Origin of the sequence: Roseiconus nitratireducens, from assembly GCF_008629675.1 — a bacterium.
GTDB lineage: Bacteria > Planctomycetota > Planctomycetia > Pirellulales > Pirellulaceae > Stieleria > Stieleria nitratireducens.
The window spans coordinates 1-57,671 of the sequence record NZ_VWOX01000001.1 but is presented as its reverse complement, the minus strand read 5'-3'; the positions used below and the strand labels follow the sequence as shown (position 1 = coordinate 57,671).

Annotated in this window: 42 protein-coding genes (1 of these 42 running past the window's edge); 22 read left to right on the top strand and 20 right to left on the bottom strand. The window is 61.3% G+C overall.

The window, feature by feature from the left end; translation table 11 throughout:
* A protein-coding gene (locus tag FYK55_RS00210; protein WP_150073998.1) for a hypothetical protein crosses the window boundary here: on the top strand, positions 1 to 51 show its end. It extends 2,421 nt beyond the left edge of the window; 51 of the gene's 2,472 nt are visible here — the last part of the coding sequence; its start codon lies off the left edge, out of view; its stop codon occupies positions 49 to 51.
* Positions 52 to 79: 28 nt separating this feature from the next.
* On the opposite strand, the gene FYK55_RS00205 is transcribed toward FYK55_RS00210, so the two are convergent.
* Positions 80 to 1,609: a TrkH family potassium uptake protein gene (locus FYK55_RS00205; protein WP_315854034.1), complete on the bottom strand. Its 1,530-nt coding sequence runs from the start codon at positions 1,607 to 1,609 to the stop codon at positions 80 to 82.
* 562 nt (positions 1,610 to 2,171) lie between these two features.
* Here FYK55_RS00205 and FYK55_RS00200 point away from each other — a divergent pair.
* Positions 2,172 to 2,999, top strand: a complete 828-nt coding sequence (locus FYK55_RS00200) for an SOS response-associated peptidase (RefSeq protein ID WP_161604217.1) — start codon at positions 2,172 to 2,174, stop codon at positions 2,997 to 2,999.
* A 36-nt stretch (positions 3,000 to 3,035) separates the two neighbouring features.
* Here the strand turns inward: FYK55_RS00200 and FYK55_RS00195 are convergent, their stop codons facing one another.
* Positions 3,036 to 6,038, bottom strand: a complete 3,003-nt coding sequence (locus FYK55_RS00195; protein ID WP_150073995.1) for a PVC-type heme-binding CxxCH protein — start codon at positions 6,036 to 6,038, stop codon at positions 3,036 to 3,038.
* A gap of 465 nt (positions 6,039 to 6,503) precedes the next feature.
* Here FYK55_RS00195 and FYK55_RS00190 point away from each other — a divergent pair, with 465 nt between their 5' ends.
* Positions 6,504 to 8,021 carry a hypothetical protein gene (locus FYK55_RS00190; protein ID WP_201743582.1) on the top strand — a complete coding sequence of 506 codons (1,518 nt, stop codon included), beginning with the start codon at positions 6,504 to 6,506 and terminating at the stop codon, positions 8,019 to 8,021.
* Between the two features lie 16 nt (positions 8,022 to 8,037).
* Here FYK55_RS00190 and FYK55_RS00185 read toward each other — a convergent pair whose 3' ends face one another.
* A complete protein-coding gene (locus FYK55_RS00185) occupies positions 8,038 to 11,109 on the bottom strand; it encodes a PVC-type heme-binding CxxCH protein (RefSeq protein WP_150073994.1) in 3,072 nt (1,023 codons plus the stop codon).
* A gap of 401 nt (positions 11,110 to 11,510) precedes the next feature.
* Here FYK55_RS00185 and FYK55_RS00180 point away from each other — a divergent pair, with 401 nt between their 5' ends.
* The 3 genes from FYK55_RS00180 to thiD all read left to right on the top strand — a co-directional run bounded on the left by FYK55_RS00180 (position 11,511) and on the right by thiD (position 17,445).
* The gene (locus tag FYK55_RS00180) at positions 11,511 to 14,963 is read left to right on the top strand and encodes a DUF1553 domain-containing protein (protein ID WP_150073993.1); all 3,453 of its coding nucleotides are present in this window, start codon (positions 11,511 to 11,513) and stop codon (positions 14,961 to 14,963) included.
* Positions 14,964 to 14,972: 9 nt separating this feature from the next.
* Positions 14,973 to 16,430 carry a DUF1501 domain-containing protein gene (locus tag FYK55_RS00175; protein WP_150073992.1) on the top strand — a complete coding sequence of 486 codons (1,458 nt, stop codon included), beginning with the start codon at positions 14,973 to 14,975 and terminating at the stop codon, positions 16,428 to 16,430.
* 232 nt (positions 16,431 to 16,662) lie between these two features.
* Entirely contained in the window at positions 16,663 to 17,445 is a 783-nt protein-coding gene (gene thiD, locus FYK55_RS00170) for a bifunctional hydroxymethylpyrimidine kinase/phosphomethylpyrimidine kinase (RefSeq protein WP_150073991.1), read from the top strand.
* Positions 17,446 to 17,489: 44 nt separating this feature from the next.
* Here the strand turns inward: thiD and FYK55_RS00165 are convergent, their stop codons facing one another.
* Positions 17,490 to 18,404, bottom strand: coding sequence for a DUF72 domain-containing protein (locus FYK55_RS00165; protein ID WP_161604216.1), 915 nt, complete (start codon positions 18,402 to 18,404; stop codon positions 17,490 to 17,492).
* A 165-nt stretch (positions 18,405 to 18,569) separates the two neighbouring features.
* Here FYK55_RS00165 and FYK55_RS00160 point away from each other — a divergent pair, with 165 nt between their 5' ends.
* Entirely contained in the window at positions 18,570 to 19,553 is a 984-nt protein-coding gene (locus FYK55_RS00160) for a sodium:calcium antiporter (protein WP_161604215.1), read from the top strand.
* Between the two features lie 140 nt (positions 19,554 to 19,693).
* On the opposite strand, the gene FYK55_RS00155 is transcribed toward FYK55_RS00160, so the two are convergent.
* Positions 19,694 to 20,719, bottom strand: coding sequence for a universal stress protein (locus tag FYK55_RS00155; protein WP_161604214.1), 1,026 nt, complete (start codon positions 20,717 to 20,719; stop codon positions 19,694 to 19,696).
* A 190-nt stretch (positions 20,720 to 20,909) separates the two neighbouring features.
* On the opposite strand from FYK55_RS00155, the gene FYK55_RS00150 reads away from it, so the two are divergent.
* Together FYK55_RS00150 and FYK55_RS00145 are read left to right on the top strand one after the other, a co-directional pair.
* Complete coding sequence (locus FYK55_RS00150) at positions 20,910 to 21,641, top strand: class I SAM-dependent methyltransferase (RefSeq protein WP_150073987.1); 732 nt, start codon at positions 20,910 to 20,912, stop codon at positions 21,639 to 21,641.
* A gap of 27 nt (positions 21,642 to 21,668) precedes the next feature.
* Complete coding sequence (locus FYK55_RS00145; protein WP_150073986.1) at positions 21,669 to 22,163, top strand: methyltransferase family protein; 495 nt, start codon at positions 21,669 to 21,671, stop codon at positions 22,161 to 22,163.
* 61 nt (positions 22,164 to 22,224) lie between these two features.
* On the opposite strand, the gene FYK55_RS00140 is transcribed toward FYK55_RS00145, so the two are convergent.
* The 6 genes from FYK55_RS00140 to FYK55_RS00115 form a co-directional block, all read right to left on the bottom strand.
* On the bottom strand, positions 22,225 to 22,689 hold the full coding sequence (locus FYK55_RS00140) for a CBS domain-containing protein (protein WP_161604213.1): 465 nt from the start codon (positions 22,687 to 22,689) through the stop codon (positions 22,225 to 22,227).
* The gene (locus FYK55_RS00135) at positions 22,686 to 23,213 is read right to left on the bottom strand and encodes a hypothetical protein (RefSeq protein ID WP_150073984.1); all 528 of its coding nucleotides are present in this window, start codon (positions 23,211 to 23,213) and stop codon (positions 22,686 to 22,688) included. Before FYK55_RS00135 ends, FYK55_RS00140 begins: the two co-directional genes overlap by 4 nt.
* A gap of 35 nt (positions 23,214 to 23,248) precedes the next feature.
* On the bottom strand, positions 23,249 to 24,172 hold the full coding sequence (locus tag FYK55_RS00130; protein WP_150073983.1) for a universal stress protein: 924 nt from the start codon (positions 24,170 to 24,172) through the stop codon (positions 23,249 to 23,251).
* A gap of 217 nt (positions 24,173 to 24,389) precedes the next feature.
* Positions 24,390 to 27,227 (bottom strand): serine/threonine-protein kinase, encoded by a 2,838-nt coding sequence (locus FYK55_RS00125; protein ID WP_150073982.1) that lies wholly within the window; start codon positions 27,225 to 27,227, stop codon positions 24,390 to 24,392.
* Positions 27,224 to 27,931 (bottom strand): sigma-70 family RNA polymerase sigma factor, encoded by a 708-nt coding sequence (locus FYK55_RS00120; protein WP_150073981.1) that lies wholly within the window; start codon positions 27,929 to 27,931, stop codon positions 27,224 to 27,226. Before FYK55_RS00120 ends, FYK55_RS00125 begins: the two co-directional genes overlap by 4 nt.
* Before the next feature lie 472 nt (positions 27,932 to 28,403).
* The gene (locus tag FYK55_RS00115) at positions 28,404 to 28,988 is read right to left on the bottom strand and encodes a hypothetical protein (protein WP_150073980.1); all 585 of its coding nucleotides are present in this window, start codon (positions 28,986 to 28,988) and stop codon (positions 28,404 to 28,406) included.
* A gap of 75 nt (positions 28,989 to 29,063) precedes the next feature.
* On the opposite strand from FYK55_RS00115, the gene FYK55_RS00110 reads away from it, so the two are divergent.
* Positions 29,064 to 29,582, top strand: a complete 519-nt coding sequence (locus tag FYK55_RS00110; protein ID WP_150073979.1) for a hypothetical protein — start codon at positions 29,064 to 29,066, stop codon at positions 29,580 to 29,582.
* Positions 29,583 to 29,713: 131 nt separating this feature from the next.
* Here the strand turns inward: FYK55_RS00110 and FYK55_RS00105 are convergent, their stop codons facing one another.
* Complete coding sequence (locus FYK55_RS00105; RefSeq protein ID WP_235908306.1) at positions 29,714 to 31,387, bottom strand: DUF6798 domain-containing protein; 1,674 nt, start codon at positions 31,385 to 31,387, stop codon at positions 29,714 to 29,716.
* Between the two features lie 8 nt (positions 31,388 to 31,395).
* Positions 31,396 to 32,439, bottom strand: coding sequence for a 4-hydroxythreonine-4-phosphate dehydrogenase PdxA (gene pdxA, locus FYK55_RS00100; protein WP_150073978.1), 1,044 nt, complete (start codon positions 32,437 to 32,439; stop codon positions 31,396 to 31,398).
* 140 nt (positions 32,440 to 32,579) lie between these two features.
* Between pdxA and FYK55_RS00095 the strand changes: the two genes are divergently transcribed.
* Together FYK55_RS00095 and FYK55_RS00090 are read left to right on the top strand one after the other, a co-directional pair.
* Positions 32,580 to 34,286: a C25 family cysteine peptidase gene (locus tag FYK55_RS00095; protein WP_161604212.1), complete on the top strand. Its 1,707-nt coding sequence runs from the start codon at positions 32,580 to 32,582 to the stop codon at positions 34,284 to 34,286.
* A gap of 103 nt (positions 34,287 to 34,389) precedes the next feature.
* Complete coding sequence (locus tag FYK55_RS00090) at positions 34,390 to 36,213, top strand: arylsulfatase (RefSeq protein WP_150073976.1); 1,824 nt, start codon at positions 34,390 to 34,392, stop codon at positions 36,211 to 36,213.
* A gap of 30 nt (positions 36,214 to 36,243) precedes the next feature.
* On the opposite strand, the gene FYK55_RS00085 is transcribed toward FYK55_RS00090, so the two are convergent.
* Positions 36,244 to 37,458, bottom strand: coding sequence for a ribonuclease D (locus FYK55_RS00085; protein WP_150073975.1), 1,215 nt, complete (start codon positions 37,456 to 37,458; stop codon positions 36,244 to 36,246).
* 161 nt (positions 37,459 to 37,619) lie between these two features.
* On the opposite strand from FYK55_RS00085, the gene FYK55_RS00080 reads away from it, so the two are divergent.
* On the top strand, positions 37,620 to 38,405 hold the full coding sequence (locus tag FYK55_RS00080; RefSeq protein ID WP_161604211.1) for a (5-formylfuran-3-yl)methyl phosphate synthase: 786 nt from the start codon (positions 37,620 to 37,622) through the stop codon (positions 38,403 to 38,405).
* Here the strand turns inward: FYK55_RS00080 and FYK55_RS00075 are convergent.
* On the bottom strand, positions 38,375 to 38,602 hold the full coding sequence (locus FYK55_RS00075) for a hypothetical protein (protein WP_150073973.1): 228 nt from the start codon (positions 38,600 to 38,602) through the stop codon (positions 38,375 to 38,377). The two genes, FYK55_RS00080 and FYK55_RS00075, sit on opposite strands and share 31 nt — an antisense overlap.
* A 599-nt stretch (positions 38,603 to 39,201) precedes the next feature.
* Between FYK55_RS00075 and FYK55_RS00070 the strand changes: the two genes are divergently transcribed.
* Entirely contained in the window at positions 39,202 to 40,146 is a 945-nt protein-coding gene (locus tag FYK55_RS00070; protein ID WP_235908305.1) for a TraB/GumN family protein, read from the top strand.
* 98 nt (positions 40,147 to 40,244) lie between these two features.
* On the opposite strand, the gene FYK55_RS00065 is transcribed toward FYK55_RS00070, so the two are convergent.
* The 4 genes from FYK55_RS00065 to FYK55_RS00050 form a co-directional block, all read right to left on the bottom strand.
* On the bottom strand, positions 40,245 to 40,922 hold the full coding sequence (locus FYK55_RS00065) for a lysophospholipid acyltransferase family protein (RefSeq protein WP_150073972.1): 678 nt from the start codon (positions 40,920 to 40,922) through the stop codon (positions 40,245 to 40,247).
* 112 nt (positions 40,923 to 41,034) lie between these two features.
* On the bottom strand, positions 41,035 to 41,337 hold the full coding sequence (locus FYK55_RS00060; protein WP_150073971.1) for a hypothetical protein: 303 nt from the start codon (positions 41,335 to 41,337) through the stop codon (positions 41,035 to 41,037).
* Between the two features lie 329 nt (positions 41,338 to 41,666).
* The gene (locus tag FYK55_RS00055; protein ID WP_150073970.1) at positions 41,667 to 43,526 is read right to left on the bottom strand and encodes a CRTAC1 family protein; all 1,860 of its coding nucleotides are present in this window, start codon (positions 43,524 to 43,526) and stop codon (positions 41,667 to 41,669) included.
* Positions 43,504 to 46,404, bottom strand: coding sequence for a tetratricopeptide repeat protein (locus FYK55_RS00050; protein ID WP_150073969.1), 2,901 nt, complete (start codon positions 46,402 to 46,404; stop codon positions 43,504 to 43,506). The genes FYK55_RS00055 and FYK55_RS00050 overlap by 23 nt, the downstream gene beginning before the upstream one ends.
* Positions 46,405 to 47,449: 1,045 nt before the next feature.
* On the opposite strand from FYK55_RS00050, the gene FYK55_RS00045 reads away from it, so the two are divergent.
* From FYK55_RS00045 to FYK55_RS00030, 4 genes are all read left to right on the top strand, one after another.
* Positions 47,450 to 48,703 carry a DUF1559 domain-containing protein gene (locus tag FYK55_RS00045; protein ID WP_150073968.1) on the top strand — a complete coding sequence of 418 codons (1,254 nt, stop codon included), beginning with the start codon at positions 47,450 to 47,452 and terminating at the stop codon, positions 48,701 to 48,703.
* A 400-nt stretch (positions 48,704 to 49,103) separates the two neighbouring features.
* A complete protein-coding gene (locus FYK55_RS00040; protein WP_150073967.1) occupies positions 49,104 to 49,286 on the top strand; it encodes a hypothetical protein in 183 nt (60 codons plus the stop codon).
* Positions 49,287 to 49,555: 269 nt separating this feature from the next.
* The gene (locus FYK55_RS00035; protein ID WP_150073966.1) at positions 49,556 to 50,122 is read left to right on the top strand and encodes a (2Fe-2S)-binding protein; all 567 of its coding nucleotides are present in this window, start codon (positions 49,556 to 49,558) and stop codon (positions 50,120 to 50,122) included.
* Between the two features lie 57 nt (positions 50,123 to 50,179).
* Positions 50,180 to 52,411, top strand: coding sequence for a xanthine dehydrogenase family protein molybdopterin-binding subunit (locus tag FYK55_RS00030; protein ID WP_150073965.1), 2,232 nt, complete (start codon positions 50,180 to 50,182; stop codon positions 52,409 to 52,411).
* A gap of 456 nt (positions 52,412 to 52,867) precedes the next feature.
* Here FYK55_RS00030 and FYK55_RS00025 read toward each other — a convergent pair whose 3' ends face one another.
* A complete protein-coding gene (locus FYK55_RS00025) occupies positions 52,868 to 53,464 on the bottom strand; it encodes a nucleotidyltransferase family protein (protein ID WP_150073964.1) in 597 nt (198 codons plus the stop codon).
* A 110-nt stretch (positions 53,465 to 53,574) separates the two neighbouring features.
* Here FYK55_RS00025 and xdhC point away from each other — a divergent pair, with 110 nt between their 5' ends.
* From xdhC to FYK55_RS00005, 4 genes are all read left to right on the top strand, one after another.
* Positions 53,575 to 54,390 carry a xanthine dehydrogenase accessory protein XdhC gene (gene xdhC / locus FYK55_RS00020; protein WP_150073963.1) on the top strand — a complete coding sequence of 272 codons (816 nt, stop codon included), beginning with the start codon at positions 53,575 to 53,577 and terminating at the stop codon, positions 54,388 to 54,390.
* A 270-nt stretch (positions 54,391 to 54,660) separates the two neighbouring features.
* Positions 54,661 to 56,208 (top strand): YifB family Mg chelatase-like AAA ATPase, encoded by a 1,548-nt coding sequence (locus FYK55_RS00015; RefSeq protein ID WP_150073962.1) that lies wholly within the window; start codon positions 54,661 to 54,663, stop codon positions 56,206 to 56,208.
* A gap of 31 nt (positions 56,209 to 56,239) precedes the next feature.
* Positions 56,240 to 56,914: a transposase gene (locus FYK55_RS00010; RefSeq protein WP_150073961.1), complete on the top strand. Its 675-nt coding sequence runs from the start codon at positions 56,240 to 56,242 to the stop codon at positions 56,912 to 56,914.
* Between the two features lie 352 nt (positions 56,915 to 57,266).
* Positions 57,267 to 57,551, top strand: coding sequence for a hypothetical protein (locus tag FYK55_RS00005; protein WP_161604210.1), 285 nt, complete (start codon positions 57,267 to 57,269; stop codon positions 57,549 to 57,551).
* Positions 57,552 to 57,671 lie beyond the last annotated feature (120 nt).

The following is a 57,671-nucleotide window of genomic DNA, read 5'->3' as shown; positions in this document are numbered from 1 at the left end:
ATTCGATCCCGTATATCGTCCAAGCAGCCGACCGGTGGTGACGGATCGTGAGCACGAGACTTCCGTGACGGAGCGAATCTCAGCTTCGTCGCCAGAACGTCGGAAAGACCAGCACCAGCACGCTGAAGACTTCCACCCGTCCCAGCATCATCAGCCACACAAACAGGAATTTTGCGCCCTGGCTGAATCCGGCGTAGTTCTGCGTGGCGCCGACGACGCCCAACCCGGGACCAATGTTGTTCAAAGTTGCCGCCACGGCGCTGGCGCAATCGAGCAACTTCTCATCCAACGTATTGGAATCGACGGCCTGCGGTGAATCTGGCAAGAAACCCCAAGTCGAACTGGGCTCGAAGGTCACCAACAGCATCCAGGATCCGATGAAGATGCCCAGGATCAGACAGAAGTAAACCATGATCCCGCGGAGCATCGACGGATCGTCGGCGATGTTGCCGCCGATCCGAATCAATCGCACGACGCGAGGTCGATAGACGAGTTCGATCTCGTGCAGCAAAACCTTGTAGAACAACACGTGCCGGATCACCTTCAAGCCGCCGCCGGTGCTGCCGGCGCATCCGCCGATGAACATCAACACCAGCAAGCTGCCGCGTGCAAAGTTGTTCCATTGGTCAAAGTCGGCGGTGCCGTATCCGGTCGTCGTCATGATCGAAACGACCTGGAACAAGGAATTTCGGAAACCGCTGGCCAGCGAATCAAACCCCACGTTCTCGGCCCGCATGCCGAAAAAAAGAATCCCGCCGGTCATCACCGCGATGATGCCCACGTACGTTTGAAACTCCACGTCGCCGAACAGCTTCTTCGGTCCGCCCACCATGGTCAGGTACAGGAGCGTGAAGTTGGTCCCCGCCAGGATCATGAACAGAATCGTCGTGTACTCGATCAACGGACTGTCAAATCCACCCAACGACCGGTTGTAAGTGCTGAAGCCGCCGGTCGCCATGGTTCCGAACGCGTGGCACAGGGCATCAAAAAACGTCATTCCCTCGAACATGTAGATGGCAGTCAGGATCGCGTTGAGCCCCCCGTAAATTCCCGCAAACACCAATGCGGTGTGCTGCATTCGGGGCATGCTGCCCTCCTTGCTGGGCCCCGGCATTTCGGCGCGGACCATCGCCTTGCCGGCGGATCCCTGCCCCAGGATTGCGACAAACAACACCACGATCCCCAATCCGCCCAGGAAGTGGGTTGAACTTCGCCAGAACAGGATGCAGTGCGGCACCGAGCTGGGGGACTCCAAATCGGTGAGCACCGTGGCACCGGTCGTGCTGAAGCCGGACTGCGATTCAAACATCGCTTCGATAAACGTCATCGATCGACCGTCGGCGATTTCGGTGCCGCTGAGATAGTAGGGCAGGGCGCCCAGCACCGTCGCCAGAACCCAGCTGAGCCCGACAATGGCCATCGCCTCTTTGCGAAACAGATGCGCCGCCCGCCCGCGGCGACCGGCCAACAGCAACAACAAGCCGATCAACAAGCTGATCGCCATGCTGAACAGCAACCCGAAAATGCCCCCGGTTTCAATCTCCGATGCGGCCGGCAAGTGCGTTCGATTGGCCAACAGCGGAAACGCGAACGGCAGGCTGAACGCCATCGATCCGCCGATCAACAGGCAGATGATTCCGAGAACGCGGCTGAGCAATGGGAAGTTCAACGTTTCCTCGTCGCTTGAAATGGCACCAGGGGACTCACGAGCACTCCAAAACCATAAATCGCGGGGTCGGAATCGACCAGACGCCCGGCGCACGAACGTCCGCCGGCGCCGCGCCCGACACGGCATCGGTCTTCCGGGCGGTCGCCATTTCAAGCGGCTCAGCCATGCCGTTGGATGCCTGCGGCGGAGCCGTTGGATGCCTGCCGCGGACGCCCCCGTCAGCCGTTTGGCCCTCGCTTTGCATCGATTTCCGCCGGCCCCGAGCAACCCTTCCCCAGGGGATGACCGACGGCCGGCGGTTGGCGCTGGAGGCGGCGTCAACCGCCAACTTTTTTCGTTTCCAGGCGTTTCATCGGCCGTTGAATTCGCCAGCGAGGGGGAGCACCGATCGTTGCGTCTTGCGTGACGCACTTTGATACACTGTCGCAACTTGACCCCGAATCCTGCTCGGCCGATCCGGCCCGGATCGGAAAGCTTCTTCTTTTTTTGGCAACCCCGCGCCGTGTGTGGCCGATTCACTCTTCGCACCCCCGCGGCCGCCTGGGCCCAAGAGTTTTTGCCGCTCTGGTCGGAGGAGGAAATTGCGGCGGCGGCCACCGAGTATGCAATTGCGGCCCGATACAACATCGCGCCGACGCAATCGATCTCCGTCATTCACACCGAAGCTGGTGCGTCTGCCGGCTCCCGCCGCCAATGGTCGCTGTTCCGCTGGGGACTGGTTCCACCCTGGGCCGACGATCTGGCAATCGGAAACCGAATGATCAATGCACGCAGCGAAACCGTTCACGAAAAGAACTCGTTTCGAAAAGCTTTTGTGCAGCGACGCTGTCTGATTCCGGCCGACGGATATTTCGAATGGATGAAGACACCGGACGGGAAGCAACCCTACCTGATCGAGCGCGCCAGCGGCGGCATGCTGGCGATGGCCGGGCTGTGGGAACAGAACAAACGCGTCTCGTCGAGCGGCCACGCGATCCGCACCTGCACCATTCTGACCACGGCGGCCAACGAGACGACCGCAACAATCCATGACCGGATGCCGGTTCTGTTGGAGGGCGACCAACGGGATGCCTGGTTGGATCCCCAGCAAGACGATCCGACCGCGTTACGGCGTCTGCTTCAACCGGCGTCCAATGATCTTCTGAAGTACGCCCCCGTCTCTCGATTGGTCAATCGTCCCGGCAACGACTCGCCGGAATGTGTCCAAGTGATCGATGCCCCGCAACCGTCGCCCGAAAAGCCCCCGCCGAAAAAACCGTCGAGAAAACCGCCGACAAAGAAAACACCACCGACCGCCGGTGACGGTTCGCAAGCGACTCTGTTTGACTGAATCGCTCTCGTGATCGGCATGGTGCACGCCGAACTTCTATCCGCGGTCCTCCTGCGAATTCCCCATCAAATACTTCAGCAAGTCCGCCATCTGCTGCGGCGTGACCTCCTTTTCGATTCCCTCAGGCATCAACGAAACATCGCTGACCTTCATTTGGTCGATTTCGCCCCTGCCGATGGTCTGCTGTTTTCCGCCCGCCATTTTCAACACGATTGCCTGATCGGTTTCGGCAACAATCAGTCCGTTGTACAGCGAGCCATCGACGGTCAACACGGAATACGACGTGTATCGCGGTTCGACCTTCGCATTGGGATCCAGAATATCCATCAAGATCGCTTCGTGAGAACGGTTTCGCGTGTCGCTCAAGTCCGGTCCCGTGTCTTGTCCCACACCGTGCACACGATGGCAATTGGCGCAGGTCCGCTGAAACACCTGCTGCCCCTGCGAAGCGTCACCGGACAATTCCAATGACACCTGATACTGCTGGGCTACCTGGCGGCGATCGGCGGATACGGCTCCACCAAACAACTGCTCGGCCAGTTCACGCAACGTTTGATCGGAATGTTTCAACAGGCGGGCGCGGTCATCGATCCCCAACATCGACGGCTGGACCTTTCCGGCAGCCATGGCCTGCAGGGTCAACCGAATGGACTCGGCGCGCCGCAGCAACAAGCCGTTGGCGAGCGTGCGCGTCGCTGGCCCAAGTGCTTGCCAGTGGTCCAGCACAATCTCAGCGGCCGCCGTCGATCCGTTCGCAGCCAACGCTTTGATTCCCGCCGTTTGCACCTCCACGGGTTGCTGCGTTGAGATCAGTTCGCCGAAGGTCTCCTTCGTTTGAGTGACGTCTTGAAAGGCCAACAGCTCAATCGCCGCGATCCGGTCGGCGATCGGATGCCCGGGATCCAACGCGGTCGCTTGGTTGTCCTGCAACACCGCACGCAACGCCATCACCGAGCCACTGATCGCCGCCGGCGGGTGTTCGATCAGCTTGGCCAGCGTCAAACGCCCCATCGGACCACGGTACCGTGTCAGCCCCTCGCCCAATCCGGCGACCACGGCGAACTTCCACCAATCGCCAGACGATCCGCGTTCCAATTGGTCCAAGACCATCGACAGTTCATCAACATCGCCGCGAGCCGCCGCAACGGAAGCCAATCTTGACACCAGCGCGATGGCGCCCACCCCGCCGTGGGCGATAAACGTCGGGTCCCCCAACAAGCCCTCCAACACCACGCCCGAGCGGTCGGCCAAGGAAGTCATCAGAGCGTCGGCGAACATCCGGTCGGCCCCATCACCAAGCGCGAGTCGCATGAGGGCCTGGGTCGATGGCTCCGAGTGGCTAGCCGACAGCGTCAGAGCGACCTGCAATCGAATTTGGGGCTCGTCGTCGGCGGCCAATTCAACGACGCGATTGAGCACCGCCGGCTGCTCCAAAAAGTTGCGCGCGAGTTCGATCGCTGCGCGGCGCACCTCCGCGTTCTTGTCCCGCAGGGCCGTGAACACATCGTCCGACGTCAAGGCATCCAACCCATCCAGTGTCCACAGGGCATGCAGACGGGTGGTCGCTCGGCCGTCATCGGGCTGTTTTTCATCCAGCGTGACGCCACTGAGAATCTGTCGCACGGCGTCGGCGGCCTCGGTCGCCTGATGTTCCACCAGCAAGCGTTGGCCGAGGAATTGCCGCCAGCCGTTGGGATCGCTCAACAGTTGCACCCAATCCGCGACATCGCGCGGTGGCTGATACGGTCGCGGTGAAGACGGTTCCGGAAGGATCCGGTAAATCCGCCCGCGGTCGTCGCCCGCCCTCCAATCGATTCGCGCGGCGATCTCCGGAGGCAGAAACTTTGGATGCTCGACCCACAACCGGTACATGTCGGCCAAGTACAACGCACCATCAGGTCCGGTTGCCAGACTGGACGGGCGGAACCAGGTGTCCGTCGAAGCGATGAAGTCCTTCTCGGGTTGGGCTCGTACCGCTTGCAATCGCAGACCATCGCGTCGGATGATCGAACGCGTGACCAAATGCCCGATCGGTTCACAGACAAACACGCTGTCGCGGAAGTCTTCCTCACCCAAGTCGCCGAGGTAGGCCGTGGTCCCGCAAGCAGACGTGTGCGTGCCGGCGTGGGAAAGATAGTTCGACTTCATTTGGACCAGGGGATACACCCGAGTCTCACCACCGGACTTTCCGACGTCGTACGAAGCCTGGGTCACCACGCAAAACGGATTTCGGGCCAATTGTTCCGGCGTCAGAAACGTCGTCATGATGGGATTGCGGTTGGTGCAATAGAATCGCCTGCCCCACCGATCGACCGTATTGCCGAACTGCCCCATGCCGCTATCGGGCTGCAACCGCAACGTCTGAGGGTCGAAGCGAACGTCCTTGCGTGGAAGCTTGATGACTTGGTCCGGATCGGCGGACGAACGGATTTCGCCCGGTCCGTAATTCAAGTAGACCCAATTGTCGATTCCCCACCGCGGATTCCCGATCTGCATCTGGGGATGCGCGGGTTGGAAACCGTCGAACAGCGTCTCGCGGATGTCCGCGACGTGATCGCCGTCGGTATCACGTAAGTAAAGGATCTTCGTTTTCGCGCCGACCAACAGGCCGTCTTTGTAGGCCATCAAGCTGTGGGCAAAGTCCAATTGATCGGCGAAATCGTGGCGACGGTCGGCGACGCCGTCGCCGTCGGTGTCCCGAAGCATCACGACCCTGGACAGGGGCGGCTGTCCCTCCGGCGGACCGACCGGGTAATCACCGTACTCGACCACGTACAGGTCCCCGTGTGCGTCAAACGCCATGGCGACCGGATCGCGGACCAGCGGTTCGGCGGCGAACAGCGAGATTTGATACCCCGGTTCGATTTGGATCGACGCCAGCGAGCGCTCGGGGGAACGCGGAGCCGGCGTTTCCTGGTCGATCCAATGTCGGCCCCCGCGGTTGGCCTCGATCATTTCCAAGGCCGATGGCTGATCCACGTCCGCTGCCTGATCCGCGTCCATTGCCTGATCCGCGTCCATTGCCTGATCCGCGTCCATTGCCTGATCCGCGTCCGAGGGCGGAGCTGGCGCCGACGACACCTCACCGGAGACGTCAGCGGACGGCGGTAGTGGCGAAGGCGGTTCCGTCGCCAGCGCAGGAACGCAACTTCCGAAGAGCACGCCGGCCAACGCCCACCGCAGCCCGACGCGTCGCCAAGCTCTTGGCGGAAAACACTGTTGATCCCGCCCCCTCGGGGCAGGGGAAGTCTGAAAGGCGAAAGAAGTCGACAGCACCTCGGTCGCTCCATGCGGTTAAACTGGCGGTGACGTGAGACAACAAGACTGCTTGTGTCAGAAACCTTGAATTCTAGCCGGACAGCCGTTCGATTGCGCCTCAATGCAACGACCTCCGCCAGACGGTGGCTGTATTTCAATTTCCAAGCTCTGGTATGCAACGCTACCGGCAACCGGCGTCATCCAATCATTTGCACCGTGGATCGTATGTTCGCAATCCGATTCTCCTTGAGCCTTGTGTTTGGCTTCCTGGTCCCCTTCACGGCCCAAACCTTGCCGGCCGTCGCCGCCTCCCCGTCCGCGCCGCCCCTGAAGGCCGGTTTTGCCGAACGCTCGATCACCCCGGAGATCGGCATGGAGCGTCCGGGGGGCTATGGCAAGGCATACCACGACCGTCTGCATGACCCGTGCAAAGTTCGCGCGGCGGTCTTTGATGACGGCGAACAGCGTGTGGCGATCGTTAGTGTTGATGCCCTGCTGGTGCGCCGCCAATTGGTCCAAGCGGCGCGGCAGCGAATTGCCGAAGAATGTGGAATCGAACAAGACGCCGTCCTGATTCACGCCACGCATTCACACTCATCGGGGCCGACGGGGATGATCTATCCCGGCGAGTACGACGAAGCCGCCGAGCCGATCCGAAAGCTCGCTTACGAAAAATCGTCCAACGCGAACTTGGGCTACGTCGCCCACGTCGAAGATCAAATCGTGGAGGCGGTGAGTGAAGCCAACCGGCAGCGAACCGAGCATCAAGTCAGTTTTGGCGTCGGACACGAAGATCAGGTCGCTTTCAATCGACGCTTTCACATGTCCAACGGATTGACTCAGACGCACCCGCGGCCGGGCAATCCGGAGATTGTCAAAGTCGCCGGCCCGACCGATCCCGAGGTCGGTGTGATCGGAGTCTGGGACGAAGCAGGCCAGTTGACCGGCTGCCTCGTGAATTTTTCCTGCCATGCGACCGCCAGCCCGCCCGGGATCTCGGCCAACTACATCTACTATGTCGAACAAGTGATTCGTGGCACTTTCGGTGATCAGTGCATTCTGGTCTTCCTGGCCGGAGCCTCGGGGGACGTCACGCAAGTCGAGAACGTGACCGACTACCAGGCCCGAGCGGCGGAAGAATCATCGCGGTTCGTCGGCGGTTGCGTCGGGGCCGAAGCGGTGAAAGTGCTGCTTCGAGAGCCAAGGACGGGGTCGGTGAAGGTCGCGTCCAAATCGGAAACCTTGAAGATTCCGCGGCGTGCTCCCAGTGCCCGGAGGGTGAAACAATGCAAGGAGCTTGTCGACGCGGGCCCGACGTCCGTCGGTAGCACCGTCTGGACGTTTGCGAAGGAGATCCTGCTGCTGGACGCAAAAATCCAACAGCACCCGATCGCCGACGCGGAGGTCCAGGCAATCCAGATTGGTCCGGCCGTGTTGCTGACCGATCCGGCCGAACTGTTCTGCGCCCTGGGACTTCAGATCAAAGACGGCAGTCCTTTTCCGATCACCTTCCCCGTCTCGCTGGCGAACGGATGCGTCGGCTACGTGCCCACCGAAGAAGCGTTTGGAGCGTCCGGTGGTGGTTATGAAACACGTTTGACCAGCTACAGCAACCTGGACATCAAGGCGGGACGCCAATTGGTGGAGACGGCGATTCGGCTGGCAAACGAAATGCAACCCGCGGCCCTCCCGACCCGCCCCGCCGCCTCACCGTACGGCGACAACGCCTGGCAATACGGCGCGGTGCCGCCAGAATTGGATTGAGCCAAGCCCCGTGCGGTCAGGATTCCGGATCGGCCAACGGTACCTGCGTTGGCTGCATCAGATATCCGATCAAGTCGCGGATCTGCGCGTCCGTCAGGGTGGTCAACAGGCCGTCGGGCATCGGCGAGAGTGTCGTTTCCTTGATCTCCTGGATTTCACCGGCTGGCAACGTTTCCAGTTTCGACTGCGTTTGCAACACCAGCGTTTTATCGTTGCTGGAAACGACCAGACCACTGAGCACGCGGCCGTCGTTTGTCATCACTATCGACATGCGGTGGTCTTTGCCGACCACGGCGCTGGGGTCCAAAATGTTCTCCAACAGATAAGTCAGGCTGGAACGTTGCGAGCCGGTCAGATCGGGACCGATCTGTTCGCCATCGCCGAACAACCGGTGGCATTGCGAGCAAGTCTTCTTGAACAGCGATCGACCGTTGGGCAGATCGGCATCGCTGAGAACCTCGGGCGAAAGCCGTTGTTGCATCTGGACGATCTTCTCGCGACGATCCGACGGGGATTCACGCACCGCACCCCACACCTGTTCCAGACGTTCGCGGAGCTGTGGATCACCAAGGTTCAGGATTTGGCGCGCATGAAATGCAGTCAGGTCTTCTCGCGGGATCGGGTTCTTGGACGCATCGATGCGGCTCAACAGGGCCGCGGCGAAGCTGGGCCGTGAGACAAGGATTTCGATCAAAGCGGGCCGATCGCTGGGCTGGAATCGACGATACATTTCGGCCAACGTCCGCCCGATCTCCGGGTCATCCCAGAGCGCCAAGCCCCGTGCCGCGGTCGCGTTCAATCCGCGTTCGCCCAACAGCGACTGGCAGATCTTGCGGAGATCGGCGGGCCTGGCATCGATCAACGTTTCCAGCGCCGACCGACGGACCTTTAGATCGGTCGATCGTGACCGGACCAATGTCTTCAGTTCCTCGATCGCGCGACCGTCACCGAACACCAGGCTGAGTTCGCGAACCAACTCGGCCCGCTGCTGCGCGCCGTCGGACTTCGAGAACGTTTCCCAGGTAGCCGGCATCGGGACTTTCAGCCAACCGCGAAACGCCTGAGAGACGCCGACCAGAACGCGGTTCTGTTCGGCTGCGGAAAGGCCCGACGCCAATTGAAGCAGTTCGTCCAGGGCTTCCGGCGAGCTTTCCACCTCGGTGGCCACGCCCCGGGCAAGCCACTGCAGCAGCTCCGGCCACCGACAGTTGCGAGCCAGGTCGACCAACGCGTCCGGATCCTCTTTGACCAACGGCATGACGCCGAACCAGACCATCAGCGGCAGATCATGGTCGCCCGCAAACGCCTGTTTGCGACACAGTTCCGCGGCCAGGGCCGATCGTCGCTCGAGAGGCAACCGCTGCAGCGTTGACGCCAGGGTCAATTGCACCAACCCCGAATCATCGGTCCGCGCCATTTCCAACAACGCGGCGTTGATCACCGGAGCCTCCGGATAGGACACCTGCTCCATCGGGCCCTCGCACGTGTCCAACGGCCAAAAATCGGTCAACAGCCGAATCGCCCACACCCGCACATGTTCGTCGGGATCCTTCAACAGCGAAACCAGCTCCGACTCGGACGTCGTCCCCTGTTGATAGTCGCGCCACAGCCGTGGCAGTTTTCCCGGACCGGCCAGACAAGCCGGCTTGGCGAAACTGTCGCCGTTCGGGCGCCCGACGGTCGCTTCCTCGGGATCGGAATAGGCGATTCTGTACACACGACCGCTGGTGCGGTGCACGCCGGTGTGGTCGTGACATTCACCGGTGTCACTCCAATCGATGACGTAAGCATTGCCGTCCGGTCCCGTTCGAATGTCAATGCCACGAAAGAACGGATCTTTGGCAATCAGAAAGTCGTCTTCGTGTTTTCCGACGTATCCCGCGCCGCGCCGTTCCAGGCGTTCGACGTTGGCGCGTAACCCGTGCATGTTCAATGTGAACAGTTTTCCGCGATAGCGATCCGGCCAACGATTTCCCTGGTAGATCATCATGCCGATGTGGGCGTGCCCGCCGCCAAGTTCGTTGGCTTTGCCGTCACGACTTTCCTGCCAGGAACCGGATCGGTCGTAGTGGTAGTGGTCGGCGATCATATCCAGCCGCTCATACACTTCCGCGTTGGAGCTTTCGCCAAAGGATTCGATGAAGTGCGCCCCGGGCATCAGGTGCCAGAGGTGCCCGATGACGGTGTTGATAAAAAACAATTCACCATCGGCATCCCAGTCATGGCCCCACGGATTGACCGTGCCGTGGCACAGCACCTCGACCGTCCGCCGATCGGGATGGTACCGCCAGATTCCGCCTTCGATCGGAACACGTTGATCGTCGGGAGTCCCTGGCAATCCGATTCTGCCAGGACACGAGTGTCCGCATCGTCCGTAGAGCCAGCCGTCGGGGCCCCATCGCAAGCCGTTGGCAAAGTTGTGGTAGTTGCTGTCGGCGACCGTGAACCCGTCCAGCACCACTTGGGGTGGTCCGTCGGCAACGTCATCGCCATCGGCATCCGGCAGGAACAGCAATTGGGGAGGGCACATCAGCCAAACCCCGCCGTGACCGACTTCCACGCTGGTCAACATTTGCACCGCATCGGTAAACACCTTGCGTTTCTCCGCGTGGCCGTCGCCATCGGCATCCTCCAGAATCAGCACTCGGTCGCGCATCGACAGATCGAATCGTTGCGTGCGATCTGAATACGTGTAGTTTTCGGCAATCCACATTCGCCCCCGCTGGTCCCACGCCATCGCGATCGGATTCTGAACCGCCGGTTCGCTGGCGTACACCGTGGCCGAGAAACCCTCGGGCAATTGCATCTCGGCCGCGGCCTGCCGCGCCGCCATCGGCTCCGCCTGCGTGTCCGACTCGTTGTTCACGATCTCGGGAAAGGTGTCGTCGCCGTGCGCCCGATCGCCTGGGAACAGGCCGACCAGCAAGCCCGCCGCCGCTGTCGCGAAGACCAGCCTCGGCACTGGAGGCCAACATCCGAAGACGGCAAACCACAAGCGACGCAAACGGGGTGTGTTCGAATTCGCCGGAGACTCGGGAAGCTGACCGACAAGGTCGTCGTCGGTCGCGAAAGATCGGCCTGGGGACATGACGCGCGGTGGTTGGGGTGGGCGATGGGAGAGATCTGGATCGCTGGCCGGTATCGGGCCGGCCAATCGACTTGGTTGCTTGATCAAAAACCAAACGGGCTGGGGATGTCAGCTATTCGAGGTATTCTAGGCTAGGCCCTGTCTGAAAACTGGCGAAACCCCGTCGCTGCCGTCGCGTTCGCGGCGGAAAGCCACGCTCTGGCGAGCGTAGCTACCGGTTTTTAGAAAAAGCCTAGCTGGATTCCGCAGCGGCATTCCCCCGTGACCAACGTCCGGGCAAATTGCAGCCAAATCCCCGCGGCGGAGGTACGAAGAAACTCACGGGGCGCCCTACAATGGTGGTGATTGCGGTCTCGGACCGCCCCCGCCCCATCCTCCGCGACGCGAAAACGCCCATTTTCATGCCTCGGCTTCGTCCCACCTGCCTGCTTCTGGCCGCGACCCTCCTGTGCGTCCTCTCCGCCCCCTCCGCCGGTGCCTCCGACACGACGATTGATTTCAATCGCGACATCCGACCGCTGCTGTTTGATCACTGCATCACGTGCCACGGCCCTGACGAGGCCGAACGGGCCGCCGGGCTCCGCTTGGACACCGAACAGGCCGCCAAGGAAGATCTGGGCGGCTATGCCGCGGTGGTCCCGGGCGATGCGGATGCCAGCGAGCTGATCCTGCGGATCACCGCCGAAGACGAAGACATGCGAATGCCTCCGCCGGAGCATCAGGACCGTCTGAGTGACGCGGAGATCGAACTTTTCCGCCGGTGGATCGACCAGGGCGCTCCCTATGCCAAGCACTGGTCATACGAAATCCCCACGCGGCCCGAATTGCCCGCCGTCGAATCGTCTGGTTGGCCGCACTCTTCTGATTGGGCACACAATGCGATCGATCACTTCACCTTGGCGAAGATGCAACAGGCGGGGCTGCAGCCGGCGCCGCCTGCCGATCGCTTGGCCCTGGCCCGCCGCGTCGCACTTGACGTGACGGGCTTGCCGCCGACCTGGGAAGAAGCGCAGGCTTTCGCCCGGGACTCTCGTCGCGATGCCTACGAAATCTACGTCGATTCGATGCTTGCCAAACCGGCTTTTGGCGAACGTTGGGCCCGCGTGTGGTTGGACCTGGCCCGGTACGCCGATTCGGCCGGATACGCCGATGATCCCCCGCGCACGATCTGGGCCTACCGCGACTACGTCATCAAGGCGCTCAACGAAAACCGCCCCTTTGACCAATTCACGATCGAACAGATTGCCGGGGATCTGCTGCCGGAACCGACCGAGCAACAACTGATTGCCACCGCGTTTCACCGCAACACTCTGACGAACAACGAGGGTGGAACCAATGACGAGGAATTCCGCAACGTGGCCGTGGTCGATCGGGTCAACACGACCATGGCGGTCTGGATGGGCACGACGATGGCATGCGCCCAGTGCCACACGCACAAGTACGATCCGATCACGCAGGAAGAGTACTTTCGGTTCTTCGCGTTCTTCAACAACACCCGCGATTCAGACAAACGAGACGAACAACCAACACTTTCGCTGTGGAGCGATTCCCAGAAGCGTCGTCAGCGCGAGATCGACGAACGTTTGACCCAATTGCAGACTCAGCTTGCGGCGTCAACCGACGAAGTCCGGCAGCAACAGGCACGTTGGCTGGAGTCCTTCTCCGAGCCCCCGTCCTGGCAGGTATGCCACCCGGAAGTGGAGTCCGACCAATACGAATTCGAAACATCCGATGACGGCTGGATCACGGCGGTCGGCGATGTGCCGGCGAACGACGTGTATCGCGTGACCATCCCGATTGACCAGCTTCATCCGGCCGCGATTCGATTGGAGACGTCGCAACCGTCCGAACGAAACTTTGTCATCACGCAAATCCAAGGCGATTGGAAACCAGAACAAGCCAACCCGGTCAAAGCTCGTTTTGTTCGAGTGCAGTTGCCCGGAAATAAAAAGAACCTGCACTTGGCTGAGATCCAAGTTTTTTCGAACGGCCAGAACGTTGCTCTTGAAGCATCGGCCACGCAAAGCTCGACCTACAGCGACGCGGTCGCCTCCCGAGTCAACGACGGCAACACCGATGGTGATTACGCCAAGGGCTCGGTCCAACACACCCAGAGGCAAGCCGACCCGTGGGTCGAATTGGACCTTGGCCAACCGCGGGCGGTCGATTCACTGGTCCTGTGGAATCGAACCGACGGCGGACCAAAGATCGCCAATCGCCTGGACGGATTCACGGTTTCGCTGTTGGATGGCGAGCGCGAGGTGGTCTGGAAGCAGTCCCCCGAACAACAAGGCAAAGCTCGGTACGCGCTGTCGCCCAACGGTGCTCGCGAAGTGCGTTTTCAATCGGCCGCCGCGGATTTCTCCCAGGACGGCTTTCCGGCGCAAAGCGTCATCGACGACAAGCAGGATCCAAACTCCGGCTGGGCGATCGCCCCGCAGCGGGACCGTCCGCACACGTTGACGCTGACTCTGAACCAACCGCTGCGCACGCCGGGCGTGTTGACGCTGACGGTGCGGCAAGAATCCGTGCACAAGAAACACTTGTTGGAACGGTTCCGACTTTCACTCAGCGATGACCCCGGCGTCGTTCAATGGGCGAAGTTGCCACCCGACCTTCGCCCGCTGGTCACCAGCGATCCCGAACAATGGTCTGACGATCAGGCAGCCGCGGTGGAAACCTATTATCGTTCCATTGCGCCCGCCTACGCTCCGCTCCGCGCCGAAATGAAACGATTGCAGCGAGAACGGGATGAAATGAAGCCGTCAACGACGGTCCCGATCATGCAGCAGTTGGCCGCCGATCAGAGGCGAGAAACTAAGGTTCAGATTCGCGGCAATTACCAGAGCACCGGCGCGACGGTGAGCGAAGGCACGCCGGACGTGTTCCACGCAATCGATCACGCAGACAATCCTTCGCGGCTGGACCTGGCACGCTGGCTGGTATCCCCGGAGAACCCCTTGACCGCGCGGGTCATCGCCAACCGCCACTGGGAGCAGCTGTTCGGAATCGGAATTGTTGAAACCAGCGAAGAATTCGGTTCCCAGGGCGAACCGCCATCGCACCCCAAGCTGCTGGACTGGCTGGCGGTGGAATTGCAGGACAGCGGTTGGGACCTGAAACACCTGTTGAAAACCATCGTGATGTCGTCGACCTACCGTCAAAGCAGCGAGGTCACGCCAGACAAGTTGGCCGAAGATCCGGCGAATCGACTGCTCAGCCGCGGACCAAGATTTCGTCTGAGCGCCGAAATGATTCGCGACCAGGCGTTGTTTGTCAGTGGTCTGCTGAGCCCCAAAAAGTTCGGACCGCCGGTCAAACCACCCCAGCCCGAATTGGGGCTGAAAGCAGCCTTCGGTTCCGCCACCGATTGGCAGACCAGCGACGGGGAAGACCGATACCGACGGGGGATCTACACGACGTGGCGACGCAGCAGTCCGTACCCGTCGATGGCGCAATTCGATGCGCCCAACCGCGAGGTGTGCACCGTGCGACGCATTCGGACCAACACGCCGCTGCAAGCGTTGGTGACATTGAATGATCCGGTGTACGTCGAAGCCGCTCAGGCCCTGGCCAGGAAGATCATCCGTGGCGAAGACTCCCCACAACAGCGCATCACCGCAGCGTTTCGCGCCTGCCTGCTCCGTGATCCGGAACCGCGCGAAATCGAACGCCTCTCGCAACTGGCCCAGCAAGCACGCGTTGCTTTTGATCAGGCAACCGATGAGGCCGTGAAGATGGCGACCGACCCGCTGGGACCGTTGCCCGAAAACAGCGATCCGGCGGAGTTCGCCGCCTGGACGGTGGTCGCCAACGTGATTTTGAATTTGGACGAAACGTTCATGAAACGTTAGGAAAGCCTTGTGGATCCACGTATCGAAAACCTGTCTCTGAATACCCGTCGCCATTTCCTGCAACAGTCGACCGCGGGAATCGGCGCCGCCGCGCTGGCGTCGCTGTTGGCCGATGACGCTCCCGCAGCAGACCCACCGCGATCGGCGACCGACCCGTTGGCGGCCAGACAACCGCATTTCGCCCCGCGGGCCAAACGGGTGATCTACCTGCACATGACCGGGTCGCCTCCCAACCTGGACCTGTTCGACTACAAGCCGGAATTGGTCAAGCGGAGCGACCAGGATTGCCCCGACGCTTTTCTGGCGGGACGCGAGTTTGCATTCACCACCGGGACGCCGAAGTTGATGGGCTCGCCGCGACATTGGAAACGCGTGGGCGAATCCGGGATGTGGATGTCCGATGCCATTCCGCATTTCCACGACATCTCGGACGAACTCTGTCTGGTCCATTCGTTGCACACCGACCAGTTCAACCACGCTCCCGCGGAGCTGTTGGTTTACACCGGATCGCCCCGAAGTGGCCGACCCTCGATGGGCGCATGGGTGACCTACGGGCTCGGTAGCGAGAACCAGAACCTTCCCGGATTCGTCGTGCTGATCTCCAGCGGCGTCCAACCCAACGGCGGCAAAAACTCTTTCGGAAGCGGATTCTTGCCCTCGGTCTACCAGGGCGTTCAGTGTCGCTCCAAAGGTGATCCGGTGCTGTACTCCTCCGACCCGCCAGGGATGAGTCGCGAAATGCGGCGTGCCACGCTGGACGCGTTGTCAGACTTGAATCAGTGGCAGGCGCAATCCCTCGGCCACCCTGAAACCCTGACTCGGATCTCGCAGTACGAATTGGCCTACCGCATGCAAACGGCCGTTCCCGACGTCATGGACATCTCCGCGGAAAGCCAGGAGACGCTTGACGAATACGGCGCCAAGCCCGGTGCATCCAGTTTGGCAAACAATTGCCTGCTGGCCCGCCGGTTGGTCGAATCGGGCGTTCGATTTGTGCAGCTGTTCGATTGGGGATGGGACTTCCACGGCACGCAGGCGGACACCGGACTGACCGATGGATTGACCCGAAAATGCGCCACGATGGATCAACCGATCTCGGCGTTGATTCGTGATCTCAAACGCCGCGGGATGCTGGAAGACACCCTCGTCATCTGGGGCGGCGAGTTTGGACGCACGCCGTTCCGCGAAGGACGCACCGCGAAAAGCGACATCCTGGGCCGAGATCACTATCCCGATGCTTTCACCATGTGGATGGCCGGCGGCGGGGTGAAAGCGGGATTCGAATACGGCGCATCGGACGAACTGGGATTCAGCGTGAGTGAAAACCCGGTTCACGTGCACGATCTGCAAGCGACCATCCTGCACCTGCTGGGTTTCGACCACGAGCGATTGACGTATCGGTTCCAGGGACGCGACTTCCGTCTGACGGACGTCCACGGCCACGTCGTCGATGACCTGCTGGCCTAGCCGGACAGCGTTGCACGGAGGGAGCCACCCTCACCTGAGCAAGGCCTCTCCCGCCGTCGGGCGACGGCAGCTACGAGCCCTCGTGTTTCTTAATCGTCGCATTTCGCTCCATAAAAGCTGCGGTCAATCCCGCTGCTCGTGCGAAGCAGCAGACCACGTTGCCGAACACCCGGACCAAGAATCAACGGATTGCCAACCGTTCCCCCGTCCCTTTTTGCCTGCAGGAACGTGAATGACGCCAATTGCCATGACCATTGCCGGATCGGATCCCTCCGGCGGTGCCGGCGTTCAAGCGGATTTGAAAACCTTTCAGCAACACAACGTCTTCGGGACCAGCGTTTTGACGCTGATCACCGTGCAAAACACGCTTCGTGTCTCGCGGGTCGAACTGCTCGATCGCGAGCTGATTGTCGAACAGTTGCGTGCCGTCACCGAAGACCTGAAACCGGCGGCAGCAAAAACCGGCGCGTTGGGAAGTGCGGAAATCATCGCCGCGGTAGCGGAACAGGTTCGCGACTTCGATTTCCCCTTGGTTGTCGACCCGGTCATGATCAGCAAGCACGGTGACTCGCTGTTGGATGACGGAGCGATTGCGACGATGCAAGCCGAACTGCTGCCACAGGCGTTTCTATTGACGCCCAATGTTCACGAAGCGACCCAACTCTCGGGAGTTGCCATCACGGACGTTGATTCCCAAGAGCGAGCGGCGCGGGAACTGGCATCCCGCGGCCCCGAGAACGTGCTCGTCAAAGGAGGCGCCGGAAGCGGGGACGCCGTGGACGTGCTGGTGATGCCCACCGGTTGCTACAAGTTCTCTTCACCCAGAACGGAGACCGACCAAACGCACGGATCGGGATGCGTCCTGTCGGCAGCCATCACCGCCCGTCTGGCCCGTGGTGAGGCGTTGCTTCCGGCGGTCTCGGGTGCCAAGGCCTTCATTTCCGACGCCATCAGTTCGGCGCCGCATCTGGGCCGCGGCCGTGGCCCGGTGAACCTGAACACCCCCGTCAAGTAGCGCTCGTCGTTGTTTGCCGGCGCTCGTTGCGTCGTCCCGTCGGGTCAATCAAACAGATCCAATTGTCGCGCCGGTGGCGAAAGGGTCGGCAGGGCATCCGGCGACCAGTTCTGAGCCCCGGCGACCTCCGCCGATTCACAGCAGCGATTCCAGAACAGCCGTGCCATTTCCGGCGCAAAGACGTCATCTGGCGTGTGAGTGAAGATCGTCGGTCGCAGACCTTTTTCCACCCAGCCCGTCGCGATGGGAACCCACTGCTGGACGAAGCGTTCGACCAGTTCCAATCGATTGCGACCGACCAGCCGAAGCATGGGAGCCGTCGCGGTGACGGTCTGTCGAACGGGAGTGCGAGGCTTTCGCCGCTGAGAAGCCTGCTCGGCGGCATCCTCCGGTTCTGATTGGAACAGGGCACGCGAATCGAAAATCACTTTGTCGATTCCGCGTTTCCGCAGTGCATGGTTCAATCGATGTTCTTGCTCCGCCTGATCAAACCAGCCGTGGTGACGGACTTCAACCGCCCAGGGAAAGTCCGCAGGCAAGCGGTCCAAGAATGCTTCCAAGGTTCCGTACGCGTCCGGCGCAAAACGAGGGGACAGCTGCAGAAAGGAAGTTCCAAGCTTGCCGGCCTCGCGGAGAACGGACGCGAACTGCAGGAAAGCATCCAGTTCCGGCTGACAGTCTCTCAGTGCACGTTCGTGAGAAATCACCCGAGGAACTTTCAGGGAAAATGAAAACCCGTCGGCTGTTTCCTCCGCCCACCGCTGCGCCGTTTCCAACGAAGGCAATCCGTAAAACGTGCTGTTGGCTTCAACGCTGTTGAACATGCGTGAATACCACGCTAGCCATTTGGCCTTGGGAGTCCCTCGCGGGTAGACACGCCCCAGCCAACCGCCACAGTTCCAGACCGGACAGCCCATTCGCAGCGGCAACTCAGGACTCGACTGACTGGGCAAATTCACTCGCTTGCATCCCGCGGGTTCAAACATTGACCAGGCCGCCCCGAGCGGACAATTCCATCGGCACATGATAGGGTAGGGGGAACCGCTCGCCGCCGGGATCGGCGGCCCTCACCGATGGATCGGAACGTATCATCATCTGCTGGCACTCGGGGCGTGACGACACTCATGATCTTTGTTTGGTTCTCGCTGATTGCTGCCGCGGTGGGCGTGGTCGGTGTGGTCTTAGCCCGGGCGTCTGATCGCCTGGGTGAAGCCTTGCGGCTGGAGCGTTCACTGACCGGCTTTCTGATGCTTGCCGTCGCAACCAGCCTGCCGGAATTGGTTGTCAGCTGCCAGGTTGCCTACCAGGGTTCGGTCGACATGGCGGTGGGCAGCCTGCTGGGAAGTTGCCTGATGAACCTGCTGATCCTGGCGGCGATCGATCTGTCGCGACGTTCAAAGATCCGGATGCTCTCGCGTCAGGCGGCGGCCCACGCTCTGGCCTCCCTTTCTTCGGTGCTGCTAGCAGGAATTGTTGCGGTTGCGATTCTCTTGCCTCTCCGGCCCGCCGGTTTGTGGCGGATCGGCACGGGGAGCCTGGTCTTGGTGCTGGCCTACCTGATGACTTTCCGGATGGTGTTTCTGGATCGCCGCGTGGCCACGGCAGCGGAATTCATCGAATCGGCACCGCCTGCGGTGAACGTTCCGCGGATGCGTCCCCTGATCCTGTACGTTTCCTCCACGATCGGCATCTTCCTGCTGGCGCCGCCGCTGGCGTCCACCTCCGAGCGGATGTCGGTTGCTTTGGGACTGACCGGGACGTTCTTTGGCGCGGTCTTTCTGGCATTGGTCACGTCGCTGCCAGAGGTCGTCACGACCGCGGAAGCGTCGCGGATGGATGCGCACGATTTGGCAATCGGCAACATCTTGGGCAGCAACGCCTTCAACCTGTTGATCCTGGTGGCTGTCGACATCGTTCACCCGCGCCCGCTGTACGCCGAATTGATGCCGGTGCACGCGTTAGCCGCCCTGGGTGTGATCATCACCACCACGATCGCGTTGATGGGAATCCTGTATCGCGTGGAGAAGCGATTGTGGTATTTGGAACCCGACGCGATCGCGGTGATCGGCAGCTCGCTGATGTTCTTTTACTTCCTGTACGCTATCTAACTGGACAGCGTCACTTTGCGTGAGCCGCGTTGCGCCGGCGGGCAGAGCCTTGCCGCTCGTTGCACTGCCAATCTCGGTGTTTGTGATGAAAGTGAAGCTGTCCCGCTGATCACCGCCGCTCTGGAGCCACGCCGTGACGATCAAGCCGACGCGTTGGACGTGGCCGTGGATTCAGCTCCCGCGTCGACCCGTCGATGGTGCCGCGAGATCCACACGCTGCAACGCGCGTGTCGGAGGACGTACTTGGTCGTGCTTCCCAGCAGCAAATCGTCCAGCATGCTGTGCCCGGAATCCCCGACCACGATCAGGTCGCTGTGATTCTTGGCGGCTTCCTCAACAATGGCATCACCGACGCGCTGATCGTGCTTGACGACGGATTTCACATTCGGCAGCGTTTCGATGATTTCGTCGCGCATGTTTTCGCCGGCGGTCTGCATTTCCCGAAACACCTCTTCCTCGTTGACGACCGCCGCGGTGGAAAGCCCATTTCCCAGCAGGTAGTCGTAGATCGGCGCGACGCCAATCAATTTGACCTCGGTATCCGGTTCCCACTGCAAATCCAACATTTCCTGAACGGCCTGACGCGAAGCCTTGGATCGGTCATAGCCGATAGAAATTCGCGTGCCGGTGTGAGATTCTTCCGCGCCCTTTTCACCGGACGTCTCGCCGGGACGCACGATCAACACCGAACACTTTGCGTGTGTCGCCACGTTGTCGGAAACGCTGCCGACCAGCAGTCGTCCGATCAACGAATGACCGATCGCCCCCATGACGATCAGGTCGTGGCCCCCCTTCTGCGCCTCGGCCAAAATGATCTTGACCGGGTGCCCGGCGCGACACACCGTTTCAATGCTCCGGCATCGAGGCGACATCAGCTTGCTCAGGTCGTGCTGGTGTTGTTCCATGCGGGCACGTTCCTGCTTGAGCAGCTCGGGGAACCAATGCTGCGTCGAATCCGGATTGGATCCGTAGGGGTCGCCCAAGGCGGTGACGATGGTCAATTCCATCGGTTCCTTGAAACGCAGCGACATCAAAAACTTCGCGGCGGCAGCTGCTTGATCGGACCGGTCAGTGGCGAGCAAAACTTTCATCGTGATCTCCGGCAGGGGGAAGGCTCCGGCGCGGTCGTATTCCTGGACACGCGAACCTCGGACGCCGATCGTCATCGCGACAGAATCGCACGCTATCGGCCTCTCCGACATCAATAGCAGCGCTTGTGCCAACGCGAACTTGGGGCGGCAACCGGCCAGCCGGAAATCTGCCGCCACATCTTCAGAGCGTCGGGATCAATTGTACGCTATTCTGGTCGACCGCTTGTTGGCAGCTTTCTTTCTCCACTCCCGAGGATCCCCACCGATGTCTCCGATCCGATCGTTCGCCTGCGGCCTGTTGCTGTGTTGCCCGGGTCCACTTGTTTTTGCTCAAGAGGCGGTCGAAGCAGCGCCGCAAACGGTCGAAGTCCCCGAGGGTATCAATGAGAAATTTGTCGATCCGCAACTGGATATTCAAGAGTGGGTCGAACGATTTGAAATCGAAAGCCGGGAAGTGTTTGCCGCCCGCGACGCCGTGCTCAAGGCGTGCGGCGTCGGCCCCGGCGATCGCGTCGCCGATGTGGGGGCCGGGACGGGCTTTTTCAGCCGCCTGTTCTCCGACGCGGCGGGACCGGAAGGCTGGGTCTTTGCCGTCGACATTTCGCCACGGTTCCTGCAACACATCAATGAGCAAGGCGCCAGACAGGACGTGACCAACATCACCTGCGTGCTCGGCTCGGACCGCTCCATCCGCCTGCCGCCCAACTCGGTGGATTTGGTTTTCATCTGCGACACCTACCACCATTTCGAGCATCCGCAAGCCACGCTGGAATCCATCGAAAACGCTTTGAAGCCGGAAGGCACCCTGGTCGTGATCGACTTCGAACGGATTCCCGGCAAGTCCCGAGAATTCATTCTGGGGCATGTGCGCGGCGGAAAGGACGTGTTCCGCGCGGAGATCATGCAGGCCGGATTCCAGTTTGCCGAAGAAGTGAAGATCCCGGGCTTTGAGGAAAACTACTTCCTGCGATTTCGCAAACCAACCTCGTCCGACTGATCGCCGTGCTCCGGGAGGCTTCCGTCATTGATTCCGCTGTGGTTTCTGGTCGTGATGCAGTTTGTGCTATCGGCCGCCATCGTGCTCTCGACGCAGCTGTCGTCCCACTGGATGCTGACGCTGGCAGCCGCCGCGCCGGGCATTGCCTTGGCGGTGTGGTCCTGGCTGACCATGGGCCTTCGCAACATTCGCGTCCACACCGATCTTGACCGGGATGCCCGGCTTGTGACCGCCGGACCGTATCGCTGGGTCCGGCACCCGATGTATGTCGGCTTGCTGTTAAGCACAGCCGCGCTGCTGCCAGCCCCTTGGGCGTGGTGGCGGGTGGCGGCATGGCTGACGCTGGTCGCCGTGCTGTTGCGAAAGGCCGCCGCCGAAGAGAGTCAACTGCGAACCCGTTTCTCCACCTATGCGAACTATCAACGGTACGTCGGCGGGTTTCTGCCGCGAACATTCCGCGGTCTGTCTGCCTCGACGCTTGAGGGCAAACTCGCTGGCAAAGGCGATGATGCTGCTGACTGAGTGGACCACTCGAGCGAGTGGTTTAGCCGCGCTGGCATCGAAAAGACGGACTGAGAACCCGTTAGACCTTGGCGATCAGCCGGACGAAGTCGATGGCGGCCAGCATTCCGACCAACCCCCGTTCGTCCACCACCGCCAGGTGCCGGATGCGGTCTCGGATCATGATCAATGCGGCTTCTCGCATCGATTGATCGGGACGAACGCACGTCACGTTCTCACTCATCACGTTCAACACCGGATCGCTACCGAGCCGCCGTTGAAAGAGATCGACGGCCCAGAAGCAGTCTTCGTAGTGCGGGAAATCGCTGTCGAGCACCTGTTCGGTCGACAACACCACTCGAGCCAAATCCCCCAACGTGACGATCCCGACCACTTCACCCTTCTCACCGACCACGGGCACCGAAGCGATGACTTCCTTCGCCATGATCTCCAGCACATCGCGAACCGATGCATCGCGATGAACGCTGTGCACCTTCCGGTTCATCCAGCTCTCGACGTGGTCGTCGATCGTCACCGTCGCGTTCATCTCTGCGTCTCCAAAGAATTCCCCTCCGTGTCGTTTTGATCGCTCGGCAACCCATCGGTCACACGTAGCGAACGGTGGCATTCCACGCAGCTGACCGTCAATTGGTTGAAGGCCATCGTGACGCCCGAGAGATTCTCCTGCTCCGACTGACGCGCCAATTCGTCACAAACACGCTCGAAGATCTTCAGCTGAACCTGATACTCCGGGTTGCGACTGCGCACAAACCCCTCGACCCGGCTGAGCGTGCGCAATTGTTTGGCGTCTTTGTGGATTGCGTCGTAATCGCCGGTGGCAAGGCTGCGCAAAATCTGCTGCGCGTAGCCCATCTTTTTTTCCATCCAGTAGCTGGTCGTGTCTCCCTCCGCGTCGGCACCGGCCGACTGGGCATCGGACTGGGCATCGGACTGGGCAGCCACCGGCGCCGCAGCGTCCGAACCAGCCTGGCCCGATGCCTCCAGCGGCGGAACGGCAATCAACGATATCGGCGAAAGGACGATGCAGATCAGAACGATGAAAACACGCATGAAACAATCCTTGAATGCGAAAATGCGAGGGTCCGTCAGCCGGCGACCGTTTGCTGCGACTCCGCACCGGACCGGGCATCCCGGACGGTACGGTTGCGAGTGACCCAGACGCTACAGGGAGCATGCCGCAACACGTAACGCGAGGTGCTGCCAAGCAGAAACCGATTGACCGCGTTGCGAGGCGACTCGCCGACCACCAACAGGTCGACGTTGTTGGCTTCAGCAAACGCGACAATGCCTTCGCCCACATGATCGCTGCGGATCAAATGAGTCTTGGCATGCGGCGCGACCTCGGAAAGCTTCTCACTGGCGAGCTTCAAATCCGATTCCAACCGCTGCGTTCGCTCGGCATCGGCTGCCGCGCCGTCCACGCCGATGAAGTCGGACAGGTAGGTGGCGACGGTCAACACGTGAAAATCGGTCCCGGAACGCCAGGGGATTTCGGAGATCTCGCCAAGGGCAGCTTTCGCCGAATCAATCCCCTCGTATGCCATGCAAACCTTGATCGGCTTGTCGGACCCTTTCAAACCGGTCTGACGCACCACCAGCGTGCTGCAGGGGCAGTGGGTCGCGACGTGGTCGCTGACACTGCCCAACAGCATCCGACCGATCTGCGAATGGCCTTTGGCGCCCACGACCACCAGATCGGCGTTGAACCGCTCGGCGGCGTCGACAATCGCCTCGCCGACGGGCCCCTCGGAGATCTCGTGATCCAAGGTGGCGTTGGCACCCTCGAACATTTCGGCCACTTTCGTGTAGGCCTGGGCCGCGTACACGCGATCCTGTTCGTAAGCCTTCTCCAGCAGCTCACCGGTAGCGTAGCTGCTGTGGATGAACGGACGCTGCACCACGCTGAGCACCTTCAGATCCAAGCGATCCGGGTGCGGCAGGTGCGCGAGCAACCAAGCGGCCTCGAGAGACGGTTCGGAACCATCGATTGGAAGCAATACCTTATGCATGTTGTGTCCTCCTCGTGTGTCGGGACGCGGGGCCGTTCTCCTGCCAGCGTAGGAAAGCAAACCGGGTGCCGATGGATTAAATTGACGCCACTAGCGGATTTCAAGCCGGACCACGCGGACAGCCCGTGCACATTCGCTCACGCGCCCTCAGCTGTCACACCTCAAGAGCCGGTGGTGTGCGATTGCCCGATCACTCGCCGAACCGGCGACCGACGGATCACGGCGTTGGTCCGGAGGGCACGGTGGGGGCGGTGGCGGAGGTCACGGTGGACGTAGGCTGCCCCACCGGATGATCGCCAATCGCTTCGCGCAGATCCCGCTTCGAAACCGGCTCGCCGGCCGCCAGTCGATCTGCGAACACTCGAGCCCTCTGGGCCAATTCCGGATGCGAGGATCTGGCAGCCAAGCGGAAACGCTCCAGCAAGACCAACCCGGCCTGCCGGACCGCGGCCAAATGCGTCGACCGAATCGGCGGCGACTCCGCGGCGACCGATCTGGTTGGCGGCTGGTCCAGGTAATCGATGGGCAGCAGGCGGATTGCCCGTTGATAAAAGCGGATCGCCTGGTCGTTGGCACCGACGCGAGCCTGAATGTCGCCCAATTGCATCAAGATCAGGGTGCACCACAGGGCTTCTCCGCCGCTGTTTTTTCCGACCCTCCGCAACCGTTGTTGCCTTTGCATGGCCTGTTGCAGGCGTTCGCGAACACCGTGGGCGGCCTCGCGGGTGGTCGGTTCGCCCGAGTCGAACAGATCCAACTGCAGCGTCGCCTCTTTGACGGCCGCCTCGATCGACAAGCGTTCGTAGGCAGAGACTCCCGGGAATCGATCCACCAGCGATTGCAGATGGGGTTGGGCCGCGTTGATCCGTCGCAGAGCGACCTTTCGGTGAGCCGAATTCATGGGTCGAAGCACATCCACGTTGGTCAGCAGACGCGCCAGTTCATACCGAAACGCCGCGTCCTGCTCGGTGCCGCGCCGCTGCCAAATCTGGTCGGACAGGATGCAGTGCGCCTCTTCGGCCCAGTGCCAGCGCAAGAAATCCTGCTGTGGTCCGGCAACCTGAGGGCCCAACGCTTCTCGCACGGCCGCGGCCAACATCAAGGTGACGGCGTGTGAGTCAGGCACTTCGCGATGCAGACGCTGCAACTCCTGCATGGCTTCGCGGAACAATTCCGGCGACGAGGGACCGTCGGTCGGAAGCGGCGTTGCCGAATTCCGCATCATAAAAATCGCTCGCCCAGGCAGACGGCGACCGCGGACGCCCGAACGTTTCGAAAGCGGCGGGCGAAACGCGCGCGGGGGTGGCCAGACCGTGGGCCCGGTTCGTGGCAGACCGCGGATGGCAAGCAGAAGTTTGCTGCGAGCCAATTCGAACCGGGCCCGCGGCGAAGCCTCCGGTCCGATCAGGGGTTGCAAAGTCGCGATCGCAGATTTGTGACTTTGCCGGGCGGGTTCCAGACGTCCCATGTCTTTCAACGTGATCCCGATCTTGTTCTGGACACGAGCCCGCAACAAAGGATGATCGCTGGGGATCTCCGTCAAAGCCTGTTCGAATGACTGGAGCGCCGCTTCGTGTCGCCCCAACTGATGCTGGATCGTTCCCAAGTGCGCTCTTGCCAGCCCCGCATCCAAATTCCCGTCGGTTTGCGTTTCACCACCACCCGGCTGTGCAGCCAACTCGCTGTAGTACTCGAGCAGGTCTTCGAACAGCACTGCGTCTCTCGGGTCCGTCAGCGGCGCGGAATAGTCGTCGGCATCGAAATCCAGGCTCATTGAATCGGCGGTGGTGGAATACTGCTTGAAGATCTCATGCATCGCGTCGGTCGCCAACCTGGAGGTCTTCATCTCTTGATCCAGCGTCTGTGAGATGCGTGCCTGGCCGGAGATGGCGACCACGGCGGTCAGCGTGACCGCGGCTAGCAGCAGGGCCGTCAGCGTCGAAACCATCCGGTTCTTCCGCAACCAGCGGGCGGACCGTTCGTGCCAGGACAGACGCCGCGCCAGAATCGGCCGCCCCTCGTTGAACCGACTCAGGTCCTCCGCAAGGGCGCGGGCATCGGGGTAACGGTGGGACAGCTCCGGTGCCATTGCCTTCTCAATGATCGTCCTGAGGTCCAACGGCAAAGAGGGCGCGCACTTCGACAGTGGGACTGGTCCGGTGGGCATCTTTTGCAACAGAATCGCTTGCCGCACCGACGCTTCATTGACCGCGGGAACCCCGGTGGCCAGCTCATACAACGTCACACCCAAACTGTACACGTCGCTTTGGGGACAGCTCTCACCGGCCAACTGTTCCGGCGACATGTACCGCAACGTTCCCACGACGTCGCTGGTTCGGGTCACGGCGTCGGCGTCATCGATCCGGGCCACACCGAAGTCGGCGATCTGGACGTTCAAGTCCTGGTCGACCAACAGATTGGCCGGTTTGATGTCGCGGTGAAGGATCCCCTCGGCGTGAGCGTAGGCGAGCCCCGATGCGGCTTGCCTGCCGAAGTGGGCCAGCAACCGGACCCGGGTCCGGTCATCGACCGGAAGGGAAACATCCAGCCCCACCGGCTGCTCAAACCAGCGGTCCAAGCTCTTGCCGTAGATCCGTTGCATGACGAAAAAATAAAACCCGGCATCCTCCCCAAAGCCGTACACCGGGACGATGTTGGAATGGTGCAACCGGGCGGCGGCACGGGCTTCAATATGAAACCGTTGAACGACCTTGCGCTCGGTCGCGTCTTCGGCCACCAGATCGTGCTCCGACCCCGGCAGCACGGACTTGGGCAAAACTTTCAGCGCCACGATGCGATCCAACGAACACTGACGCGCCTCATACACCACGCCCATGCCGCCTCGGCCGATCGGCGAGAGCAACTCGTAATCTCCTAACCGCGGCGGTGGTGGGACGTCGGCGGGCGTCGGCGATGGCTCCAGCGGCGTGACCATCGCTTCGCGGGCCTGGTCCAACAGCTTCATCACGGGCGCGAGTGCACGCAGTTCTTCGTCGTGATCCCCGGCGATTTTCAACACATCCGTCTCGGACGCGCTGGAAGGATCCGCCGTCATGACGCCATCCCCAGGCCGGCACGCTCCAGCACGTCGCGGAGCCGCTGCAGGGCGCGGACGTAGCGGTTGCTGGCGGCGGTGCTGCTGATCATCAACACCTCGGCCACCTGCTGATTGCCCAGGTTTTCAAAGTGTCGCATCGCGATCACTTCCTGGTCTTGCTCGGACAATGTCGCGATCAATCGCTCCAGCAACGCCACGGACTCTTCCCGCATCACCACGCCGCTGGGTGTCGGCTGGTCGGCCGCCAACTTTCCAGCCAGCGAGAGCGATGTCGTTTGCGGGTAACGTACCGAGGAGGAACCCAATTGAACTTCACGACCGGCCGACCGGCGCTCGGCGGTTAAATGTCGGCGGTGAACGTCACAAAGGGTCTGGACGACGATCATCCGCAACCAAGCGAACAGCGTGTGCTTTCGGGCTGCAAGAAAGTGGGGCAGGCGGGACTTGGCCGACAGAAACGCTTCCTGAAGCACGTCGTCCGGATCGATTCGCTTGGACAACCGGCGGTCCATCCGGAACAGGACCAGATACCGAAACGAGGTCCGGTATTCCAGAAATGCGTCGGCCAGCACCTTGTCCGGTTCTGAATTCAAGCGTTGACGCAGCTCGGGCGAAAGAACGGTCTGCTCTCCACCGACAGAATCGTCCCCACCCGCTTTTTCGGGAGCTGGATCCGGTTCAGGGCGGTCGTCGGCAAGCATGGACGAATTCTCGATCTCGGTAGCGCGACGCAAATTGTGAACACTGGTGGCGCGTCAAACCTCAACGCCCAGCATCATTCTAACGGGTTGCCGGGCTCTCGCGAAAATCCCCAATCAACCCGCCACCTGCACCCTGAAGAATCGTCCCTCGATTTCTCAGGTGCCGCCTCACCGCCCAGGCCCCCACAATGCAGAGCCCCAGCAGTGCTGCCCCCCAGCCGTGCCGGCGACCGTCTCGGTCGCAAAGCTTGGGCCAACTGGGTTGCGCGAACAAGTTGACAGACGACTATCCGTTGACAAACACCCGAAGTGGCAAGCAGGGGTTGGTGACTTTGACGTGTCCAGCAGGAACACGACCCGCCCACGGGTGAACCCCAACCCGCTCAAAAAAAACGCCGCGAGATTCGCGACGCACCGCTTGAACACGGACTCAACGAGAAACTGCCGAGACGCAACCGGACACTTCCAAGATTCAACCGGACACAACAGGCACTTCCGCCGGCCCGGCTCCCGGTCCCGGATCCGCCGGTGCCGATTCGCCCGGTCCCCGATCTCGATCTGCGAACGCGATCTCAAGGGTGCGTTCCCATCGATGCCGCAATAATTCCATCTGATCCTGACTCAATCGCTGGCCGACCAGGCTGGCGACGTGCAATGCAAGGATCACCAACAGGCCCACGGGAATCGCTGCCAGTGCCCAAGGCGTGTTACCGAGCATCCACTGCGCAGAACCGAAAACGAATGCACCAAAAAGGCAGCAAGCGGCCACCATGTAGACGGCCGCAACCATCATCCAAATATCCGGACGCGGGGAAAACCGGCAAAATGCTTCCGTCGTCCCTGGCTCCGTCGCTTCGCCGAGTTGCACCGAAAGGTGGGGAGACCAAAATCGCTGCTGTGACGCTTCGATGCGATAGTCGAACACGTAGCCGGCACAGTTCACGTGCTCGGATAGCTCGGGCGATCGGACGGCCGCACGCAATCGACGCTTGACCTGCTCCAATTCGTCGGGCAACTCGACCCGAAACGTCGGCTGCATCTGAAGTTGGTTCGACATCGGCGTTACCAATCCAAGACGGAGCGAGGCGTGGGCCGAACGTCCGCAACCGCAAACAGTGCAGGAAACATACTCATGGCAAGGCGAACGCAGGACAGAGAAGATTTGTTGCGCGACGGGACCCAAATGTTGGTCCGAGGTCGATGGCGGATCGATCGATGCGAAGTCGTGATCGGTTTTCGTGACCGGGGACAGATGAGCGTGTATTGGGACCAGGACCCGGTGTTCCAATTCGACCACCGGGGGCGACTGCGCCGGGCCTTTGTCGACGGAATCCGGTATTCCGCGATCCAAGGCCGACTCCATCGTTTGGAACGCGGACGCGATGACCAAACCGCACCGACATCGCCAGATGCGCCCCGCAGGTTGCGGATGGTCACCGTCCCGCTTTCGGATCAGGACCATCGCTCCATTCTACGTCGAGCCGAGAACCACCTGCAACGCATTGCCGCGGACTTGCCGACGGCCGACATCGCGACCGCCGGCGAACCCGCAACCGCCGGCGAACCCGTGCCCCCGTTTCGCCAACGCGTCCAAGCAGCGCTCGACCGGATTGGGATGCAGATCCGTGTGGCGGATCAACCGTCCGCCTGATGCTTCGGACAAGTGACGTCAGGCTGGCACGTCCAGTGCCAGCGTGGCACCAGCACGGCCAATGCGGCACCGGCTGATCCATCGGGCCATTGGCGTGCGAGACCGGGAATCGATCCCAACGCGAGGCTGGATCAATACGGCAATTCATAGACCGCATACGTGGCATTGGTCTGCGATCCCACCGGGTAGACCTTCACCAAAGGCAATTGCTGGCCGGTGACACGACGATCGACCACCATGAACCGTGCCCCGTAGCGCTGCCGAATCTCTCTCAGGATGGTGTATTGGATGCTCACCCGCGTGGTTCCCAAACGCTCGGGAAAGATCTCTTCGAATCGTCGCCGCCATTCCAGCAGCGCGACGGCATCCTGCGGGACCTCCTTCCAGTTGACGACTTCGGCGCGCTCCGCGTACCACTTGAACGTCTGTTGATGACGCGGCGTCAAGAACACCTCGTCTTCGGGCATCGCCACCCGCACCCAATCACACACGGCCACCCAATCGGCGTGCGAACGGTGCTGCTCGGCAATGCCTGCCTCGGGATGAATGCCCAACAGGCGATGGCTGGTCGATGGCGGCAACCCCAGTCGCACACGCTGCAGGGAGGACCAGCCGAACAGCCCCAACCCAAACAGCAACGTCAACGCGGCGGCACCGACCGCGACCGGCGTGCGACCTCCACCGCCAGTTTTCGCTGCCCTGTCCGGAACGACCGCTTCGGCGCCGACCGGGCTCCCTTTCACACCGGCCAACTTCTGCATCACGATGAATGCCACGACCAGCGGGACCAGCGCGTCGGTCAGCCGGAACCAGTAGTAGCGCAACAGCCGCGCGGTCAGATCCGGATGCGTCGGCTGCAGTGTCCCCACCAGCAGACCACCGCCCGCGATCAAGACGGCGCCCAACGCCATCCATTCGGCCGGGCGTCGCGCCAAAAGTTTTCGGTCCGCCCCCATCCAGACCAGCAGCATTCCGACAAGCACGCCGTGTCGCAAATACCACGACCAGGGAAAGTCACTGGGCAGCAAGTGATGCCGCAAACGCACGTACGTGTAGATTTTGGCCGCCAACACACTCTCCGCCGGGGTGGCCGACATCGTCAGCAAGATCGCCGGCGCCAGCCCCAGCAGCGAGAGCGCACCGCCGACCCACAACCCCCAAGTGAAAAACGGCTTCGGCGGAACCTCCTTCGGTCGCAACCAGCGTTCGCAAACCAAGAACGAAAAGATTGCCGCGACCACCGCCCAGCCGCCCGTCAGCACGTGGAAGGCGGACGCGGCGCCAAACCAGACCCATGCGCGGGACCAATGGCGTCGCATCACCTCGGACATTCCGATCAACACCAGCCCATAGGCGGGCACCTTGGCCTCGATCCCCCCGATCACCCATTCACCCGCCAGATTCCCGTACTCCACCCCCGCTATCCACAGCACGGCCACGCCCAGCGAATAGAACCTTGGCAGCCGCAATGCACGACAACAACGCTGCAGCCCCAACGCGATCAATGCCCATCCGACCAGACGTCCGATCCAGGCGGTCGTCGCCAGCGAGCAGAATCGGGTCAGCCATCCGAACGTCACGTAGTAGGTCACGTGAGCTTTTCCCGACGCCGCCAAGAGGTCGTTGGAACACCACGCGGGATCCCAAAAGTTCTTTGCCTTGACCAAATAGTGGGCTTCGTTGACGGCGGGGACGGGATCACCGGCATACAAAAAGAACACAGCGATCAGGGCACCCCACTCGGCACACGCGCCCCAACTCACGGGGGATGCGACGGATTCGGATGCGGAGGACGGGGCGGGCACGTGGCAACTCAGTGATGCGGAGGCCGCTGACACAGATCCACCGCCATGTCGATGGCCGACAGCATGCTATTGGGACTGGCTTGGCCCTGCCAAGCCAGATCCATCGCCGTCCCGTGATCGACGCTGGTGCGCACCAGCGGCAACCCCAACGTGACGTTGACCGCATCGTCAAAGCACAATGCTTTCAGCGGGATCAGCCCCTGGTCGTGGTACATGCAGATGTGCACATCGGACCGGGCCCGCATCGCAGGCGTGAACGCGGTATCCGGAGGGACCGGGCCGACGATCTGCCATCCGAGTTGCCGCTCGGCTTGCCAGCGCTGGGCCTCAGCGATGGCCGGACAGATCAGATCGCGTTCCTCGCCGTGGCTGAGCAACCCGTTTTCTCCGGCATGTGGGTTCAAACCCAGCACCGTGATCCGCGGCGGTCGGCCATGCTTGCGTTCCATCGCCAGTCCGCCCAACCGGATCGCTCGTGAGATCGATTCCACCGACAATGCCGCGATGGCGTCGACCAGTGGCAGATGAATCGTGCACAGCACCGACGACACGCTGTGGCCGGAAAGCATCATGCAATACTCTTCCGTGTGCGTCCGCTGGGCCAGCAATTCGGTGTGCCCCAAAAATCCCGTGCCGGCCGCATGCCAGGCCTCTTTCTGGATCGGTCCGGTCACCAGCGCGTCGAACTGTCCATCCAAGCACTGTCGAATTGCCAGATCGACCGCATCGAACGACGCCTGGCCAGTTTCCGCGGAAAACTTTCCGGGCCGCAACTCCGGCGTCGCAATCTGGCCACAATCGATCAACAGCGGCACCCCGGCGGTGTGCCCCACCCACTCGCTTTCGGTGATCACCCGCGGCAGCGTCAGCCCCAGCTTCAAGGCAATCTTCTGCATCGCCTCGGCGGGGCCGATTAGAATGGGTTGGCATTTCCCGTTGACCGCCGCCATGGCGGCGCAGTGCAGTGAAATCTCCGGTCCCACGCCCGCCACATCTCCCACGGTGATCGCCACACGCGGCTTCAGGTGGTGCGGTGACCGGACGGGAGACATTGGACTGGCGTTCTGGCGACGAATTGGTTGAGATAGGGGTGGCGAACCGGTAGAGAGCTTACCGGTTTCCCGGTGCCACGTTGAGTGCCAGGAGTGGGAATTTGCATCGCGTCGCGGATCGAAATCACGGAATCAAACGATTGAGCCATCTCGCCGCATTTCACCGAATTTGGTTGTGCCTGACCGTGGTCTGTGGGACGGTCGTCGTGACGCCTGCGTTCGGCCAGGCCCCGTCAGCGGAGAATCCGGCAGCCGAAAAACTTGCGGCAGAAGCACCCGCCGCTGTGGCGATCTGCCCGACGCACTTTCGTGACGCACTGCAGGAATGGATCGACTATCGCCAACAGCAGGGCATTCAGGTCACGGTGGTCGAATCGGCTCGGTCGGCTGAGCAGGTCGTCCAGGCAATTCGACGCGTCCAAACGCCATCGCTTCGGTTCGTCCTGTTGGTGGGGGATGCGCCCGCGATCGGATCGACGGCCAATCCCGACTTCCAGGTTCCGATGCACTACGTGTCGACCACGGTCAGCGCCAAATTTGGTAGCACGCCCACGATGGCAACGGACTTTCCGTACGGCGACTTTGACGCCGACGGACTGGCTGACGCCGCCGTTGGACGCCTGCCGGTCGACACCCCCGACCAACTGAGCAACTTGATCGGGCGGATCAAGGCCTATGAAACCAGCCAGGATTTTTCCTCCTGGCGGAACCGTGTCGAACTGGTCGGAGGCGTGGGTGGCTTTGGCATGTTGGCCGACGCGGCCATCGAATCGGTCACCCGTTTGATCGTCACCGCCTCGCTGCCCACCGCGGTCCGCACCAGCATCGCCTACGGCAGCCCCGGACACCTGTTCTATCCGCGAAAACGTTTTACCGAAACGATCACCGACCGCTTCAATCGCGGTTGTCGGTTTTGGGTATACGCCGGGCACGGTCTGGTCAACCAGCTGGACCGAGTCCCGCCGGGGCCCAGCGGCGTTCCCGTGCTGGACCGACAATCTCTTCAGCATCTGCACTGCGACCCCCAATCGGCTCCCATCGCCGTCTTGCTGTGTTGCTTCACCGGCGCCATCGACGCTCAAAGTGAAAGCCTGGCCGAACAGATGCTGGTGCACGACGGCGGGCCGATCGCGGTGATCGCCGGAAACCGCGTGACCATGCCCTACGGCAACGCATCGCTAACGCTGGGACTGATCGATGCGGTCTATGGTCGCGACGAAATTCCACAGAACGCGGCGCGACACCTTGGACAAGCCTGGATGCAAACGCTGCGACAACTGCATCAAGCTGACTCGGCGGAGAAGAACCAATTGCGAACCATGATCGACGGCGTCGCCACGCTGGTCAGCCCGGCCGGCGTGACATTGGCCGACGAACGACGGGAACACGCCGCGCTGTACAGCTTGCTGGGGGATCCGTTGCTGGAACTGCACCCACCCGCATCGATCCAGATCGAAACGGCCACCGGCCATGATGCCGACAGCCCGGTCCGTGTGCGCGTGACCTGTCCGATCGATGGCGTCTGCTCCGTGACGCTGGACCATCCACTCGGCGAGCGCCGGGCCGACACAACCGACCAGCGGTTGATCGACCCCAACCAAACCACACTGGCGCAGATCAAACGGCCGATCCGCGCCGAGCGGCCGGAAGAGTTTGAACTGCTGCTGCCGGAGACTCGGTCCGGCGTGCTCGCCGTCCGCGTGCATGTCTCCGGTGAGCAGACGTGGGCAACCGGGGGAGCGCAAACGTTCGTTCGTCCTCCCGTGGAAACCAAGCCGTTGGAAGCCACGCCAGTCGCAGCACCCAGCGGGACCCGGCCTGCCGTGACTCCGCTGTCGACCGATTGATCGCGGGATCGCCCTCGGACGGGCAGACCACGCCGGCAGCTGCTAGGATGCTGCGTCCCCGCTTGGCGTTTCCCCGTCCCTGCCTCTGTCGCCCCCAAGATCGATGACGACAACGTCCGCCCATCTCCCGGTCTGGCTCACGTTCTGCGCCCTCGTCGCTCCGTTCACTTTCTCCGCGGCTGAACTTCCAGCCGCCTCACCCAACGTGGTCGTCGTCTTGGCAGACGATCAGGGTTGGGGCGACCTCAGCCTGCACGGCAATCCGAACCTCTCGACGCCCAGCATCGATTCGCTCGCCCGCGACGGTGCCCATGTCCAAAACTTTTACGTGTGCGCGGTCTGCTCGCCGACACGCGCGGAATTCCTGACCGGTCGCTACCACAATCGGATGGGTGTTTACAGCACCTCCACCGGCGGCGAGCGATTCAGTGCCGACGAACAAACCATTGCGGACCTGTTTCGTGCAGCCGGTTACGCGACCGCCGCTTACGGAAAATGGCACAGCGGGATGCAATTCCCCTATCACCCCAACTCGCGTGGTTTTGATGATTTCTACGGGTTCTGCAGCGGGCACTGGGGCAACTACTTTGATCCGATGTTGGAGCACAACGGAAAGATCGTGCGCGGCAAAGGATTCATCATTGATGACCTGACCGATCACGCGATCCAGTTCATCAGCGATCAGCGTGAGAAGCCATTCTTTGTGTACCTCGCGCTCAACACGCCGCATTCGCCCATGCAGGTGCCCCAACCATACTGGGACCGCTTCGCCGACAAATCACTCACTCCGGATCCCGTGCCCGAGAACGCGGCCAAGCAGGACACGCCCCACACGCGTGCCGCGTTGGCGATGTGCGAGAACATCGATGACAACGTGGGGCGACTGCTGGAACACTTGAAACAGACGGGCCACGATCGGGACACCGTCGTCGTTTACTTCAGTGATAACGGACCCAATGGGCATCGTTTCAACGGCGGATTGCGGGGTCGCAAGGGCTCCACCTACGAAGGCGGACTCCGTTCGCCTTGCCTGATCCGCTACCCCGACAAGATTCCGGCCGGCACCACGGTCGAACAGTTCGGCGCCGCCATCGACCTGATGCCCACGTTGGCTGATCTGGCCGGCATCGATTGGCAGGCTGCCGCCAGTCCCGATCGTCCCGTCGATGGCATCTCACTGGCCGCCGCATTGTGCGGCCAGGAAACGGACAACGCTGCTGACCGGATCCTGTTCAGCGAGTGGCGAAATCGGCTCACCGCACGCAACGGGCAGTATCGAATTCACAGCAATGGCCAGTTGTTTGACCTGTTGAAAGACCCGCGCGAACAACATGACCTTGCCGATCAAAAGCCCGAGGTGGTCGAGCGTATGATGACGCAGCTGACCGCTTGGCAAGACAGTTGGAAAAGCGACTATCCGCCAGGCAAACGACCTTTCACCATCGGCCATCCCGACGCCCAATGGACGCAATTGCCGGCACGGGACGCGACCTTCACCGGTACTCTCCAGCGCAGCAACCGGTTTCCAAACTGCACCTACCTGCTGGACTGGACCGACACCGAAAGCGAAATCACGTGGGACGTGGAAGTCCTGGATCATTGCCGCTGCGAAGTCCAGATGTACTACGCCTGTCCGGCGGAAGACGTCGGCGCGTCGATCGAATTGTCGCTCGGATCGGAGTCCCTGACCGCACGCATCGATCGCGCCGCGGAAAGTCCGCTGATCGGAGCCGAGCACGATCGCGTGCCGCGGCAAGAAGGCGACGTCCGTCGCTGGGAGCCCCTGTCGCTGGGCACCATCGAATTGCGACCGGGCCAGAGAACGTTGCGTCTGAAAGCGACGAAGATTCCCGGATCGCAGGTCGCGGAAATGCGTTTGCTGATGCTGCGACGCTTGCCGGCGAACCCCGTGCAGCCCAAGTCGTGAAGCGGTTCACGCCGGCAAGGCTGACGGCGTTCAGCCGTCCGACGGTGCGTCGATCTCGATGAACTCCAACGGCTGTTCTTTGCGGACGTTAGCCACACGAATCGCCACGTCACCGCTGAGAAGCTTGCGAAAGGTCTTGCCGACGATTTCGCCACGCCATCCGGTCAACAAGCTGGGCGTGGCATCATCGTCCTTGCGATCCAGTTCGTATCCCAAGACTTCTTTCACGTCATCGGTGTTACCCACGATGGACGGGGCAAGTTTGTTTTGACGACTGATGCAGGCCATCGAGGTCGACAGGAATTGGCTGAGCATCGGCGAGATCACCGATCGTGAACGCCGGCGTCGTCGGGGCAGTTGGTCGTCGGGGACCGCCAGAGCATCTTCGATCGCAGCGGCGATGTCACCGTAGTGCGCGCTGTAGCCCCGCCAATCCATCCCCCGGATGCTGCGGATTTTTTTCACGTCGGCCGATCCGCGTTTGGCCAATTCGACCATCAAGTCGTCCCGCATCACCCGGCGGACCGGACGATCCAGCGTGCTGGCACGCTTTTCACGCCAACGCCAAAGATGGCGGATGATTTCCAGTTGTCGTGGCGACAGCCCGGCACAACCGCTGACCTTCCGCCAGTTTTCACTGGTCTCGTGATCGATCACCTTCCGCTGCCGCAGCTCGGTTTCCTCCTCCAGCCAGCCGAGACGGCCAAGGGTGTTGATCTTCTCCAGCTGCATCTGATGCATCGCCTGCAGGTCGGTCACATCTTGCAGGGCATATTGGATCTGATCGTCGGACAACGGACGCCGCCGCCAGTTGGTTCTGGATTCGCCTTTGGCAAGTGTCCGACCGGTCAACCGGTGCACCAGGTTGCCGAGCGAAATCGGGTACTCCATCCCGCTAAACCCGGCAGCCAACTGCGTGTCAAACAGACCGGCGATCGGCTTCTGCGTGTGGCGATAGCAAAACCGGGACTCCTCCCGCGCCGCGTGCGCGATGACCGTGCGGTCCGGTTGAACCAGCAGATCCCAAAACGGAGCCGTGGTGTGCATTGCGAGGGGGTCGATGATCGCCAGGCGATCACCGGCGGCAACCTGAATCAGACACAACTGCGGGCGATAGCGGTCCTCCGAAACAAATTCGGTGTCAAAGGCGATGATCGGCGCATCGGCCAATTCCTCGCAGAATTGGCGAAGATCGTCGATCGCGGTGATCGATTCGTATTCCAAGGCTATGCTGGACCGGGTCATTGGATCGAAACAAGGGATCTGTCGGGCCAAAATTTAACCTTCCCCGCCCCAAACGACCATCCGACGTGTCCGATGAACCTTCATGTTGTCCCTGGGAAAACGCGATGGGAATCTCCCCCGGCCTAGTCCCCCCGACCCCAAACGACGACAAGGCGAGAGCCATGCCCCCGTGGCTGATCAGCGTGCGTGACCTGCGAGAAGCCCGGCTCGCAATCCGGTCCGGCGTTCCGATTTTGGACTGGAAAGAGCCGGCCGACGGAGCGTTGGCTCCGGTGTCGAAGGAAACCTGGACCGCGGCTGCGGACTGGTTGCAGCGCCGATCGCACGTTGGCGGCCCACGACCGGCACTTTCGGCCGCCCTGGGAGAACCCGGCCTGGCGACGCGAATCGCCGCTTCGGTGCCCCGATCATTTCGATTCGCCAAAGCGGGTCCCAGCGGGCTGGATCGGCCGGACCAGCTGCGTGAATTCTGGGGCACACTCACCGCGTCCTTGCCCGAATCGGTGGAGCTGGTTGCAGTGGCCTACGCCGACCATGAAGCCGCCGGATCCCTGGACCCGGAAACGATTCTTGCATTGGCCGCCGAATGCGGGATGCATCGCATTCTGATCGACACGTTCCAGAAATCGTCGGGGAGCTCCACGGCTTTGCTCGGCCGGCAACGCTTGCTCTCAATCGGTGCACAGATCCGGCGTCATGCCCAGTGGTGGGCGCTTGCCGGCTCTCTTGGTCTTGCCGATGTTCAAACGCTGCAATCCTGGTTCCGGCAGTCCCGCGACACGTTTCCCGACTGCCTGGCCGTTCGCGGTGCCGTCTGCGACGGCGATCGCAGAGGCCGGTTGTGCCCGGATCGGCTGCGCCGGTGGGCGGCCCAGTTCGACGGCCCCGCGGCAGCAAAGATGCGAAAAGGCGGACTTCAAACCCAATCCAAGCCGGTCATTTTTTGAAGACGTTCTTCGAAGTTTCCGATCAGACCGCCGACCAGCGCCCATTCGGTTTTGCGACGCAATTCGATCTCGCCGAACTTGTTGATGCGCACGATCGAATCGCCCGTCACCCCGGCATCGTGAAGCTGCTTGAAATCGATCTCGCCTTCGTTGACGACGTCAAGCAACGTTTTCCCAGTCAGTTCGATGAATTCCATGAAACCAGGCGGCAGGCAAAGGAGAAAAGGGAGACACGGCCATGCGATTTGACGCTCCGTGACGCAATCCTATTTTGGATCATCATCGTTCCTGTCCGGTCGATTCACAATGGGAGGATGGAGGCTTCCGGCCCCGCGATCGCAGGCCCTTGACCGCGGGGGGCGTCGGAGTGAATCGGCACCGCCGGATTCTTGGAACCAAGATTCGCCGGTCCGCGGCGAATCAATTCTCAGCGACACTCAATCGTCAGTCCTCAGTGCCCCGTTGAACAATCAGAGAGGCGGTGTTCGCCGAGCTTCGTCGTCGGAAACAGGGTCGGGGCAAATCCCCCAAACCAGAACCAAACCGGCGGCGGTGCGTACAGATCTGCGAGGGGGGGGAGACGCCTGTCCACCTCCGGATCCACCGGGCGGGCGATGCGATCAAGTTGCCGAGTGTCTCGGCGGGCGCTATGCTTGCGGTAGTTTCGGTGCGGACACCCCGGTCTGCTCGCCCCTGATGGTGGTCCGCCTTCTTTGCGAGGGGCGCCGCATCGGAAGGGCAGAAACGTTTCGATGAAGACTGAACCCAACCCCACCTCCTGCGAAAGGTGTTTTTCATGCGTGCGATTGTGATCCTGGTGCTGGGAGCACTGGCGGGGCTCGTGTTCGGTTCGGCCGTCTCATTGGCCCAGACCGCGGTGGCCGATTCGGCCGAGAAGACTGCCGTCCAAAAGCCGGGCACGGAGACCGAATCGGACGCCGAAAGCGATGACCCGTCCTACCTGCGCATCGAACGGGATGCGGACGGAAAGAAGCGGGCGTTGCAAACCGCCATCGTGCGGTACACCGGTCAGCCCGGAACCCGCTACGACGGTGCGATCGTGGACCTGGTGGGTGTGGTGCACATCGGCGAAACCGACTATTACGAAGATCTCAACAACCGCCTGTCCAAATACGACACGGTGCTCTACGAATTGGTCGCCCCGGACGGCACCCGGATTCGCCCCGAAGACCTGAAGAACCGACGCTCCATCATTGCGTCGATGCAAACGGGAATGAAGGACATGTTGGGGCTGGAATACCAATTGGAATTGATCGACTACCTGGCCACCAACTTCCGTCACGCCGACATGAGTCCGGAAGAATTCAGCAAGGACCTGGAGCGGCGCGGCGACAGCGTTTGGAAAATGGTCGCGCGGATGATGGGTGCGGGACTGGCAACGCAATCCAAAACCGGCGGCGACGTCGGTGTCTTGATGGCGCTGTTTAGCGACGACCGCCCGACGGCCATGAAGAACGCGATGGCGACCCAGTTGGTCGACATGGAAGCGGTCACGGCGGGGATCAACGATGCCAACGGCGAAAACACCCTGATCAAAGGGCGCAATGCCAAGGCCTTTGAAGTGCTAAAGGAAGAACTGGCCGCGGGCAAGGAAAAGCTGGCGGTGTTCTACGGGGCAGGTCACCTGTCGGACATGGCGCAGCGGCTGGAAAATGAATTCGGCATGCAGCCCGGCAAGACCACGTGGCTGGATGCGTGGGACCTGAACGGTCAGCCCTAACGACCGTCTGCACCGCCTGCACGGGTCGCGATCCACTTCGCGTGCCGAGAGGCTGGAGAGCTGCCCGGTTCCGCGCGGCGACCGCTTGCCGGGCCGGGTCAGGCTGCTCGTGCCGGCGCCGACGTCGGTTCGACCGATTGCTCTGTGACGGCCGCCTCGTCAGGATCGTGTTCGCATTCCAGTTCCGCCAACTTGTCTTGGATTCGAGCGGTGAATTGCTTCACGCTTTCCCCTTCAACCGGAAACATCGGATCGCCGAACGCGCCGACGATGGTGCTGAACGGAAACGGAATCTGCGTGCGATCCCAGGTGCTGGCAAACACCTTGCGCCGATTCGGGACCATCAACAAAGGAATCACCGGGGCGCCAGTCTTTTGCGACAGCATCGCCACGCCCGGGTTGACGGTGCCGCGTGGCCCCTTCGGTCCGTCGACCATCACGCAAACAGGTTTCCCCGACGCGACGTGATTGACCATTGCTCGCAAAGCGGTCGCCCCGCCTTTGCGGGTCCCGCTGCTGCCTCGAATCGGAACAACCCCGGTTTTTTCCAGGCTGCGGGCGATCAGGTCGCCATCCTTGCTGCGTGAAACGATCGCCCCGGTTCCCGGTTCCCCGTACACCACGACCGCCAGCTGCTGCGCGTGCAGAGTGGCGTAAATGTACGGCTGACCGGCAGCACGCAGTGCGGGTCGCTGGTCGTTGATCGCCCGGATCCGGCACGTGACCTTGAGCAACTTGACCATCCAGAACACCAATTGCGGCAACCACTTATTCATGAACCAGTCCGATCGTTCGCTAGCAAAACGTGGCGGGGACACCGTGAAACTCACAATGTCCTAAATAGAAGGCGAACTGGATCGCGGCAAGATGAATCCGGGCGGCAGGCGCTCAACCGCTGCCGGTGGGATCGTCGATCCAAAGCGGGAAGCAGGTGCCGCACAACAGCAGCCGCCGCCTGCACCGGACCTGGTTTTCCGCATCCACCTGAGGCGTTGATTCCAACTGCCGGATCACCTCGCCCCATTGTCGGTCCAGCGAATCCAAATCGGCCGGCGACGAGGAATCCAGGATCGGCGGCGAGGAATCGACTTTGGCGTCGATCTGGATCTCATAGAATTCGCCGCGTCCGCTGATCAGTTCTTTCAAACAGCGATCGCAGAGACCGGCACTCTCGGGTTCGAAAGCGTTCATGGCATCCTCGGACCAACGGCAAGCGGAAACGGCGAACGGACGGACAGCTACCAATGTACCGCATCGTCACCTCAGCCGCCCAAACTCGCCCCGACCCGCTGGCTGCCCCAATGCTCGGGCTGCCCGCCCCCTCGTAGGTCGAGCCGTCTTACGTCACGCTCCTTTCCAAGCAGGGACGAGCGCAGCGAGGAGAGGTTTGCCTCGCGGCTCGCTGAAGCGGATGCTGTCGCCGCGGCGTGGCTGGTGTTGTCTCGCGCAGCCGTTTCCGTCGGCCTGCGCCGACGGCGGGGGGGCTGACGCCGCTTCGCGACGGGAGTCAAGCAAGGTCGTTACTGCCGCTCGATCACCTGCATTTGGTCCACCTCTGGCGGATCGACCTCTTGCCGGTGCCCGTCTGCCCAATGGATGACCATGGAATCAATGCGATCGGACTCGCCGAGCCCGAACGTGATCGGCAATTCGACCTGCGACAGGTAGCTGCGTGTCGGCATGACTTGTTGACGCAAGACTTCGTCACCGACGGTCAACTCCACCCAAGATCCGATCGCATCACGGTTGCACTGTTTTCCGTCGCCGCGCAACTTCAGTCGCAACCAGTGATGTCCCAACTGCTGATCGTTGCGCAGCAGACGGGGCGCGCGACCGGTGGACGTGATCACGATGTCCAGATCACCGTCCCCATCAAAATCCGCGTAGGCGGCCCCGCGACCGGCAATCGGTTTTAGCAGGTCTTCGCCAACCTGCTCCGGGCCGACCGGCAGGAACTCCGTTCCGTACTTCGGCCCCGCGTTCCAAAACATTTGCGGCGGCTGCTCGTAATGCTGGCTCGGCTGCACGCGGTTGATGTCCTCTTCCAGGTGCCCGTTGGCGCAGAACAGGTCCGATCGACCGTCCAGATCGTAGTCCAGATAGAACAGCCCAAACGTCAACAGCAACCGCGTGCTGGGCCCCAAGCCCGTCGACACCGCTTCGTCGTAGAACTGCATGCGGCCGGTCGGCGTCACATACAGCGCGGTCATCTCGTTGCTAAAGTTCCCGATTGCCACCGCCAACGCCTTGCGTCCGCGAAACGATGCGACGTCGATCCCCATCGCTCCGCGGGCGTTTCCGCTACTGTCAAACGCGATCCCGGTTAACGCACCGACTTCGGAGAAATGCCCCTCGCCGTCGTTGCGCAGCAGCAGATTCTGGACGGTGTCGTTGGCAACGATCACGTCCAGGGTCCCGTTGGCGTCAAAATCGCAAAACGCCAGCCCCAACGACTTGGACAGCGGAACGCCCGTCGCTTCGTTGCGGACCTGCACGCCAGCCTCTTCCGAGACATCCACGAACTTGCCATCGCCGTCGTTGCGGTACAGGTAGGGAAACGTCCCTTCGAAGTTCTGCGGACGACCGTAGGCGCGTCCACCCCCGACCAGTTGGAAGTTCTGTGATTGGTCATACTCGCGGCTCCACTGGACGTAGTTGCAAACGAACAGGTCCAAATCGCCATCGTTGTCGTAGTCAAACCAACCGGCACTGGTGCTCCAGCGATTTGCCTCGCCACCCACTCCGGCCGAATCGGTCACCTCCTCGAATCGACCCTCACCCAGGTTGTGGAACAGATGGTTGGCACCCACGCTGGTGATAAAAACGTCGACCCGGCCGTCGTTGTCATAGTCACCCACGGCCACGCCCATCGCGTAGTCGGCCAGCTTCAATCCGGACGCTTCGGTCACGTCGACGAACTCCCCGCCGTCATTGCGATACAGCATCGATGACTTCGACCGGTCGCTGGGCGAATCCCACGGCCAATCCTGGGAATTGACGAACAGCAGGTCCTGGTCGCCGTCGTTGTCAAAGTCCAAAGCCGCCACGCCACCGCCCATGGTTTCGGGCAATAATTTGTCCCCGACGGCACCGTTGTTGTGCACGAAATCGATTCCCGCCTGCTCGGTCACGTCCGTGAATGTCACCGAAGGCACTTTCACGTCGGGCAACTGGCGAGTTTTGACCTCGGCCAATTCGGTTTCCTTCACCGGCGGAGACGGCTTGGGACGAGACAGCAAAAACGCTGCGACCGCACCGATTGCCAGCAGCGCCACCAGGGCAATCAACGACCGGCGGAACGCGCGACCGATTTCCGCGTCGTCCCGCAAGACTTCCTCCTCTTCATACCGGTCCGTCTCAGGAGCCTTTGGTTTCGACATGGGTCGCCTCCTGGCTGTTTTCGATCGCGATGATTTTCGTTTCATTGGTTTCCGATTCATGGGCTTCGCGGTTGAGTGGATAAATCACCACCGCTTCGGCGGCATGGTTGGCCGCCGGGTACTTTTCGCGAGCCAAGCGCACGGCCCGGCCCTTGGCGTTGTCGTCAGGTTTGTACCGCAGGTGCAGTCTCTGATGCTCGGCCGCCTTCTCCTTGTCGCCAAGCTTCTCATACAGCCGCTGCAGGTTGTGATGCGCCGTCACATTCTCCGGATCGATCTCCAACGTCTTCTGGAAACGCGAAATGGCTTCGTCGAAATAGCGTCGGCTTTCTTCCTCGCGCTGCTGGCGTTCGCGCACATTGCCGAGGTCAAACTGGGTCCGTCCCAGCAGATTGATCACTTCGATGTCCAGACTAAAATCGAAGCCGCGCCGCTGCATGTCTTCGGTGCTATCTTCCAACACGCTGCGCAGGTTCCGCTCGGCTTCCTCCAAGCGTCCTTGCTGCGCGTTCACGGCGCCGGATAGCCAGGCCCACGTCCATCGCGGAAACCCTTCCGCGTCACTGAATTGCTCGGCCCGATTGAGTGCCTCGACGGCCTCATCCAATCGGCCTTCTTCATTCAGCACGCGTGCCAGGTTCATCGGGCCGTCCCAGCGATCCAGCTTTTCCACCTCCTTGAACGCCTCTTCCGCCTGACGAAGTTCGGCCTTGCCCTTCAAGAGCAAGCCGATTCCGTAGTCGTTCCAGCGCTGCCAGGTCGGGACTTCACGCGGCTGGTTCTCGACCGGAGCGTCGACGCCGTCGACCGGGAACGTCACGGTGTCCACCGCCAGCGTGGTGATCGGCAGTTCGTTGACATAGTCTTGTCCCGGCTGATGCCCGCGGATGACTTGCCCCAACTGCTCATTCTTCTTCGCGACGAAATCCATGTAACGCTGATCGAATTTCCGATACTGCAGCTTCAATTCGACCGTCACCGGCGCCGTCAGGTCATCGGGGACCTCCAGAGCATAGTGGACGGTCTGACCGGCTCCCGGTGGGATCTGGTGGTTGTACAGCGGCGTGAAGATGTCCTGGGCGTTCCGCCGATCGATTCGATTCCCGTCCTTGTCCAACATGAACACGTTGACGAAGTGGGACCAAGGGTCCACTTCGTTTCCTTTCTCCGAGTCGATCGCCCCGCTGCGGCCGATCACGCGATCACCGCTGGTGACCGTCACATCCAACCAGATCTCGTTGGAGTCGACGGTGCCCTGGGTGAACAGGTGCCCGAGCTTCAAGGTGCGAATCACGGTTTCCAGCAGGTACTTGTTCCCCGGCTGCAAGGTGGGAACCTCGGGACGGAGCGGCGCGATCAATTCGCCGTCAATTTCGCCTTCATTGCGGATCCCGAAAATGTCCACCCGCATCACGTCTTTCAAAAACTCCTGGTGCGCCGCGATGATGCCCTCCCGATCGCGAAGCCAGGCGATGCCCGTGTTGGCCGACGGGAACAGGTGATCGTGCACGCTGAGCTCTTCGGCATCGTCAAACAATTTGGCGCCGAAGTCGTTCGAAGCGACCAACGGCATGTGGCACTTGCTGCAGTTGTCGACAGCTTTGGGCGGGTAGTAAAAGCTTCGCGCGCCGTGACCCGAGACGCCACTGAACAGATACGGATCGTAGTGGTTTTGCCCGCGCAAGAATTCCTTGTAGTGGTTGAGCGCCTGGGGCAAGTGAACCTTGTGGCACGTCGAACAGAACTCCGCCGTTTTGTGAAACGGCTTCAAGAACGTCTTTTTGTGGAACGACGGCTTGGCCTTGACCAATTGATTGTTAATCCACTGCAGCGCGGCGTTGTCGCTGCTGGCAAACGGGTAATGCAAGGGTTCTTCGATCGTGTAGTCGGCGTTCCCGCGGACACTGTTGACATTCGTGATCGCGTGACACACCGTGCAGGTGATGCCCGCCTTGGCGGTCGCGTGCTGCAGCATGTCAAACTTCGGATCATCAAATGCCCCGGAGAAAAACGGGACCGGATCATGGCAGCCGGCACACCAACGCGAAGCCTGGATTGATCCGTCCCGCTCCAACGAAACTTCGCGGGTCTCGCTGACGCTGGCCAGGTACGGAGGATTGTTGAAGGAACTGAAGCGGTGCACGCTGTCACTCCAATCCTTGTGGATATCGGCGTGGCACTTGACGCAATACGCGTCGTTCATCAATGCATCGGCGGGAATGAAATTGCCGCTGGATGTCCGTGCCAGCGACGGCTCGAAATACTTCACTCCCGATTCCGGCCCCACGGCATTCCACTGCCGCGGGTCCTGCATTTGCAACACCACCATCGCCGCGATCGCCACGCCGGCCACTCCGGCAAAGCTCATGCCGATTCGCCATTTGATCCGCGGGCCGGCCAGGCGGTGCAGCCAGTACAGCCAAACCGCCGCAAGCGGACACGCCACGTGCAGCCAATACACCGTGTTGCGCGCCAGCGGCTGCTTCAAATCAAACCCGCCGATTCGCACCAACAGAATCCCGGTGATCAATACCAACAGGCTGATCACGAACAGGGCGTAACCGATCCGAATCGCTCGGCGGTTGCGTCGGTTCTTGGTGTTCCACATGTGAACGAAACCAAAAACCACCAAAGGCACAATCAGAACCAGCCCCAGCACCAAGTGAGCCAGGAACATGTATTGGTAGTAAAAATCCTGATAGGTCTGATCGCGCAACCATTCCAAAAAGGTGATCAGAGCCAGATAGCCGGAATTGGCAAATAAAAGTGCGACAAGGACAAAAATGAAATACAGCAGTTTGCGAAGTCGTGGGCCGACGGCACGCACGTACTTCTTTCGCGGCGTCGCCGGAGCGGCGCCATAGGGGACCGATGACATCGAAGCATTCCTGGTGACAAGACGGGTGGCAGCTGCGACCGGTGCCATCACACCGGGTCGCGGATCCGAACCGCATCGCGATTCGGATCAATCACAGTGTCAGCCATCGCCGATCAGCCCCCGCGTTCGCAGGGGCCTGGGGAAACCGGAATCCGCCTGTTTCATCTAGAACGACGGATTCGAAAAACCTCGCACGCTGGGCGGCGCGGCTCTCCCAGGGTCATCCAAGGCGCACGCCTGACGATGACCATTGACGGCGATGCGTCACCAGGCCCGTGGTGGCCGGTCGATCCGCCCCAGATAACGACGAGCGGACCCAAGAAAATCCTCGCCCGCCAACTCCGTTTCCAGAATGAAACCAGAGAGAGCACCCTCGGGCGGACACACCGCCTCGTGATGGTACTGCTGCGTTGTTGGTGCCGACGGCCCGGGCAGCGGGTTCGCGGGAGCCCGCCGACAGAGCGGACCGTTGCAGGGCGGGTTCGGTATCGACGGCGACTGCCCTGCGGTCCCGTCGGCAGCCCGTTCAGCCGCAGCCAACCCGTTCGGGTGGGCTAGCCAATCACCGCAACTTCCATACGCCGGCCGCGACGACACGAGGCCGATCGTCGACGTCAGAATCACGACAAGTGCTAGAAAACGCAGCATCAGAGGACGCAGAGAGGGTGAAAATCCAACCCTCCAACTTAGGATTGGGTCGCATTCATGTCAATCAAAAGCCGCTAAATCGCGGGGCCCGATGCGATCTGATCGATGCCCCCTGTACGAACCGCAGCGAACACCGGTTCATCACGTGCCAACGCAATTTTTCCGTCCTGGCAAGCAAAACGTGGCAACCTGCAGTTGTCCGAATGCGATTAATCCGGACCGGAGACGGAACCGCCCGTAAAAAAACTCCGGAATTATACTGTATCCCCCCATCATCTAACTCCATTGGGCTACAACCTAGGACATTCGGTTTCGGCCCTTAGCAATATTTTCTTGCGGACTGGGGCGACAGATTCGAAGTTTCTCCTTTTTCTCTTCTCGTATTTTTGAGTGATCCATGCGAAGCACTATTTCGCGGCGAGGGGCATTCACGTTGGTGGAATTGCTCGTTGTCATCGCCATCATTGGAATTCTGGTCGGCCTCTTGTTGCCGGCCGTGCAGGCGGCTCGCGAAGCCGCGCGGCGGATGTCGTGTAGCAACAATTTCAAGCAGATCGGATTGGCCATCCACAATTACCATTCGGCATTCAAGCAATTGCCGACGAACATGACCGGCACCGACCGCTGCTACAACGGTGACATCACCTACAACAGCAATCGGCTCCGCCTGAGCTACCTCGTGTCGTTGTTGCCGTTCTTCGAGCAACAGGGCTTGTGGGAATCAATCTCCAATCCCAGCACCGACTTGGCCCCGGGGATCAACACGATGCCCGGCCAAGTGACCAACGGGATGTGGCCTCCGATGGGCCCCGCCCCCTGGCGCCAGCAGTACCGCCCGTGGGCAACTCGGATTCCGACCCTGCGTTGCCCCAGCGACCCCGGGTTCGGTGTCCAACTCGGCCGCACCAACTACGCGGCGTCCTATGGTGACACCTTCAATTACGTCTGGAATGGCGGAAAGAACGAGCGTGGCTATATCCAAAATGGCAACGGCAACGGCAACGATTTTGACGAAAACTGGATGGTCACCCGAGCACGGGCTGGCCAGCGAGGCTTCTTCCAAGGACGGACCGAGATGAAATTTCGTGATGTTCTGGACGGCCTTTCCAACACCGTCGCCTGTGGAGAAATCGCGACTTCGTTGGGCAAACGAGAAGTGAATGCCGACTACGCCCGGCAGATCACGGACTTGCTTTTCAATTCGGGCTCCGAGCACATCGGCGTCCCGGCGAATTGTGCCACCGGACCCCACATCGACCCCAATCGACCCAAGTTCTTTTCGCAAACGGCGAACGTCAACGGTGGGATCAACAACGGTCGGGGCGCTCGCTGGTGTGACGGTCGAATCGCCTATGCAGGCGTGCAAACCATCCTGCCTCCCAACAGTCCCAGTTGCGTTCGCAACAACAGCGACGGCAACCACGGTTTCTTCAGCGTCGGTAGTCGCCACCAAGGTGGTGCTCACGTCTTGATGGGAGATGGCGCGGTCGTGTTCCTGACGGACAGCATCGAATCCGGCGATCAAAACGCCCCGACGGTTTGTCGCGACGGTAGCCCCAACGGCCCCGGTTTCGCCAGCCCGTACGGACTTTGGGGTGCCCTCGGTACACGCGCCAATAGCGAAACGATCGAGGAACAGCTGAATCAGTAACCCGACTTTGATTCTGACGACCTCGCCCGATCGTTTCGGGCGAGGTCGGTCTTCGCTGGACAGCGCCACGTTCAATCAACAACACCGTGAATTGCGGTGCAATGAGCGGCAAGGCATCTGCCGCCGGTTGATGTGAGAAATCCGCGGCTAGCGTCACGCGGTTCACACAAAGTGACGCTGTCCGTTGGGCTTTGTCCGAAAACTTGTCACGTCGCTCGCCAGCGCGTGAGATTTGAGCGTTGCCGCCGCTTGGCGACGGCAGCTACATCGAAATCGTGATTGACGAGCATTCTGCTGGAATGTGACGCTGCTAGTCAGGCATTGTCTTAACGCGAGTTCCTTTCCGCCGTTTAGATGAATGCCATTCAAACGACCATTTATTTTTCTGGAGTATTATTCAATGAAATTGATTTTCCTGCCCGCGGTTCTCGTGATTCTTTGCCTTGGAAGCTCCGTCGGATGTGATGACTCGCAACCTGCGGCGATCGAACAAACGATGTCCCAAGAAGAAATTGATAAGATGGACGCGGAATACGAAGCCGAAATGGAAGCTGCTGAAAACGATACGGTCGGCGAAGGATAGAATCGTTTACTGTTTGCAAGTGCAAATAGAATCCAATCTGGATGCATGAACGGCCGCTGGTCACGACGACCGGCGGCCGTTTTTCATTTCCAACCTCTTCCAACGACCGGACGCAGTCGCGATCACGATGCATGCCGTGAGGAAGTTGTTCGGAGGTCGCCGTCGATCCCAAACTCTGAAGACCGGACCGCAGCGGCGCGGTGACGGCGGACCCACATCGTGGGAACAGGAAGCCGGACCATATTTGATTCGTGACTTCGCGGCGCGGTATGATCGACCGGACCGGCGTGACCACGGCGCCGACTGCCGGCAACGCGGTTGCCAGACTTCTGCGGCGTTTCCTGCCTGACCCGACGGAGGACGAATCGGTGGCTGAAGAGACGATTGAATTGCAAATCAATGGACAGCGACAATCCGCCGACACCGATCCAGATCGACCGCTGCTGGACGTCCTCCGCGAAGATTTCCACCTGACCGGGACGAAGTTCGGTTGCGGCGAAGGAGAATGCGGCGCCTGCACGGTGCTGGTCGACGGCGTGCCCACTCGCTCTTGCATCACCTCCGTTGGTGAAGTCGGCGGGACCGAGGTCCAAACCATCGAAGGGTTGGCGCAGGCCGGACAATTGCACGGCGTCCAGCAAGCGTTTCTGGACCATCAGGCGATGCAGTGTGGTTACTGTGTCCCCGGCCACATCATGACGGCGGTCGCTCTGGCAAAAGAACGCCCTAACGCTTCTCGCGATGAAATCGTCGCTGAGATGAGTCAGCACATTTGTCGTTGCTGCAATTACGAAAACATTCTCGCCGCGGTCCAGCAGGCAGTGCAACAAAGCTAGCCTGCCTCGCCTGCCGTTCCAGATCCGAATGGAACTCTTTCTCCCAGGAAGTCCGCCATGGCCCGACCGCATCGCCGCCCGATCCCTGATCTAAATCCACCGTCCTCCGATCCCCTCATCGATCGCTCACCCAGCAACGATGACCTGTCGATCGACGACGAACCACTTGAAGTGGAACGTTATGAACTGCGCGAGCCGCCCCGCTATCGATTCGCTGCCAATCGTCGCGAATTCACGCAGGTGGTCGGTGCCGGGCTGCTGATCACGGTCTCGGCGCGAACGGCCCACGCTCAGCGAAGAGGCCGATCCGCACGACGCGAGGAGCTCTTGTCACAAAGGTTCCAGCTGGGTGACGACGGTATCGTGACCGTGCTGACCAGCAAGGTGTCGGTCGGCCAGGGAGCGCGGACGCAGCTGTCCCAGGCCGCGGCGGAAGAACTGGGCCTGCCAATCGACCGCATTCGCCTGGTCATGGCGGATACGCAACGCTGTCCCGATGACGGGGGCACGGCCGGCAGCCGAACGACTCCATCCACCGTTCCGCGGGTTCGCAACGCTGCCGCCGCGTTGCGTGGCCTGCTGCATCAATTCGCCGCCGAGCAATTCGACTTGAACACCGAACAAGTCACCTATTCCGAAGGCGTATTCCGCGGTGGCGACCAACAACAGCTTTCGCTCTCCGAACTCGCCCGCGACGAAGCCTTGCAGGAGAGGTTGAATGCCGCCCCGTCGGAAGACGCGTCGATCGTCCCCATCGATCGCTGGCGCGTGCTGGGCACCAGTGTCGACAAGGTCGATGGCCCAGCCGTGGTCACCGGACAGACCAAGTACCCGTCGGACATCCAACTGCCGGGCATGCTGTATGGCAAGGTGCTGCGTCCGACTTCCTACGGAGCAACCCTTGCCTCGGTCGACTTGACGCCGGCGCAACAGCTTGATGACGTGGTCGTGGTGCGCGACGGAGATTTCATCGGCTGCGCCGCACCAACGAGCTGGCGGGCGGCCAAAGCGCGAGACGCGATCGCGGCAACTTGTCAATGGAAAGCTGGTTCAAGCTTTCCCAGCGACCAGTTGTTCGATCGACTCAAACGCAGCGGCGACTCGCAAGGAGATCGCGGTCGGGACGTGTGGGGGAACCCCGCGGAGGGAACCGCCAAAGCAAAACAGACTGTCCGCGGTGAGTACGAAATCGCTTACGTCCAACACGCGCCGATGGAACCGCGTGCCGCGGTCGCCCAGTGGCAAGACGACCAGCTCACCGTGTGGACCGGCACGCAGCAGCCTGCTCGCGTTCACGGCGAACTGTGCCAGACGTTTCGCCTGTCTCCACAGCAAGCCCGCGTGATCGTGCCGGATACCGGTGGCGGATTCGGCGGAAAGCACACCGGTGAAGCGGCCGTGGAGGCGGCGCGACTGGCCAAAGCTGCCGGGCGTCCCGTCTCATTGCGGTGGACCCGAGACGAAGAATTCACGTGGGCTTACTTTCGTCCCGCCGGCGTGATCACCGTCCACGCCGGACTGGATGCCGCAGGAGACCTTTGTCTCTGGGAATTCACCAACTACAACTCCGGCGGATCCGCGATCGAAACCCCTTACAAAGTTCCGCACGGGAGCACCCGCTTCGTTCGCTGCGACGCCCCCCTGCGCCAAGGGTCGTATCGCGCCCTCGCCTCAACCGCGAACACGTTTGCCAGAGAATCCGCGATGGACGAACTGGCCGCGCGGAGCGATGCGGACCCGTTGGATTTTCGGTTGCGTCACCTGGCCGACGGCCGCCTGAAGGACGTCCTGAAAGCCGCGGCCGACGCGTTCCATTGGCCGCGCCGTGTCGCGGAGACGGGACAAGGCGAAAAACCGAACCAACGCGGTGTCGGATTGGCGTGCGGAACGGAGAAAGGATCGTTCGTGGCGGCCTGCGCCGAAGTAGAAATCCGCGACGGCGAACTGCACGTGGTGGAAGTTTGCCAGGCGTTCGAATGCGGTGCCGTTCACAACCCACGCAACCTGCGGGCCCAGCAGGTCGGCGCCTTGATGATGGGTCTGGGCGGCGCCCTGACCGAATCGATCGAGTTCTCCGAGGGAAAGATCACCAATCCCAGTTTCTCTTCCTACCGCGTTCCCCGATTGAGCGATCTGCCCAAGCTGAACATCGTCCAGTTGAACCGACCGGACCTGCCCTCGGTCGGAGCGGGCGAGACACCGATCATCGCCATCGCGCCGGCGGTCGCCAACGCACTGTTCGCTGCCACCGGAACGCGATGCCGTTCCATGCCACTGCGACTCTCTTGAAGCGGCGGACGAGCGCCGCTTCAAGTTGCACTTCGCGCCCCGCCCCAAAACTGGCAACAAACATTCCGCGACTTCAGCCCCGAAGGGGCGACAGCCGCCTCGCCGTCCAAGCCCCCGAAGGCCACCAAATACTTCCACGCACCAGCCCCAAAAGAGCAACCTTCTCGCAGCCAGCCCCGAAAGGGCGACAGGTCCCTGCCGGCGGCCTCGGCCGCCGGTTCACGAGCCCCCTTCACCACCAGCCCCGAAGGGGCGACAGCCGCCTCACCGCCCAGACCCCTGAAGGCCACCAAGCACTTCCACGCGCCAGCCCCAAAAGAGCAACCTTCTCGCATCCAGCCCCGAAGGGGCGACAGCTCCCTGCCGGCGGCCTCGGCCGCCGGTTCACGAGCCCCCTTCACCACCAGCCCCGGAGGGGCGACAGCCGCGACGAAGTGATGGAAGTTCCAGCCGCGCTTAATCGCACAACCGGCGATAGTCCTCCGGCGTATCGACATCGGTGAGGATCTCGGCGGCCGGCAACTCCAGCACAAACTTTCGCTGCTCGAACACGATACGATTGATCCCCGCATGTTCGGGCAACTCGAACACATCGGCCGCCAGCGTCCAGGGCAGCGAGACCGGATGCCCCAAATGCTCTCCAAAGCAGGGCAAGACGATTTCGTCGCGGCCATTGCTGGCGCGGACCACCTGGTTGATCAAATCCGACGACAATCGAGGCATGTCGGCTGGAGCAATCAGAAACCGATCCCCGGACGTCGGCTGTGCGTCTTCCTGCAGGAATCGCAATCCGTGTTGGATGGATTCCTTCATGTCCCGCGGTCGCGGCGTGGGACACAAGACCTTCACCCCAAGTTCCTGGCACACGCTTCGGACCGGATCATCGTCCGCTCGAACGACCGCCAACACCGCGTCCACATCGCTCGCCCGCCAGGCGCTCAATACGTGGTGCAAGATCGGCCGGCCCTGCCAGGGCAACATCAACTTATTGCGTCCCATCCGGCGACTGTCCCCCGCGGCGGGAACGATGGCGAAGAATGCTTGCGAGGACATGGCAGACGGTGCGACAGTTTCGTTAGACTTGCTGAAACGATTTCGCCAGTGCGAGAAACGTTGATCTCGTATCTTACCAGCCGAGTCTTATCAGCCGAGGTGCGGCAGACATGCCGGTCGACTTCCACAGGCACGCGCGCATCGTCCAGGAACTGTTGGATGACGCCGGACCGTTTGTCGTGGTGACCTTGGCCGATGCCCGTGGCAGCGCGCCGCAGGTCGTGGGCGCCAAGGCGGTCGTCACACCTGACGGCTTGGTCTCGGGGACCATCGGTGGCGGCCGAGTGGAGGCCCGCGCGATTCGGCACGCCCAAGCAATGCTGCAATCGTCATCCCAGCAAGATTGTCAATTGGTCACCTGGAACCTGCAGTCGGAAATCGGCATGACTTGCGGCGGTGAAGTCCGGCTGCTGTTTGAAGCCGTCAATCGCCTGGATTGGAGGATCGTCATCTTCGGGGCCGGCCATGTCGCCCAGAGTCTCATTCCGATGCTGCTTCAACTGCCCTGCACGGTCAAGTGTCTCGACACACGCACGGACTGGCTGTCGAGACTTCCGGCGCATCCGCGGCTGGAAGCAATTTGCGGCGAGACGTTAGCTGACCACGTCCAGCCGTTGGACTCGCGAAGCTTTTTCCTGCTGATGACGCAGGGTCACGCGACCGACCTTCCGATTCTGGCGGAGATCCTGAAAAACAAAACGGCTCCCTACGTGGGTGTGATCGGCAGCCTGCAGAAAGCGAAGGTGCTTCGGCGTGATCTGGAAAAGTTGGACGTCTCCGAACAGTCGCGAGCCTCCTTTCACTGCCCCGTCGGACTGCCGCTGGGAAACAACACGCCACCGGAAATCTCCGTCAGCATTCTTGCCCAATTGATCCAGGAAAGAGACCGTCTGGGTGTGATCCGACACAAGACGAAACAGTTCTAACCGGCGGCGAACCGATCCCGTGTGGCCGATCGAGCCACGGAGGTCACAGAGTTCACCGAGAATGGTGCTCTTCGTGTGCTCTGTGGCATCGATTCAAGCGGATCCCGACAGTGGCGTTTCCAGCTGGGTTGCTTCAGCCGGGTGAAGTCGTCACCATTTTGGTTGCGAATCTTCGCGGCATTTTCCCGACGTCCCATGAGAGCGGCGGTGCGAAATGCGTCGGAGATACAAATACGGCAAGGATCAACAGATCAGCTGGGGCATGGGGCAATGCTTGCGCGACTAAAAACGTTCACGCTGCTAGGCATCGAGGCGATGCCGGTCGATGTGGAGGTGGACATTTCCCCGGCAGCGATGCCCAAGACCATTCTGGTTGGGCTGCCCGACACCGCGGTCAAGGAAAGTACCCACCGGGTCGAGCGGGCAATCGTCAACAGCGGCTTCACGCGGCCGCACGATCGCGTCGTGATCAACCTGGCCCCAGGTGACTTGCCCAAACAAGCGGCTTCGTTCGATTTGCCAGTGGCGCTTGGCGTGCTGGCCGGAAGCGGCCAGCTGGCTCCGGATCGGCTGGAGCACTACGCGATCATCGGCGAACTCGCTCTGGAAGGTCATACGCGGCCGGTCAAAGGCGGCCTTTCGATCGCGATCGAAGCGGCCAAGGACGCGGACCTGCGCGGGATCGTCGTTCCCGCCGAGAACGCCGGGGAAGCCGCGGTGGTGGAAGGCTTGGAGGTGATTCCGGTGGAAAGTCTCGCCCAGGCCGTCGCCTTCTTCGCCGAGGAAATCGAGATCCCTCCCGCCCCGAGCCGGCTGGAGCAACTCTTTGAGGAGTTCAGCGTCTACGAAGTCGACTTCGGAGACGTCCGCGGCCAGGAATCCGCCAAACGCGCCGTCACGCTCGCCGCGGCTGGTCGACACAACCTGATCATGATCGGACCGCCGGGCAGCGGAAAGACGATGCTGGCCAAACGGATCCCGACGGTGTTGCCGCAGTTGGGCTCCGGCGAGTCCATCGAAACGACGCGGATCTACAGCGCTTTGGGACAACTGCCCAGCGGCCAGCCCCTGCTGGCAAAGCGGCCCTTTCGTTCTCCCCATCACACCATCAGCGATGCCGGACTGGTCGGCGGCGGCAGCCCTCCGGCCCCGGGAGAAATCAGCAAAGCCCACCACGGGATTCTGTTCCTGGACGAGTTGCCGGAGTTCAACCGCAAGACCTTGGAAGTCATGCGACAACCGCTGGAAGACGGGGTGGTGACCATTTCAAGAGCAATGCGTTCGACGACCTTTCCCAGCGAGTTCATGTTGGTCGCGGCCGCGAATCCCTGTCCTTGCGGCTATCGAAGCGATCCCCGACGCCACTGCAACTGCACACCCCCGCAAGTGGAAAAGTACATGTCACGGATCTCGGGGCCTTTGATGGACCGCATCGACATTCACATCGAAGTCCCCGCGGTACCGTTTGAGGAACTCTCTTCGTCGCAGGAGCCCGGCACCAGCAGCGCTCAAATGCGCGAGAACGTCGTTCGCGCTCGGGCCGCTCAGGAACAGCGATTTGGCAATGCGTCCGCCGGCGTGCGCTACAACGCACATCTGTCCAGCCGCCAGATCCGAGAGCATTGTCCGCTCAACCCGACCTGTCGCCAAATGCTTCGCCACAGCGTCGAGGAGATGGGCCTGTCTGCCCGCGCCCACGACAAGATCCTGCGCGTCGCCCGCACCATCGCCGACGTCGCCGGCGACGAAGCCATCAACGAAGTCCACCTCGCCGAAGCCATCGGCTACCGCAGCCTCGATCGCGACCTCTGGACCTAAAAGGGGACGCACCTCATTTCAGGAGCTATCGATGCCTCGTCGACCTCGAGCTTGTCCTGCCGGAGTCTGCTTTCACGTTCTCAACCGCGCCGTGGCTCGCCTGCCATTGTTCAACAAGGCGGCGGACTACCGGGCGTTTGAAAGTGTGATGGAAGAGGCATACGACCGGGTGAACCTCCCCATTTTGGCCTACTGCGTGATGCCGAATCACTGGCACTTCGTGGTGCGACCCAAATCGGATCATCAAGTGACGGATTTCTTTCGCTGGCTAACCAACACGCACACTATGCGGTGGCACGCCCACCATGGCACCGGCGGTACCGGGCACCTGTATCAGGGTCGCTTCAAGTCGTTCCCGATCGAGGAAGACGAACACCTGCTCGTGGTGTTGAGGTATGTCGAGCGGAACGCGCTTCGCGCGGGTTTGTGTGACCGCGCCGAGGACTGGCAGTGGGGCAGCCTGTGGGGACGTGACCAGGCAACCAAAACGGACTTTCTTGCGGATTGGCCGCTGCCACGTCCCAAAAACTGGCGGTCGCACGTCAACAAGCCTCAGAGCGAATCCGAGTTGCAAGCTCTTCGAAAGTGTGTTCAGCGCTGCAGGCCTTTCGGCAACGAGGACTGGGTTTGCCAAGCAGCAACTCGAATGAAGTTAACTCATACACTCCGGCCTCCCGGTCGACCCAAGAAGTCGACACCGCGTTAAATAACGAGCTGCGTCCCCTTTTCCCGGGGCTCGCGCTGCAACCTGGGGCTAACTTTTGTCAGACAACCCATACCGACCAACCGACCACACGCAGGACTGCGACTCTGGCGGTAGTCAGCGTGACGCTGACGTTCTGGGTTCCCAGATCACCCTCATCGCAGCCATTTGCGGACTCTATATCAGCTACTTGTTTGCAGTAAACTTGCCGTTGGCGTCGTTAGGTGGGGGATGGTTCGCTATGGCTTTGGCTTGCGGTTTTGCCCTCATTTCCACAGGCAGCCTTGTCGCTGCAATGTTGATTAACGCATGGCGCAGGCGTCGTTGCCGTCAAAGCGTCGTTGCCGCATGCTGCATGAAGGGGCTAACTTTGTCAGACAACCCTTACCGGCCGACCGACCACACGCAGGACCTTGACTCTGACCCTGCTCACGACGGTGACCCCATCCCGCTCACCGGGGTCACGATCGGGGCATTCCTTGTCGCAATCTTCCTATGCGTCTTTACGGGGTTGATAATCGAGCCATCGGGGATTGACGCGGCTAACATCTACGCGGCCTATGGTGGTGCCGTGTTCTTCGCGGTCAGCATGGTCGGTGCATTTTTGTTTAATGCGTGGCACCGGCGGCGCAGCGATTAAATCACGCTGTTGCCGCACACGCTGTCCATTTCTGAGGGTCCTCGACGTCGCCTCCCGGCACTTCACCGCGTCGTAAAGGGGACGCACCTCGTTTCAGACTCCAGGACTAATAACGACCTG

Excerpts from the sequence above, each read along its gene's own strand:
- FYK55_RS00205 (WP_315854034.1), bottom strand. The coding sequence starts at position 1,609 with ATGGCGTTCAGCCTGCCGTTCGCGTTTCCGCTGTTGGCCAATCGAACG.
- FYK55_RS00195 (WP_150073995.1), bottom strand. The coding sequence starts at position 6,038 with ATGGACGCGGATCAGGCAATGGACGCGGATCAGGCAATGGACGCGGAT.
- FYK55_RS00185 (WP_150073994.1), bottom strand. The coding sequence starts at position 11,109 with ATGTCCCCAGGCCGATCTTTCGCGACCGACGACGACCTTGTCGGTCAG.
- FYK55_RS00180 (WP_150073993.1), top strand. The coding sequence starts at position 11,511 with ATGCCTCGGCTTCGTCCCACCTGCCTGCTTCTGGCCGCGACCCTCCTG.
- thiD (WP_150073991.1), top strand. The coding sequence starts at position 16,663 with ATGACGCCAATTGCCATGACCATTGCCGGATCGGATCCCTCCGGCGGT.
- FYK55_RS00160 (WP_161604215.1), top strand. The coding sequence starts at position 18,570 with ATGATCTTTGTTTGGTTCTCGCTGATTGCTGCCGCGGTGGGCGTGGTC.
- FYK55_RS00155 (WP_161604214.1), bottom strand. The coding sequence starts at position 20,719 with ATGACGATCGGCGTCCGAGGTTCGCGTGTCCAGGAATACGACCGCGCC.
- FYK55_RS00150 (WP_150073987.1), top strand. The coding sequence starts at position 20,910 with ATGTCTCCGATCCGATCGTTCGCCTGCGGCCTGTTGCTGTGTTGCCCG.
- FYK55_RS00140 (WP_161604213.1), bottom strand. The coding sequence starts at position 22,689 with ATGAACGCGACGGTGACGATCGACGACCACGTCGAGAGCTGGATGAAC.
- FYK55_RS00135 (WP_150073984.1), bottom strand. The coding sequence starts at position 23,213 with ATGCGTGTTTTCATCGTTCTGATCTGCATCGTCCTTTCGCCGATATCG.
- FYK55_RS00130 (WP_150073983.1), bottom strand. The coding sequence starts at position 24,172 with ATGCATAAGGTATTGCTTCCAATCGATGGTTCCGAACCGTCTCTCGAG.
- FYK55_RS00125 (WP_150073982.1), bottom strand. The coding sequence starts at position 27,227 with ATGACGGCGGATCCTTCCAGCGCGTCCGAGACGGATGTGTTGAAAATC.
- FYK55_RS00120 (WP_150073981.1), bottom strand. The coding sequence starts at position 27,931 with ATGCTTGCCGACGACCGCCCTGAACCGGATCCAGCTCCCGAAAAAGCG.
- FYK55_RS00115 (WP_150073980.1), bottom strand. The coding sequence starts at position 28,988 with ATGTCGAACCAACTTCAGATGCAGCCGACGTTTCGGGTCGAGTTGCCC.
- FYK55_RS00110 (WP_150073979.1), top strand. The coding sequence starts at position 29,064 with ATGGCAAGGCGAACGCAGGACAGAGAAGATTTGTTGCGCGACGGGACC.
- pdxA (WP_150073978.1), bottom strand. The coding sequence starts at position 32,439 with ATGTCTCCCGTCCGGTCACCGCACCACCTGAAGCCGCGTGTGGCGATC.
- FYK55_RS00090 (WP_150073976.1), top strand. The coding sequence starts at position 34,390 with ATGACGACAACGTCCGCCCATCTCCCGGTCTGGCTCACGTTCTGCGCC.
- FYK55_RS00085 (WP_150073975.1), bottom strand. The coding sequence starts at position 37,458 with ATGACCCGGTCCAGCATAGCCTTGGAATACGAATCGATCACCGCGATC.
- FYK55_RS00080 (WP_161604211.1), top strand. The coding sequence starts at position 37,620 with ATGCCCCCGTGGCTGATCAGCGTGCGTGACCTGCGAGAAGCCCGGCTC.
- FYK55_RS00075 (WP_150073973.1), bottom strand. The coding sequence starts at position 38,602 with ATGGAATTCATCGAACTGACTGGGAAAACGTTGCTTGACGTCGTCAAC.
- FYK55_RS00070 (WP_235908305.1), top strand. The coding sequence starts at position 39,202 with ATGCGTGCGATTGTGATCCTGGTGCTGGGAGCACTGGCGGGGCTCGTG.
- FYK55_RS00065 (WP_150073972.1), bottom strand. The coding sequence starts at position 40,922 with ATGAATAAGTGGTTGCCGCAATTGGTGTTCTGGATGGTCAAGTTGCTC.
- FYK55_RS00060 (WP_150073971.1), bottom strand. The coding sequence starts at position 41,337 with ATGAACGCTTTCGAACCCGAGAGTGCCGGTCTCTGCGATCGCTGTTTG.
- FYK55_RS00055 (WP_150073970.1), bottom strand. The coding sequence starts at position 43,526 with ATGTCGAAACCAAAGGCTCCTGAGACGGACCGGTATGAAGAGGAGGAA.
- FYK55_RS00050 (WP_150073969.1), bottom strand. The coding sequence starts at position 46,404 with ATGTCATCGGTCCCCTATGGCGCCGCTCCGGCGACGCCGCGAAAGAAG.
- FYK55_RS00045 (WP_150073968.1), top strand. The coding sequence starts at position 47,450 with ATGCGAAGCACTATTTCGCGGCGAGGGGCATTCACGTTGGTGGAATTG.
- FYK55_RS00040 (WP_150073967.1), top strand. The coding sequence starts at position 49,104 with ATGAAATTGATTTTCCTGCCCGCGGTTCTCGTGATTCTTTGCCTTGGA.
- FYK55_RS00035 (WP_150073966.1), top strand. The coding sequence starts at position 49,556 with ATGATCGACCGGACCGGCGTGACCACGGCGCCGACTGCCGGCAACGCG.
- FYK55_RS00030 (WP_150073965.1), top strand. The coding sequence starts at position 50,180 with ATGGCCCGACCGCATCGCCGCCCGATCCCTGATCTAAATCCACCGTCC.
- FYK55_RS00025 (WP_150073964.1), bottom strand. The coding sequence starts at position 53,464 with ATGTCCTCGCAAGCATTCTTCGCCATCGTTCCCGCCGCGGGGGACAGT.
- xdhC (WP_150073963.1), top strand. The coding sequence starts at position 53,575 with ATGCCGGTCGACTTCCACAGGCACGCGCGCATCGTCCAGGAACTGTTG.
- FYK55_RS00015 (WP_150073962.1), top strand. The coding sequence starts at position 54,661 with ATGCTTGCGCGACTAAAAACGTTCACGCTGCTAGGCATCGAGGCGATG.
- FYK55_RS00010 (WP_150073961.1), top strand. The coding sequence starts at position 56,240 with ATGCCTCGTCGACCTCGAGCTTGTCCTGCCGGAGTCTGCTTTCACGTT.
- FYK55_RS00005 (WP_161604210.1), top strand. The coding sequence starts at position 57,267 with ATGAAGGGGCTAACTTTGTCAGACAACCCTTACCGGCCGACCGACCAC.